The sequence below is a fragment of the Agromyces sp. Root81 genome, assembly GCF_001429165.1.
Classification (GTDB): domain Bacteria; phylum Actinomycetota; class Actinomycetes; order Actinomycetales; family Microbacteriaceae; genus Agromyces.
Genome location: NZ_LMIR01000004.1, coordinates 395,475 through 442,916 on the forward strand (window position 1 = coordinate 395,475; position 47,442 = coordinate 442,916).

Consider the following 47,442-nt stretch of genomic DNA (forward strand, 5'->3'; position numbering starts at 1 on the left):
GTCGCGAGTTGTCAGCCATGATCCGACAATAGCAGTTTCGGTGCTTGCTGTCCCGAAATAGAGTCGGTAGCATTACTGGACACCGTGACTCGAAATAAGGATTCCCATGAACACCTCTGCAACAGCCGCGCCGCGCTCAGGACGCAGCGTCACCGTCTCGCGCGACGTCGTGGTCACAGCCCGAGAGCAGGTGAGCGAACGGATGCTGCGACTCACGCTCGGCGGCGATGACCTCGCACCCGCAGTGCACGACTCCCCCGGGTCGTGGGTCAAACTCTTCGTGCCCAGCACGGACGGTCACGGCGAGCACGGAAGGGCCTACACGGTGCGCGGGTTCAACCCGATCCGCGACGAGATCGATGTGGACGTCTTTCTGCACGGCGGCGGCACCATGCCACGATGGGCCGGCGCATGCCGCATCGGCGACCTCGCGCGCATCGGCGGCCCGCGCCCCAGCGGAGCCCCCACCCGAACGGCCACTTCCTTGCTCCTGCTCGGAGACGAGACCTCGCTCCCGGCGATCTCGGCGATCTTGGAACGCGAACACAGCGCTCGCCCGATCCAGGCATTCATCGAGACGGGTGCACGGGGCGACCGACAAGAACTCGATGTGCCCGCGCACACCACGCTCACCTGGCTGCACCGATCACGCGCAGACGCACCGGGTTCACTCCTGGCAGCGGCCGCGTCTCGCACGCGATTCGGCCCCGGCACAGGGGTGTGGTTCGCGGCCGAAGCCGCCTCGGCGAAGCAGTTTCGCCGAACGACGCGGGAGCGAGAGGTCGCGGGGCTGCACGTACAGGGCTACTGGCGCAGCGGGATCGGCGACTACCGCGAGTGAATCGCGTCGCCGCCGCGCGCGGTCGCCCCAAGCGGAGCGATCCCCCAAGACGACCATTCCGGCGATTTTCTCAACCAAGCTCCTCACACCAACTGAAACGACATGTGGAGACGTGCATTCACATTTCGAGACAACATGACTCATTATTAAGGAACATCAGCCATGGCTTCTGCAGCCCTTGAACCTGCGCGCGCCCGGTCACGGCGCGCAATCACCGTGACCGCGTTCGCCTTCCTCGTCACGATGATGGGAACGACGATTCCCACCCCGCTCTACTCCATCTACTCGGCCGAGCTCTCGTTCTCGCCGCTCACTGTGACCGTGCTCTTCGCGGTCTACGCCATCGGGGTCGTCGGGGCGCTCTCGCTCTTCGGACGACTCTCCGACGACCTCGGGCGGCGCCCCGTGCTCATGCTCGCCGTCGGGCTCGCCCTGCTCAGCGCGATTCTCTTCTTGCTGCCGCCCTCGCTCATGCTGCTCATCGTGGCCCGTGTTGTATCGGGCCTCGGTGCGGGATTCATGAGTGGCGCAGGCACCGCCGCCGTCATCGACCTCTTTGCGCCCGAGAAGAGGGCAACCGCCGCCACGCTCGCTGTGGCAGCCAACACCGGCGGGCTCGCGCTCGGCACGCTCATCGCCGGCATCCTCGCCTCTGCGGCACCGCTGCCTTTGACGATTCCGTTCGCGGCCCACCTCGCTCTCTGCGTCATGGCCTTCCTCGGCCTCGCACTCTGGGCACCTGCGCCGACGGGTCGCGTTCGCCTACGCATCCGGCCCCACCGCCTGCGCGTTCCCGCATCGATCCGTGGCGCGTTCGCACGCGCTGTGCTCGCTGCCGGAACCGGCTTTGCCATCACTGGTGTGCTCACCGCTGTAACGGCGATGTTCTTGTCCAGAGACCTGCACCTCGACAGTCACGCGCTCGCAGGCTTCGTGGTGTTCCTCGCCTTCGCCGGTATGGCGACCGGTCAGCTCATCGCCCGAGGGATGCGCCCCCGCATTGCTCTGCCAGTCGGATGTGCGGGGCTCATCGTTGCATCTGTTGCGCTCGCGGTGGCGCTCGCCGGTTCGGCGCTGGCCCCTCTGATCGTCGCCGCGGCCGTGTTGGGCGTCTCTGGCGGCTTGTGCTTGAACGCGGGAATCGCAACCACAGTCGAACAGGTGCCGCCCGCTGTCCGCGGCGAAGTGTCGTCCTCGTTCTTCGCTGGCATCTACCTGATGCTCGCCGTACCGGCCATTGGCGTCGGCCTCCTTGCGAGCGTCATCGGTCTCCGCCAGGCGGGCCTTGTCTTCACCGCCGCCGTCGCGCTCCTCGCGGCTGTCGTCGGAATCGTCGAGCTTGCCAGCGCGCGCAAGAGCGCCTCGCGCTAGAACGGGCACTCCTGCGAGACAGCGCCCGTGATCGGGTAGCCAGCGCCAAGATGGGCGCGCGCGGCTCCGACCGTCCCTGTCGAGCGCGCCCCATGAGGTCGCCGGGGCCGGACACATGACTCCTGCGGGAAAGCAAGCGCGGTGCGTGGCACGTCAACGCAGAAATCCCGGCCTCTTTCGAGACCGGGATTCCTTCGGTATTGGTTGGTTGCGGGGGCAGGATTTGAACCTACGACCTCTGGGTTATGAGCCCAGCGAGCTACCGAACTGCTCCACCCCGCGGCACCGACTTCATTTCGGGAGTCAACCCTCGAACCATAGTCAGATCGTGTTTTCTTGATCGGGCTATTTGCGATGGTCCAATCAGTTTACGCCACGGTTCGAGTCAGCTCGACCAACCGTGCACCGAATCGAGACGGGTCGCGCCGGGTGCATCTCGTGGAATCGCCCGTCGGCGTCACACGGGTTCATCGAGAAGGGTCAGGACTCGAGTTTCGCGTTGAGTACGAGCAACGATCGGGACAGCTCGTGATCTTTGACGCTGCCTTGGGTGAGCCCTTCCGTGAACCGTCGTTGGAAGATGATGAACAGGGCGCAGATCGGCAGGATCGCGAGAACGGCGACAGCGCTGGTCATGGACCAGTCCTGCCCGAAGCTCTCAGAGAATCGATAGAGACTCGTCGTGATCGGTAGCTTGTCGGCATCTTGCAGCATGACGAACGCGATCTGGAACTCACCCCAGACTGCGACTGCGACGACGAGGCCGACGGTGAGGAATCCGGTCCCCGCGTTAACGCAGAAATCCCGACCTCTTTCGAGACCGGGATTTCTTCGAGTGTTCGAATGAACACAGCGTTGCGGGGGCAGGATTTGAACCTACGACCTCTGGGTTATGAGCCCAGCGAGCTACCGAACTGCTCCACCCCGCGGCACAAGAAGAAACACTATCACGAGAAGTGGGCCCCGGCGAATCGAGGCGGTCGTCGGCGTCAGATTGCCTCCGCCGACTCGGCGCGCGGCACCGCGACGAGCTCGTACGAGAGCGGCAGCCACTGCTCGGCGGGCCAGCCGTACATGCCGTCGCCGAGGTCGACCGTCGCCGGGAAGATGCGCCACGGCGCGCGGTAGTGCTCGGCGAAGGTCTCGATGTCGAGTCCGGCAGTGCGCAGCGCAGCGAAGACCTCGCCGAGCGGATGCATCCACTCCCACGTGCGCGCATTGGCGAGCGCCGCCTCGGGGTCGGCGTAGTCGCTCGGGTCGTCGATGATGTCAGGTTCGTCGTTCGAGTACGGGTAGGCGAAGGCGGGCAGTCCACCCGGCCCGCTGTCTCCGTCGAACACCATCGCCGCCGGGTGCCCGTCGGCGAAGTAGAACCGCCCACCGGGCTTCACGAACCACGACACGATGCGCGCCCACTCCGCGACATCCGGAAGCCAGCCGATCGTGCCCCACGTGGTGAAGACGAGGTCGAAGGATTCGGGCTCGGGCAGAATGTGGCGGGCGTCGTAGACGTTCGCCTCGATGAACCGGGCACGATTCGAGACGCCCAGCTCCTCGGCCATGCGACGCGCCTCGGCGACCGCCTGCGATGAGAAGTCGATGCCGATCACCGTCGCCCCGAGGTTCGCGAGCGACAGCGTGTCGGACCCGAAATGGCACTGCAGGTGGAGCACCCGAACGCCCTCGAGGCCGTCGGGATAGAGGCGCCTGATGGCCTCGAGCACGATCGGGTCGAGGCCCACGCCGCCGTCACGGAGCACCGTGCGGTCGTACATCTCCGATGCCACGTGTACCGCGACGCGTTCGTCCCAGTTCGCGAGGTTGTCGTCGAGCCACTCGCCACCGCGCAGGTCGACGCTCACCTCACTCGCCCTTGGTGGCTTCGATGAGCTTCGCGACGATCTCGGCGAGCTGCGCGTCGGCGGCGCCGTACGCAGCCCAGTCGCCGGCGGCGAGTGCCGCCTGCTTGTTCTTGATCGCCTGCGACGCCTGGTTCAGCAGCGCCTGCACCTCGTCGTTCGGAGCCGTCGGTTCCGCCGGCGTCTCGCCATCGGCCGGCGGGGTCGGTGTCGCCCCCGGATCCACCTCGTTGTCGCCCGCGTCGGCACCGGAGTCGCCGCCGAACAGCACGTCGAGCGCGAGGTCGAGCGTGTCCTGGAACGCGATCTGGTCGCCGAACGCCACGAGCACCTTCTGCAGCAGCGGATAGCTCGTGTTGCCGGTCGATTCGACGTAGACGGGTTGCACGTACAGGAGTCCGCCACCCACCGGCACCGTCAGCAGGTTGCCGTTGATCACGTTCGACTGGCCCTGCTTCAGCAGGTTCAGCGATTGCGAGACCGTGGGGTCGGAGTTGAACTTCGCCTGCACCTGGCCCGGACCGGGCACGTTGTCGTCTTCGGGCAGTGTGAGCAGCCTGAGCGCGCCGTAGCCGTCGGCGCGCTCGCCGTCGGCACTTCCGGCGTCGGCATCGACCGCGAGGTACCCGCGGAGCACGTTCCGGCTCTGCTCGCCGCGCGCCTCGGGGATGAAGGTCGAGTAGAGCGAGTAGCTCGGCTCGTCCTGGCCCGGCATCTTCATCGTCAGGTAATAGGGCGGCTGCAGCAGCGTGCTGGCAGCGTCGGCGGTCGGGTCCTTCGGCGTCGTCCACGCGTCTTCACGAGAGTAGAAGGGAACCGCTTCGGTCACGTGGTAGCGACCGAGCACCTCGCGCTGCACCTTGAACAGGTCGGACGGGTAGCGCACGTGGCTCATCAGGTCGCCCGACATCTTGCTCATCGGCTCGATCGTCGTCGGGAAGACCTTCTGCCAGGTCTGGAGGATCGGGTCCTCCTCGTCCCACGCGTAGAGCGTCACCGTTCCGTCGTAGGCGTCGACCGTGGCCTTCACCGAGTTGCGGATGTAGTTGACCTCGTCGAAGGCGAGCGTGGGCGCCTGGGTCTCGCTGTCGGCGATCGCATCGCTCATGCTGACCTTGTTGGAGTAGGGGTACTGGTCGGAGAGCGTGTAGCCGTCGACGATCCAGACGACCTTGCCGTCGACGACCGACGGGTAGGTGTCGGTGTCGAGCGTCAGGTATGGGGCGACCTTCTGCACGCGCTCCACCGGGTCGCGGTCGTAGAGGATCTGCGAGTCGGTCGTGACCTGGTCGGAGAGGAAGATCTGCTCGGACTGGAACTTCAGCGCGTACACGAGCTTCGTGAACGCGTTGTCGAGCTTCGGACCGCCGTTGCCCTCGAACGTCGTCTGCGTCTGGTCGGCGCCTTCCGAGCCCGACGGGTAGTCGAGCTCGATCGGCTTGGCGTCCTTCGGCGCGCCGACGATCGAGTACGCGGGCGAGGACTCGCCGAAGTACACGCGCGGCTCGAAGTCGCCGAGCACGCCCGACGACGGGATGCCCGACTGCAGGAACACCGGCTGGCCGTCGACCGAGCGCTGGTTGCCGGCGGCCGCGACGAGCCCGTAGCCGTGGGTGTAGACGAGGTGCGAGTTGAACCAGGTCTCGGCGTCGCCGAGGCCCGAGAGGTTCACATCGCGCACCGCGACGACCGTGTCCTGCGAGGCGCCGTCGATCTCGTAGCGGTCGACGTCGAGCGCCGACGGGAACTCGTAGTACTGGCGGAACTGCTCGAGCTGCTCGAACGCCGGGCCGATTACGAGCGGGTCCATGAGTCGGATGCTGGCGGTCGTCGCGGCGTCCTCGCGCAGCGCGCCCTGCGCGGCGTCGGTCTCCGCCTCGAACGGGATCTCCTCGACGTCGGCGATGCCGTAGGCGTCTCGGGTGAGGTCGATGTTGCGTTGGATGTACGGCTCCTCGAGCGAACGGGCGCTCGGGTCGACCTGGAACCGCTGGATGACCCACGGGTACAGCGAGCCGATGAGCAGGCTCGACACCACGAGCAGCGCCGTGCCGACGAGCGGCAGACGCCAGCGCCCCATGATCGCGGTGATGAAGAAGAGCACGGCGACGACGGCCGCGATCGCTGCGAGGATGCCCCGACCCGGAATGGTGGCGTTGACGTCGGTGTAGGAGGCGCCCGTGATGAGGGAGCCCGTCTCGGTCACGGTCGCGTACTGGTCGAGCCAGATGCTGACCGCCTGGAGCAGCAGGTAGAGACCGGCGGTGACCGCGATCTGGATGCGGGCCGACTTCGAGATGACGACCTCGCGACCGCTCACCCGGAGCGCGCCGTAGAGGTAGTTCGTGGCGATCACGAGCAGCACCGAGAGCAGCACGACGGCCGAGGCGAAGCCGACGATCGCGCGATAGAACGGCAGCTCGAACACATAGAAGCCGACGTCGAACCCGAACTGCGGGTCGGTCGTGCCGAACGGCGTGCGGTTCAGCCAGGCGAGGGTGAGCTCCCAGCGGCTCGACGCCGAGACGCCGGCGAAGATGCCGAGCACCACCGGGATGCCGTACATCGCGAGTCGGCGCAGCGGCTCGAAGACCTCTTGGTAGCGGTCGAGCTGCGAGTTCAGCTTCGCGTAGACGGGACGCGATCGATAGGCGATCTGGATCGATCCCCACACCGGCACCGCCATGGCGAGGAAGCCGATGATGAAGAGCACGATGCGCGCGATCCACTCCGTGGTGAGCACCGAGAGGAAGCCGAGCTGGTCGTACCAGAGCACGTCGGCGTAGATGCCGGCGAAGGCGAAGAACGCGATGACGAGCACGGCGACGACGCCGATCGTGATCGCGATCGGAGCGCGCCTGCGCTGGACCCTCGGTTCTTGCGGCTGTGCTGACACTCTCGGCCTCGTGCTCGGTCGGGATGGGATCGGGATTCCATCCTAGAGTCGTATTCCTTTGAATCGCCTGTTCAGGCGGAGCAGGTGAATCGCCTGTTCAGGCGGGGCACGACGGGTAGGAGCCCGTGACCTCGCCGTCGGCGACGTCTTCGACGATCTCGCGCGCCTGGTCGAGGGTCGACACCGAGAAGACGGTGAGGCCGCTCGGCACGTTGCCCGTGACCTCGTCGCAGTTCGCCTCGGGCGCCAGGAACCAGGCGGCGCCTGCGTCCTCGGCACCCCAGAGCTTCTGACGGATGCCGCCGATCGGTCCGACATCGCCGGACGAGTCGATCGTGCCCGTTCCGGCGACGATCTGGCCGCCGGTCATGGCCCCCGGGGTGAGCTTGTCGACGATGCCGAGTGCGAACATCATGCCGGCGCTCGGGCCGCCGACGTTGTCGAGCTGCAGCTCGACTTCGACCGGGAACTCGTAGTTCATGCGCACGCCGATGCCGAGCACGGAGACGCCGTCGCGGTCGACCGGGGTCGCCTCGACCGTGAGCGGAGCACCGTCGCGGATGATCTCGATCTGCGCCGGGGCATCCGAACCGTGCTCGCGCACCGCGGTCTGCAGTTCGCGAATGGAATGCACCTCGGTGCCGTCGAGCGAGACGATCACGTCACCCTCTTCGAGCACGCCGACGGCGGGCGAGTCCTCGAGGAGACCGGCGATCGTCACCTCGCGCGGGAAGTCGTAGCCGAGTTCGACGAGCGCCGCGGCGATCGCGTCCTGCTGCGAATCGACCATGGCGGCCTGGTTCTGGGCGTCGCGGTCTTCAGTGCTGACCCCGGGCGGGAAGATCGCCTCGACGGGCACGACCGAACGCGTGCGGTCGAACCATGCGGCGATCACCTCGAACCAGGACGGCGTCTTGCCGGGGCGCCCGACGACCGAGACCGTGAGCAGGTTGAGCTCGCCGTCGGTGGGGTAGGTGGTCTCATCGGGGATCTCGATGAGCGGCACTTCTTCTTCGTCGCTGTTCTCGGCGACGCCGAGGGTGTCGTAGACCGGGCCGGGCTGCTCGATCACGTACGGCGAGGGCATCAGGGCGAACACGATGCCGACCACGACGGCGACGGTGATGGCGCTCCAGCCGATGCGCTCGCGCAGCGGGCGTCGCACGTTCGTCGGATCGGATCGCCTGTGGGAATCCTCCGACAACGGGGTCTCGTCGAAGATGCTCAACCGTCATCCTTCCCGGCGGTGTTCGAACGCGAGTGCCGGCCCTGTTCGCGAAGGGCGGACACCCGGAACGCCCAGCCTAGGCCATTTCCCAGACACTCTCCCGTGCCCCGGCGTTACGGTTGACATGACGCGACTGGGAGGTGGCCACTGTGGCCGATCGGCATGACGAGCCCGACGACCGAAGCCCCGAAGACGAGTTCCGGGAGATGCTTCGGGAACTGCTCTCCGGCAACGGCGGCATCGACCCATCGAGCCTCGCCGGCGCCGCGGGTCTGCCCAACGACCCGGCGAGCATCGCCGCGCTGTTCTCGCAGCTGCAGCAGGCGATGAACAAGGCCGACGACGGCATCGACTGGAGCGTCGCCGTGCGGCAGGGCGAAGAACGCGCCGCCACCGGCCAGCTCCAGATCGCCGACGACGAGCGCGCCAGGTTCGACCAGGCCTTCCAGGTCGCCTCGCTGTGGCTCGACGAGGCCGTCGACTTCGGCGCGCTGCCGAGCACCCCCGAGCTCCTCACCCGCCGCGCCTGGGTCGCCGCGACGATGCCCATCTGGTCGCAACTGGCCGAGCCGGTCGCCCTCTCGATCTCCGACGCACTCACCCGGGTCATGAGCGAGCAGGCGCCCGAAGAGATGCGCTCCATGATCGAGGGCGCGAGCCGCATGATGCGCGGCATCGGCGGCGCTCTCTTCGCGATGCAGCTCGGGCAGGTCGTCGGCCAGCTCGCCACCGAGGTCGTCTCGGGCGGCGACGTCGGCATTCCGCTCCTCGACGACGGCCGCGCGGCGATCCTGCCGCAGAACGCCGCGGAGTTCGGCAACGACCTCGACATCCCGACCGACCAGATCGAGCTCTACCTGGCCGTGCGGGAGCTCGCCCACGCACGACTCTTCCGTCACGCGCGCTGGCTGCGACTGCACCTCATCACCGCGATCACGGCCTTCGCGCGCGGCATCGACATCGACACCGAGCGACTGGAAGAGCTCGCGGAGGGCTTCGACCCGACGAACACCGAGGAGCTCCGCAACGCGGTCGTCAACGGTGCGCTCATCCGCGGCAGGAGCGAGTCGCAGCAGGCGGCCCTCGCCCGCCTCGAGACGATGCTCGCGCTCGTCGAGGGCTGGGTCGACGCGGCGACCGCCGACGCCACCGCACGACTGCCGAAGTCCGACGCGATCGCGGAGTCGATCCGTCGTCGCCGCGCTTCGGGCGGGCCGGCCGAGTCCGCCTTCGCGACCCTCGTCGGCCTCGAACTCAGGCCGCGCCGTCTCCGCGAGGCCACGGCCATGTGGCGCGCCGTCACCGACGCCGTCGGCGTCGAGGCGCGCGACGCGCTCTGGGCGCACCCCGACCTGCTGCCGACCGCCGAAGACCTCGACGACCCGACCGCTCTCGTCGCCCGTCTCACGGGCACCGAATCGGCCGAGTCCGACGACGAGTTCGACCAGGCGCTCGAGCAGCTCCTCCGCGGCGAGACGCCCGCGGCACCCGGCGAAGACGGCGAAGAACCGACCGCCTGACCCGCCTCACGACTCGCGCGCGGCGACCTGTGGAGGAATTCCGCACCGCCGGGCGCGATTCGGGCATGCTCTCGGCATGTCACCGCGCATCGACCCGCTCCTCCCGCTCGTGTGGCGCTCCCCCACCGAGCTGCAGCTCGGCGCGACACCCCGGGTCGTGCTGCGCGACCCGGGCGAGTTCGAGACCGGATTGATCGCCGCACTCCGGCACGGCGCCTCGCCCGCCACCCTGCAGACGATCGGCACCGGGCTCGGCGGCACGCCCGAGGCGGTGCACGCCTTCCTCGAGCTGCTCGCCCCGGCGTTCGAGGCGTCGGCGGCACCCGAGCAGCAGACGGCGGCAGCGCCCACAGCATCGCCTCGCGTTCAAGAGCGAGCGGATGCCGCGGCATCCGCTCGATCGCCACGACGCATCGCCGTCGACGCATCGCGTGAGATCGGCGAGCGGCTCGCCGACCACCTCGCGAGTCTCGGGTACGCGCCGGTGCTCGCGTCGGAGGCGGAGCCCGCCGACACGGCGCTCGCCGTCATCGCGGCACCGTGGGTGATCTCGCCTGGGCGACACCTGCCGTGGCTGCGCGCCGACGTGCCGCACCTGGCCATCGTCTTCGACGACGAGGGCACGCGCATCGGCCCGCTCGTCGAGCCGGGCAGCGGCCCGTGCCTGCGCTGCCTCGAGCTGGCACGGCGCGATGACGACCCCGCCTGGCCGGTCATCGCCGCGCAGCTCGCCGGGCGCCCGGCCGCGAGCCGCACGCCGCGGGCCGTGCACGACGCCGTGGCACTCGCGGCAGCACTCGTCGACGACCGGATCCTCTACGCCCGCAACCCCCTGCGGGGCGCCTCGATCAGGCTCGGGCGCCCGGGCGAGTTCGTGCCGCCTGCGCAGCACCGGCAGCACCCCGAGTGCGGGTGCCGAGCTCCTGCAGGAACCGAGACGGCTCCCGTTCGCCTCGATATCCGCCGCCCTGACGCGGCCAGCTCAGCTCGAGACGCTGCCGTGCCCGCGTGATGCCGACGTAGAGCAGGCGCCGCTCCTCGTCGATCGCGTCGAACCCCTTGGCATATGCGATCGGAAGCATGCCCTCCGTGAGCCCGACGATGTAGACGTGCTCCCACTCGAGGCCCTTCGCCGAGTGCAGCGTCGCGAGCGTCACAGCCGAGACCGTCGGCTCGTGCTGGGCCTCGGCGCGGGCGCGCAGCTCATCGGCGAATGTGCGGAACGTCGTGCCGGCCGGCGCGTCGTCGACGAGCCGGGCGATCGCGTTCAGCGACTCCCAGCGGGCACGCACCGCACCGGGCCCGTCGGGTGCCTGCGCACTCCAGCCGAGGGCGCGCAGCACGTCGCTGACCGACTTGAAGAGCGGTTCGTCGGCGATCGTGAGGGCGGCGGCACGCAGTGCGTGCACCGCTTCGCGCACCTCGGGCTGGTCGAAGAAGCGCGAGGCGCCGCGGACGCGCGACCCCACCCCGACCTCGTCGAGCGCCCGCTCGAGGATCGCGGACTGCGAGTTCACGCGCATCAGCACCGCGATCGACTCGGGCGGCGTGCCCGCGTCGATGCTCGCGCGGATGCGGGTCGCGACCCCGCGCGCCTCGGAGAGGTCGTCGGCGTACTCGACGGTCCTCGGCTCGGCGTGCGACTTCGGCGGCGCGGCATCCGTGTCGGCACTCGCGGTGACCGCCTCGAGCCGCAGCGCGCCCGCCCGGCCGCGCATCAGCCGGTTGGCCGTGTCGACGATCTCGGTCGACGAGCGGTAGTTGCGCTCGAGGCGCACGACCGTGGCGCCCTCGTAGCGGCGCTCGAAGTCGAGCAGGTAGTCGGCGCTCGCACCCGCGAAGGAGTAGATCGTCTGGCTGGCGTCGCCGACGACGCAGAGGTCGCGCCGGCCGCCGAGCCAGAGGTCGAGCAGCTGCTGCTGCGCGGGCGAGACGTCTTGATACTCGTCGACGATGAAGTGCCGGTAGCTCTCGCGCACGTGCATGGCGACGGATGCCTCGGACTCGATCATGCCCGCCATCGCGAGCAGCACGTCCTCGAAGTCGAGCATGCGCCGCTCGTCCTTCAGCGACTCGTATGCGTCGACGACGGCGAGGAACTGCTCGGGCGTGAGGCTGCCCGGCGCGCCTCGGCTGGCGAGCCGGGTCGCGTACGTCTCGGGACCCGCCACGGTGACCTTGCGCCACTCGATCTCGGCGGCGACGTCGCGCAGCGTCGCCGTGTCAACCCGCACACGGGCGCGCTCGGCGGCCTGCCCGAGCAGGCGCCCCTTGAACTCGAGCACCCGCGGCGCGCTGCCGCCGACGACGATCGGCCAGAAGTGGTTGAGCTGCGCGAGCGCCGCCGCGTGGAAGGTGCGCGCCGGCACCGCACCCGCACCGAGTGCGCGGAGCCTCGCCCGCAGTTCGGCCGCGGCCCGCGAGGTGAAGGTGAGCGCCATCACCCGAGCGGGGTCGTAGGTGCCCGACGCCACCCCGTACGCGATGCGGTGGGTGATCGCCCGGGTCTTGCCGGTGCCGGCACCCGCGAGCACGCAGACCGGCCCGAGCAGCGCCTCGGCCGCGACGCGCTGCTCGTCGTCGAGCGCGTCGAGCAGGGGGTCGGATGCCCCGGTCACGACGTCGACCATGCCAGTCACGTCCTCTCGGCGTCGAGGGGTCCGCCGTACCAGCGTTCGAGCAGCCAGCGTGCGATCGAGATGCCGCCCGGTAGGCCGATCTCGCCGGGCGCCGCCACGATGTCGTCGCGGGAGAACCAGCGCAGTTCGAGGATCTCCTCGCCGTCGGGCACCGCCGTGGCCGGTGCGACCCCGGGCGCGATGCGCGCCGAGAACCCGACCATGAGGCTCGCCGGGAAGGGCCACGGCTGCGACGCGACGTACTCCACCCGGTCGACCGCGATGCCCGCCTCCTCGGCGATCTCGCGCACGACGGCGGCCTCGAGCGTCTCGCCCGGTTCCGCGAAGCCGGCGAGCAGCGAGTAGCGGTTCTGCGTCCAGAGCGCATTCGAGCCGAGCAGCACCCGGTCGTCGTCATCGGTGACGAGCACGATGACGGCGGGGTCGGTGCGCGGGAAGTGGAGGCTGTCGTCGGCCGTGCAGCGCCGCGCCCAGCCGGCCTGCACCGGCACGGTCGTCGCGCCGCAGCGCGGGCAGTGCCCATGGTTCTCGTGCCAGTTGGCGATCGCGACCGCCTCGACGAGGAGGCTCGCCTCACGATCGTCCAGCACGGCCGCCGCATCGCGCAGTCCCTGCCATCTGGCCTCTTCGGGCTCGATGGCCGCCGCGGCATCCGCGTCGAAGACCCGCACCTCGAACCGCGACCCGCCCTCGCGACCGAGGTAGCAGCGCAGCAGGGGCGCGGGGAGTCCGTCGGGGGCCATGAGCTGCAGCGCCGGCGCAGAGCCGTCGACGCGTTCGGCGAGGAGCGCGCGGCCGCGATGCACCGCGATGACGCGGGTCGCCGGGTCGGCGTCGAGCAACGCTTCGAGGCCTGGATCGGCGCGCGACGCGGCATCCCGGTCGATCGTCGAACGCGCGAACACCGGCGATGTCGATTCGGTCACGTGCCACCTTTCGATGCCCAGGTCGGGGTCGGAGTCGGCCGGAAGGCGTGGCGGTCGCCCGCAGCCGCGGGTTGCCTGCTTAAGCTGAATGCCATGGCCAGACCTCCTCTCACTCTAGCCGCGTTGGCCACGGCGGCGGTGCCCGGACTCGAGGTGCGTGCCGTGCGTGCGCACACTCGCAAGAGCCACGGCGCATTCGACGCGGTGCTGCTGCGCAGCACCGACGATCGCATGCTCGTGCTGCGCGTGCCGCGTTCGCAGGCCGCCGAATCCGAGCAGTCCTCCGACCTCGTCTCGCTTCGTGCACTGACCCCCGGCATCCGCTCGCGGCTGCCGTTCGACATCCCCGAACCCGTCGGCCAGGCGCCCATCGACGGCACCCGCGCGGTCGTCACGACCTTCGTGCCCGGTGCCGTTCGCACCGCCGACGAACTCGCCGAGCACGACGGCATCGCGACCTCGGTCGGCCAGGCACTCGCCGCGGTCCACTCGCTGCCGACGGGATTCATCGCCGACGCAGGCCTGCCGCGCCAGACCGCCGCCGAGGCGCACGACGCCGTCGTCGAACTCATCGACCGCGCCGCCGACACCGGCCACCTGCCCGCTGCGCTGCTCCGGCGCTGGGAGGAGGCGACCGACGACGCCGCACTCTGGCGCTTCCGCCCAACCGTCGTCAACGGTGCGCTGGCCGCCGACTCGCTCCTCGTCGACGGCGACGCCGTCACCGGACTCATCGGGTGGTCGGCGCTCGCCCAGGGCGACCCGGCCCGCGACCTGCACTGGCTCCTGACATCGCGAGGCGACGCCGCCGAGCGGGCCCTCGACGCCTACTTCGATGCGCGCGAGGGCGACGCCGACGCCCACCTGCCGCAGCGTGCGCTGCTCTACGGCGAACTCGAGCTCGCGAAGTGGCTGCTGCACGGGGTCGAGGTGCGCGATGACGAGATCGTCGCCGATGCCGTCGGCCTGCTCGACGGACTCGTCGCGAGCGTGCACGATCACTCGAGCGAGCCGCTCTCCCCCGAGACCGGGCCGATCCTCACCGTCGGCGACGTCGAGCGGATGCTCGACGAGACGCCGCGCGAGAACCTGCCGCGCGAGGCGGGTGCGAGCCTGCTCACCGACAGTTACGACTTCTCCGAGCTCGAACGACGCGAGGCGGGCGAACGCGATGCCGCGCCATTCGATGCGACGGCGCCGATTCCACTCGACCTCTCGGACTGGGGCGACGCGTCACCCGCTACCGACGAGCGGGCCGACCGTGCCGACGGTCAGCGCGACGCTGCCGCCGACTCCGGCGCGGGCGCTGCGACCGACGCCCAGGCGCGGCGCAACGCCGCCTCGTCGTAGATCGCGTCGGGCCTGATGACCCGATCGTCCTCGACGAAGTAGAAGACCGCGTCGATCGTGTCGGGTGCGATGCCCGCCCAGTTCGCATACGCGAGTCGGTAGAGCGCGAGCTGCGTCTGCTTCAGCTCGAGGTCGTGCGCGTCGCGCGGCGCCTTTCCGGTCTTCCAGTCGACGACCTGGTGACGGATGCCGCGCCGCCCGAGCTCGCTCGACGGATCGATGTCGAACACGGCGTCGAGCTTGCAGACGAACACGTTCTCGCCGATCGGCAGGTGCAGTTCGATCTCGACCGCCGAGGGCTTGCGGCCGCCCCACTCGGAGGCCTCGAACGTGGCCTGCAGCGCGCGCAACCGTTCAGGTGTGGGGTCGGCGATGCTCTCATCTCGCGGAGGCTCGAGTTCGGCGTAGGCCTCGAGACCGTCGAGCGCGTCGATGGCGGCCGCTTCGAGCTCACCGCTCGACCGCTGCTCGACCCACTGGTGGAACAGCGTGCCGATGCGGGTCGCCCGGTACGGCCGCTGCGGCATCGGCCGTCGCAGCTGTGCGGAGACCGCGGCGGGGTCGTCGACGTAGTCCTTGAACCGCGACGCAGGCACGCGAACAGGCACTTCGGCCGTGGCCGGCCCCTCGGCGCGGCGGCGACGCTCCTCGAGGAGCAGCCGGATGCGGTCGGCGAGCATCGGCCCGATGCCCTCGCCGCTCGGCCGTGCGGCCGCGGCGCGCACGGCCTCGGCCGCGGCGGTGACCGCGGGTCGGCGGATGCCGAGCGGGTCGAGCGGCCAGCTCACGCGCTCGGTCGACCCGGCTCGCGGGTTCTCGTCTGATTCCGGTGCGCCGGGCAGCAGGCCGGCCTCGATCACTCCGGCGGTCACGAGTTCGCGCAGGAACGGGCTCGGCTTGCGCGGCGCCTTCTGGCTCGCCCACCACGATCCCGCCAGCAGCAGGTCGCTGCGCGTGCGGGTGAGCGCCACGTAGGCGAGGCGCCGCTCCTCTTCGGCGTGGCGCTCCTTGTTCTCCTCGGCGAACTCGCCGACCGCGCGGTCGAAGTCGGCCTGGCTCTGCACGCCGCGCCACTGCAGTTCGGGCAGCTCGTCGGCGTCGCCCTTGAACTCGTTGGGCAGTTCGCCGAACGAGAGCCAGCCCTTCGACGAGCGAGGCTTCGACGGCACCTCGTCGTCGACCATGCGCGGGATCGCCACGACGTCCCACTCGAGGCCCTTCGAGCCGTGGATCGAGAGCACCTGCACGGCGCCGGGCTCGGGATCGTCTTGGCGCGGCGCGAGCCGGTCGCGCTGCTCGGCCTCGGTGAGCCAGCCGAGGAACGCCCCGAGCGTGGCGTGCTCGGAGACCTCGGCGAAGCCGGCGAGCAGTTCGTCGAACGCCTCGAGGCTCGGCGCACCGAGCGGCTGGGCGGAGTTCGCGGCGACCTCGATGTCGAGCAGCAGCTCCTGCTGCACGAGGCTGACGAAGTCGACGAGGCCGAGCCCGGCGCGACGTCGAAGCGACTGCAGCTGCGCGCCGGCCCGCCGCATGCGGGCGAGGCCGACGTCGCCGAACGCGGCGAGCGCCGAGTGCGAGTCGGGCGCCACGAGCAGGAAGTCGAGCGCGTCGACGATCGACGGCGACTCGTCGGGCGCGATCGAGGCGCGCAGCCCGGCTCGCACCTCGTCGCCGAGGCGCCGCGTCGACAGGTCGCGGTCGGCGAGCCACTTCGCGAGCGAGTGCAGCGCGGCGAGGTCGGCCGGGCCGATGCGCCAGCGCGCACCGCCCAGCACCCGCACGAGTTCGGAGCCGGCCGTGGGGTCGTTCAGCACCCGCAGCACGCACACGAGGTCGGCGATCACCGGCTGGTCGAGGAGCCCCGCCATGCCCAGCACGTGCACCGGCACGCCGCGGGCGCGCAGCGCCGCGGTGAAGATGCCGACGTTCGCGAAGGTGCGGCAGAGCAGGGCGCCGCTGCGGGGTGCCGGCTCGCCCGGCGCACCGCGACCGGCCCGCCCGAGGCGGTCTGCGAACCACGTCGCGACGAGGTCGGCCTCCTGCTCGATGGTCTCGGCCCACGCGGCTTCGAGCCGGCCCGGCTGCACGAACGGCGAGGCGCCGAGCGGAGCCTTGGGGATGCCGGCGTCGAGCGGCAGGATCAGCGTGTTCGCCGCCTCGAGCACGATCTTCGGGTTGCGCCAGCTCGTGGAGAGGTCGTAGACGGCGGCGTCGCCCCCGGGCGCGAAGTCTCGGCCGAAGCGAGCGAGGTTCGCGGCACTCGCCCCGCGCCATCCATAGATCGACTGGTCGGGGTCGCCGACCGCCATGACCGACTGCTCGCCGAACAGGGCGGAGAGGAGGCGCGTCTGCACGACGCTCGTGTCTTGATACTCGTCGAGCAGCACGGTGCGGTAGCGCTCACGGTGCCCGGCGACGACCTCGGGGTGCCGCTCGCAGATCGCGAGGGCGAGCGCGACCTGGTCGGAGAACTCGACGAACCCCTGCTGCTGCTTCGCCGCGGAGTACGCGTCGGCGAGTTCGAGCAGCGGCGGCAGCGCGTCGACGATGCCGAGGGCGTCGACGAACGAGGCGAAGTCGGTGCGCTTGCGCGGCGCCTCGATCGGCAGCCCCTCCATGGCGAGGAAATCGCGGGTCATGGCGCGCACGTCGCGGCTGTCGGCGACGTTCTCTGCGAGCGCGCGGCTGAGCGAGAGCACGGCGCCGGTGACCTTGTCGAGCGAGGCGTCGAGTTCGACGAGTCGTGGGTCGGCCGACGCCGCGACGACCGAGCGGGCCAGCTGCCAGGCGGATGCCTCTCCGAGCACGGCCGCGTCGGGTTCACGCCCGATGAGCATGGCGTGCTCTCGGTAGATGGCGCTCGCGAAGGCGTTGTAGGTGCCGACCGACGCGGATTCGAGGGGGTCGAGGGAGACCTCGGCGATGCCGAGCGAGACGAGCTGGGCGATGCGCTCGCGGATGCGCTCGGCGAGTTCGCCGGCGGCCTTGCGGGTGAAGGTGAGGCCGAGCACCTCGGGCACGGCGACGTGCCCGTTCGCGAGCAGCCAGACCACGCGGTTGGCCATCGTCTCGGTCTTGCCGCTGCCGGCCCCGGCGACGACGATGCTCTGGCCGTGCGGGTCGGCCTCGATCACGGCCCGCTGCTCGGCGGTGGGCGCGTGCAATCCGAGCCGCGCGGCGATGTCGGCGGCGGCGATTCCGGTGGTGGCGCTGCCGGTGGCGGCGCTGACGGCCGGGTTGGCTTCCGCCGGGGCGGTTCCGGCCGCGCCGATGCCGGCGCTCATGCCGACACCGCCGGCACGAGGTGCACGCGATACTGCCAGCCGCCGAACCTCGAGCGGTACCCGAGCTCGGCGGGTCCCTCGAACTCGCTGCCCGACATGGTGCGGGCGACGCTGTCGAGCCGCTCGCGGAACTCCGCATCGGCCTCGTCGTCGAACGGCTGCTGGGCGCGCTCGGTGAAGGCGTTGCCGCGCGTCGGCTTGGCGAGGTAGACGAGCTTCGCACCGCCGAGTGTGCCGCTGTTCGGCACTTCACCGGCCCGTGCGGCCAGCTGGTAGGCGGCGAGCTGCGGGTGCGCGGCCGTCTCGGCGGCCGACGGCGGCGTGCGGCCGGTCTTCAAGTCGACGATCACCGTGGTGCCGTCGGCCGAGGCCTCGACGCGGTCGATCGTGCCCGAGATGCGTACCCGCCCGATGACAAGGGTGAAGCGCCCCTCGGCCCCGAGCAGCACCTTGCCGTCGTCGACGAAGTTCGCGAGGTAGTCGGATGCCCCTTCGGCCATGCGCCGCGCGCCACGGCGCTCGCGCTCGGCCACCCAGCCGGCTTCGAAGCGCAGTTCGCGCCAGCGCTCCTCAACGGCGGCCCACAGGGTCTCGATGCTCGTGTCTCCGTCTTCTCGGGCGCCCGCCTCTTCGACGACGGCGTGCACGATCGTGCCGATCGAGGCGGCGAGGCCCGACGGCGGCGAGGCGACGTGGTCGATGAACCAGCCGAGCGGCGACTCCTCTGCGCGATCAATCTGCGACGGTGAGACCGAGACGAGGGCCTCGGGGTCGCCGTCGAGATCGACGAGCGGTGCCGTGGTCGACGGCTCGGCGAGGCCGTACCACTCGTCGGGGTGGGCGCCGGGCACGCCCTGCTCGGCGAGCAGGGCGAGAGCGGCTGGAGCCTCGCCGCCGCCGGAGCTCGTCGCCTCTTCGCGCAGGGCGCCGACGAGTCCTCGCAGGTGCAGCGGGCGGCGACGCGCGGCCTTGATGCGCTCGGTCGCGTACCCCATGAGCATCGACGGCTGCTCGTCGTCGTTGGCGGTGCAGCTGAGCACGAGCTGTCGGCTCGCGCGCGAGGCGGCCAGCACGAAGAGCCGCAGCTCGTCGCCGCGCACCGATGCACGCGCCTCGGCGACCGTCTCGGGCGCCGGCAGTGGTGCGCCGGAGCGGGCCGCCGCGACGACGCGCGGCAGGAGCGCGGAGTGCAGCAGGGTGCCGCGGGGGCGGAGGTTCGGCCAGACGCCGTCTTGCAGGCCGGCGATCACGACGACCTCGAACTCGCGGCCGATGACGGCGGGCGGCGTGGTCACGACGACGGTCTCGGCCGAGCGCTGCGGCGCGAGCGAGTCTTCGGGCAGTTCGCTCGCGAGCACCTCGTCGACGAAGCGCACGGGCGGCGCGTCGGGCTCGCGCTCGACGAAGCGCTGTGCGGCCGCGAAGAGGGCGACTGCAGCGTCGAGTGCGCGGTTCGCCTCTTCGGCCAGCACGCCCGTGCCTGCGGCCTGTGCGGCCCATTCGGTGGCGAGCCCGCTGCCCTCCCAGATCGACCAGAGCACCTCTTCGATGGTGCCGCCACGCTGGGCGACGCCGCGAGCGGTCGCGAGCAGCTTCGCGAGTCGCGCCGCGCGCCGTGCGGGCGCTGCGTCGATGGTCTCGAACCCGCCGGGGGCGCCGAGCGCCTCGACGAGCAGTTCGTCGGCCGTGCGCGTGCCCTCGTTCGCGAGCTCCTCGTGCCGGAGGGCGAGTCGCAGCCGGCGGAGGCCGACGCTGTCGAGCCGGCCGATCGGCCCGGTGAGCACCGTCACGGCGAGCTCGGGGGTGAGCGGTTCGCGGTCGAGCACGAGCGAGGCGGCCGCGAGCAGAGCCGCGGCGGCCGGTGCGTCGCGCAGCGCGGTGCGGGCGGCGTTGCCGGCAGTGGGCACATCGGCGAGCGCGAGCCCGCGCTCGAAGGCCGGCACATCGCCGCCCGAGCGCAGCACGACGGCCATCGACGACCAGGGCACGCCGTCGAGCAGGTGCCGCTCGCGCAGCACGGCCGCGACGGCCTGGCATTCGGCGGCGTGCGACGGCGCCTCGATGCCGAGCACGGCGGCGAGCCGGTCGGCCTCGGCACCGGTCGGCGTCTCGCGCACGGCCGAGCGGTGGGTGCCTCCGAGGGCGGTGCCGATGTGGCCGCTGACCGACTGCACGATCGCCCGCAGTTCGGGGCGGCCCCGGTGCACGACGGGCAGCTCGACGCGCTCGACGGCCCCGGTGCCGAGCACCGAGCCGAGTGAGCCGAGCAGCTCGGCACGCCCGCCGCGGAATCCGTTGGAGGCGACATCGGGGTCGCCGAGTGCGATCACCGCGACGCCCCGGGCCGCGAACGCGCCGAGCAGCGCGGCGGTCGACTCCGTGGCCTCCTGCGCGTCGTCGACGACGATGAGGCGCACGCGCGCGAGCAATCCGAGGGCGGCCTCGGCCGAGGCATCCGTCGTGCTGTCGCGCACGATCGCCGCAGCGAAGGCGCCCAGCTCCGACGAGTCGTACTGGTCGGGCCGCAACTGCGCCTTCACCTCGTCGTACTCCTCGAGGAATGCCGCGGCGGCCACCCACTCGGGCCGGCCGGTGCGATCGCCGAGCGCGGCGAGCGTCGGCGCGTCGACGCCGTGCTCGACGGCGCGCATGAGCAGATCGCGCAGCTCTGAACGGAACCCGCGGAGCACCCGCACCTCGGGCGTGAGCGGGTCGGGCCACTCGGGCCCGAACCCGTCGCGGATGCCGCCCTCGAGCAGCTCGCCGATGATCTGGTCGTGCTCGGCGCCCGTGAGCAGCGTCACGGGCGTGCCCGTGAAGGCGCGCACCACCTGGAAGGCGAGGGAGTTCGCCGTGCGGGCGAGCGGGCCCCGCGTGGTGACCCCGAGTCGCACCGCGAGCCGGTCGCGCAGCGCGGTCGCCGCGACACGTGTCGCCGAGAGCACGAGCACCTCGTCGGTGGCGTGACCGAGGCGCTCGATGCGGTCGGCGACGAGCTCGATCGCGAACGTCGTCTTGCCGCTGCCGGGGGCCCCGAACACCGCGACATGCCCGTCTGCCGCGAGCCTCGAGACGGGGGCTTCGGATGTCGCGGTGACCTGCATGTCGGCAACGCTAACGGGTTCCGCCGACAGTGAACCTGCACTGGCCCAGCGAGCCGGTGTCGTAGGGTTGGCGCAAGAGCAGAAAGGCGTACCGTGGACGTTCGCATCGGCATTCAGAACTCCCCCCGTGAACTCGGATTCGAGACTTCGCAGTCAGCTGCGGAGGTCGAGCAGGCGGTCGCCGCGGCACTCGCCGGGCAGTCGCCGCTGCTGACGCTCACCGACGACAAGGGCACCCGCTACGTCGTGCCCTCTGCCGCACTCGCCTACGTCGAGATCGGCTCCGAGGAGTCGCGCCGCGTCGGCTTCGTCGCCTGACATGGAACTCATCTTCGTCGTCGTGGGCGGCGCCATCCTGGGCCTCGCAGCGCAGTTCGTGGTGCCGCTCCGGCACCTCCGCGGCGTGGCAGTGGGCCCGGCGATCGGCGCAGCCGTCGCCGCCGTCGTGTGGGTCGCGCTGACCTGGCTGGGCTGGGCGTGGGACGGCGGCTGGATCTGGGTGGTCTCGCTCGTGCTGGCGGCGCTCGTGCCCGCCGCCGTGCTCTACGTGCTCTCCCCGCGCCGTGAGCGAGCGGATGCCGCGATCTTCGAGCGGCTCTCCCGCCCGGGTGTCGTCCGCGCCTGACGCGGACCGCGCTGCTCGATCGTGAGGTCGAGCGCGCCAAGGCCGTGAGGTGATCAGGCCGTGCGGCCGAGCGCGTGCAAGCGGCTCAGGCCGTGAGGCCGAGCGCGTCCATGCGACGCGTGTGCGCGGCGATGAGCTCCGTGAAGACCGGCTCGACGTCGGCACCGCGATCGTTCGAGTCGGACGCGCGCAGCGCAGATCGTGCGATCAGCAGCGTGTCACCCACGAGGCTGCGGCCCCAGAGGGCCAGCCGGTCGGCGAGGCCGGGGTCGGCTGCGATCGCAGCGAGCAGTTCGGCGTGCAGCACGCCTGCCGAGGCCTCGTCTTCGGCGAGGATCGCGCGCACTCGCGTCGCGAGTTCGCCGGGCAGCCCCGCGGAGAGCCGCGAGAAGTAGTCGTCGAGCATGCCAGCGGTGACGTGGATGCCGAGCAGCAGCTCGTACCAGTCGGCGCCCGCGCTCGCCTGACGGAACCGCTCCGCCGCCGGCGCGAACGGCGCCATCACCTCGACGGGCTCGACATCGAGCCGGCGCAGCTCGGCGATCAGCGCATGGTGCTGGCGGAGCGCACCGCCTGCTGCACGACTGAGGCCCTCTTTCGCCGACAGTGTCGGCGCCGTCGCAACGGAGCGCGCGAGCGACTCGAAGAACTCGAGCTGGATGTACGCGGCCTGGCCGAGGAACGGCACGGGCTCGGGCACGAGTTCGGTGAAATCGACCCGTGTGAGGTCGGTCGGCGCGACCCGCGGGCGCAGCCGAGGCAGCTCGGGGCGCGGAAGGCGTCGATTCGACCAGAGGACCACAGCAGACAGCTTACCGAGGCGTTCCATGAGTCTCGGATCCAGAGGACCACAGCAGACAGCTTACCGAGGCGTTCAGGGAGTCTCGGATAGGGTAGAGGGTGCATGCGGGCGATGGATCCGCAGCCGTGCGCCTGGGGTTGAGAACGGGGCGCGCATCCGACCGCCACCTCGAGCAACACGAACAGGCAGACTTTTGACCACTTTCACCGACCTCGGCATCGCGTCCGACATCGTCGACGCACTCGCCGGGAAGGGCATCATCGATGCCTTCCCCATCCAGGAACAGACCATCCCCCTCGCCCTCTCCGGGCAGGACATCATCGGCCAGGCCAAGACCGGCACGGGCAAGACCTTCGGGTTCGGCCTGCCGATCATCCAGCGCCTCGGCGACGACCCCGAGCCCGGCGTCAAGGCGCTGGTCGTCGTGCCGACCCGCGAACTCTGCGTGCAGGTCACCGAAGACCTCGAGCTCGCGACATCCAATCGCCCCACCAAGATCGTGTCGATCTACGGCGGCAAGGCGTACGAAGGCCAGATCGAGCAGCTCAAGGCCGGAGCGCAGATCGTCGTCGGCACCCCGGGGCGCCTCCTCGACCTCGCCTCGCAGCGTCTCCTCTCGCTGAAGAACGTTCAGGAGATGGTGCTCGACGAGGCCGACAAGATGCTCGATCTCGGCTTCCTCGCCGACATCGAGAAGCTCATGGCGCAGACGCCGGCGACCCGCCACACGATGCTGTTCTCGGCCACCATGCCGGGCCCGATCGTCGCGCTCGCGCGCCGCTTCATGGTGCGCCCCATCCACATCCGGGCGACCGACCCCGATGAGGGCCTCACGCAGGCGAACATCAAGCACCTCGTCTACCGGGCGCACTCGCTCGATAAAGACGAGGTCATCTCGCGCATCCTCCAGGCCGAGGGTCGCGGCAAGACCGTGATCTTCACGCGCACGAAGCGCGCGGCGGCCAAGCTCGTCGAGGAGCTCAACGACCGCGGCTTCAACGCCGCTGCCGTGCACGGTGACCTGAACCAGGACCAGCGCGAGCGCGCGATGGCCGCGTTCAAGGCCGGCAAGAAGGACGTGCTCATCGCCACGGATGTCGCGGCGCGCGGCATCGACGTCGACGACGTGACGCACGTCATCAACCACACCATCCCCGACGACGACAAGGCGTACCTGCACCGCGTGGGCCGCACCGGCCGCGCCGGCAAGACCGGCATCGCGGTGACGTTCGTCGACTGGGACGACCTGCACAAGTGGGCGCTCATCAACCGCGCCCTCGAGTTCGGCCAGCCCGAGCCGACCGAGACGTACTCGTCGAGCCCGCACCTCTTCTCCGACCTCGACATCCCCGCGGGCACCAAGGGCCGCCTGAAGCCGTCGTCCGCTGTCGCCGCGCCGACGCGCTCGGCCACGGCCGGTCGCAGCGAGGGCCGCTCGGGCGGTCGCTCCGAGGGACGCTCCGGCGGTCGCTCCGAGGGCGGTTCAGAGCGAGCGGATGCCGGCGCGGAGCGCGCCCCCCGCACCCGGAGCCGCAACCGCACGCGCGGCGGCAAGCCGGCCGGCGAGATCGCGGGCGTCGCCCCCGAGTCGGCGCCGACCGAGGCTGCCGTGGCTCAGGCTGCTCCCGCCGAGGTCGCCGTCAAGGAGCCCGGCACGGGCACCCACGATGGCAAGGGCAACGAGCACCACGACGGCAACGCCGCTCCCCCGCGTCGCCGCCGTCGCCGCGGCCCGCGCACCGGTGGCACCACGCCCCAGGCGTAACCCTGTAGCGACGTTTCAGCGCCCGCTCGGCTTCGGCCGGGCGGGCGCGGTGCGTTTGGCCATCACGCCGACGGCTGATCCTCGTCGAGTCCGTACTCCGCCTGAAGCCGCGCTCGCGCTTCACGGTGCTCGTCTCCATACCGAGGGGAAAAGAGAACGTTCACTTGGCGTTGAAGGCCGGCTTCAAGCTTCCCGCGAACGAACTCCTCAACCGTTGGATGTTCGTCGTCGTCATACAACTCGTTGAAGTCGGCGATCCACTCGAAGAGCACGAGCGCCTCGTCCTGGCTGAAATCGATCCATACGCGGTCTTCGGACATCTAGTTGATCTCTCCCATCAGCCGCCCTCGGCACGACCTGATGGGCAGACTCAGCATAAATCTCGTAGGACGCTACCGCGCCGCACCGGAGCCTTTCGGACCGGCATCGCTCAAAAGCGCCGCGGCCAAGCGCAAGTGCGCACGCCGTGATGCCTCTGCCGCACCCCACGTCCACCGGGTGCCGAGCGTCACGAGCACACTCGCGTCGGCCGATGCCACCTCGAGCGCGTAGTAGCTGAAGCCCCAGATTCGTTGCGAGGTGAGCGCGAGTGACTGGATGTGGTTCACGAAGCCGAGTTCAGACATCCCGTCCCCCTCATCGATCCACGCACCGATCGCACCCGGCCGTGGCGTCAGCGCCACGATCATGTTCTCAGGGGCCAAACGGCCGTAGTCGATCGCCACTGCCTTGCCGTTCGGCCGGAGTTGCGTCGCTGCGCGACGGGCAGCCCGACTCGTGATGAATCCCACCAGGATGCTCAGGCCGGCCGCGCCGCCCCAGACGAGAACGCCGGCCACGACGACGGAGATGAGTGTCGCAGGGCCTGATTCTGCCCCTGACGCTGCGAGCCACAGGAGTGGGAGTAGGGCGCCCGCGATGGCCATCCCACCGATCACAGAGACACCCAGCACGCGGTTGCCTGCCCGCGCTGCTTGCGCGCGAATCTCGAGGGTCATCCGCTCACCGCCTCCTCCACCGCGCCAGTGATGCGTTCCAGTCCGCAACCCAGGTCATCTCGGCTGAGACTAGCCCACCTGTCAGGGGCAGGCAGACCCCACGTTTTGCTGAGTAGGTTTCGCGTCAGCGCGCGAGTGTCGACGTCGGCAATTCGGCTCCTTCGTCACTACCAAACGTGACACCATCGCGCTCGGAGACCGCGCTCTCTGCCGAGGTCGGCACGTACCGCCACACCCACATGGTCAGCACGGCCGTGAGCAGGATCATGATCACGCCCAGCGGCACGTGCAGGGCGACCAGGGAACGGAACCCGGCGAACGCCAGCAACGACATGAACGCGAGCAAGCCGACGGTCGCCCAGATCGGCCAGCGGGGAGCCTGCCCAAGCCGCCGCGCGAGGATCGCGGCGACGATGCTGATCATCAACACGATGCCCGACGCCGTCGCCATCTCGCGATGCAGCGCGAACGCCGACGTCAGCCCGCCCATGAACAGGCCGGCCAGCACCGCCTGACCGAACATGAGGAGCGCGGTCACCGTCAGCGAGATCCGCAGGAACCGCACTGGCCACCGGCGCGATTCGCGAGCCGTGTCATTGAGTGAGGACATGATCGGAGCCTATCCACTAGATCCAAATGGATCAATTGCAATTGGATCGAATTTGAGAGAATCGAACCATGAGCGATGACAGCGGGCAGGTCTCGATCGAGGTGGGGCTGCTGCTCCACCAGGTCTACACAGAAGCGACGCAACGACTGAATGACGCGCTGCGGCCCATGAACCTGGCCAGCCGGCATGTCACGGTGATGTTCCTGATACGTGATGGCGTGCAGACCCAACGCGACCTCGTCGCGCGACTCAACACCGACAAGACCGGAATGGTCCGAGTGATCGACGACCTCGAACGACTCGGCTACGTCACCCGAACGCCCTCGACACTGGACCGAAGGGTCACCATCCTCGCGCTCACGGGCGACGGGAATCAGGCCCTGCGGAAGGCGCAGCAGCACACCAAGCGCGTGTCCGCGGAGTTGTTCCACGCCGTCAGCCCGCATGAGCTGGACACGTTGAGGTCGATCCTGATGCGCACGCTGGCCCCAAGTTCAGCGCGCCGTGAAGGCCCCGCCGCGAACTGATCGATGAAAGCAGGAGGCTTTGCTTGCCCGCAGCCCGATCGCCCCACCCACCTCCGCGTCAACAGAGTCCCTGAACCTGCCTGCCAACATCGCAGGAGCCCCGCGAAACACCAGCCAGGCAATAGCGGCTGACGCGCGAGCCGGGAATCCCCCCACCAACGTGCCAAGATCCATGTGGGCCGAACCCGAATCCAGACGTTCCCAAAGCCAGCAACCAAATTCCTTCGCGCACCTTCACCCGTGACCAGCGAAGCGGGCGGTGGCGGGGTTGCGCTGCGGCTCCGAATCCCAGCCTTCCTCGACCCGAGGGCTAATCGTGAGGAATTGGGTTCTGGCGCTCCTGCCGTCGCGCACGGAGGAAAACAGACCAGAACACGCCATCAAGCACTACGGCGATGCCAGCGTATACGAACATCATCGGGGACATGGTGAATCCCATGACCACGAGGATGATGACAAGCAGGGCACAGAATAGCGCGTTGATCAAAGCGCCAATTGTCGATGTCGGACTTAGCTTCGTGCTCACCATGATCTCCTAGTTCAGCTTGGCAACGACTGCAACAGTGCCCCATACGAGGCCGAAGACAATGCAAACGCCACCCGCGACAGCTGTCCATGCCATAAAGGCGCGTTTCTCAGCCGAACCGTAGGCACTCGATCGCTGCGCCATCGTCAACGCAGTCTTCACAGGCTGATCGCTCGTGTCATTGCCGAGGGTCTGATCCGCGAAGGTCGTCATGTTGCCTGCGCGTCATTTGCGAGCTGGGCCGCCGGGGCGGCCTTGGGTTCATCATTGACCAGATCCTTCGGGCACGAGCCCGCCAGGCATCGGCACCGCACTCGATGCTGAGCTACTTAGCTACATTTCAGCACTCACCCATCGGGGAAACACCTCGAGCAGGACTGCAACCATGAGGACGAAAACAATGAGCGCAATCACAAACGCGACCTGTGCCTGTCGGAGCCTCTTCCCATCATTGCGACGGCCATTTCTCACCGACGCCGCGCTCGTAATCAACGTCCATACCGCCAGTAACAGAACAACGCCAACGGTGATCAGGATCGCGGTTGCTGCGGTCAGCCCATCCAGCAGGCTCGGGAACAGTCTCAGTACAAGCACAATACCGAGGGTGAAAAGAACCTCGATCAGCGCCTGCACGAGCGATGAGGTCGCGAGCATGTTGTTGGGAGCCGTCGGGCTCAAGTCTCGGTAGCTCCGGAGCCGCGCCACGAGGAATGATTCCTCAGGCTTGCTTCGGAACTGATCGTCCGACCAGCCTGTGCCGTCCCACCAGCGCAGGAGGTCTGGGGCTTCAGGATCCGCGTACCAGCCTGGTTCAGGGGAGCCGTGCACGCTAGTCATCCTCTCGTACCTTCAAACGCTGCAGTACGATCCCCGGCATCCTTTGAGCAACTCATCCGCGCGGTTCCGGCCATCAGTTTCCTCGCCATTCCCCGCCCACGAAGCTAATTGTGGTGAACGTACCAAACATTCCGTTGAAGGCACCGAAGCCCTTGTTCGCTGCCAACTGCGACATTCGAGTCGCCAATTGGTTACGGAGGACACCCTTGACCACAGCGCCTGCACCCAATCCACCGACGCCCAGGAGCCCCACCACGCACGAACCGGCACGACCATCAACACAGTCGATTGCCGTAGAGGCCAGTCCCAACGCGGTCGATATACCCGCAAGCGGAACGGCGAACGGAGCCGTGAACTTGAAATGCCACGGCCAGGAGTGCAGCCGCTCCGGCAGCCATGCTGCCGAGACCGAGCATGAACGAGACAACTTCTCGGCGCTGTTTCGCGACCTCCTTCCAGTATCCACTGTCGTCCACCATCGTCCGGTACTTGGGCGCGGGTGAATGAGGACCTGTGACGTGATATCCACGTTGAGCCCAGCGTTCAGCCGAATCTGCGGAGAGTTCCCCGCTGAGGTCGGTCTTGTTGATGGGGTCTGCTGGATAGTCGTAGTTGTTGGTGACGCCGCCTTCGACGGGGTCGACTTCGAGGAACCGTCCCAGTGCGGGCACGTACTGGCGGGCACCCATCTCGATCGTCATGATCGAGCCGGCGTGCTCGGTGAGCTTGCGGTGCGCCCCGAGCCAGCCCCAGTCCGCGTCACCGGCGAGGGTGTTCGGGCCTGAGTCATCCGCGGTCGTGGTGCCGATCTGCCTGGTGACCGGGTCGATGGGTTGACCGAACGGGTCGTACCGGAACACCCCAGCACTCCGGACGCCGGCGGCGTCGGCGGTGACGGTGATGCTGCCCTGCAGGTTCGGGTACGACCACGACTGCCTGTCGCCGGTCTTCGATAATGAAGATGGTGACAAGAAGGCGTCCGCGGCCTGTTATCACTGCGTGTCCCGATCGTGTTAATTGAGTCCGGCCACATGGCCTACGAGATCTGCATTCACCGCCTGTGAGTAGCGGCGCCCGCCGTTACCCACTAGCGGAATTGATCTCCGAACCCGCATTGACGAGCACACGGATCGCTTCGGGATCGAGATACGCCGTCACCGCTCGGGCGACTCGTCTGCTCGAGAGCCCGGCGCGCTACTCCTGACACGGCTCCTTCAGGCTGCGCGCATCGGCCCGCATCCAATCGCCAGGCGCAGCATCCGCTGCGATCGGAATCGCCGCAACAATGTTCTCTTCCTTGCCATCGGCACTGACGATGGCTACCTCGAACCATTCCGGAGCATCAGGAAGCTCGAACGTAGTCGACTTTGTAAAGAGTTCGGACAAGTCGTTTGCATCGAGTGTTTGCCCTGCCCGAAGCGAGACGTTCCCCTCGGCCACCCAGACCTCATGCCATCCATCGGCAGCCTTCACGTCAATCGTCACGGCACTGGCCACAAGATCGCGGCAGGTCGCGAGCTCGAGACCGGACGCCGATATCCGCACGGCCGCCGGCCCCTGCAGATTCGCCTGAAGGTCGCACCCAGCCAATCCGCCGCAGACCGCCAGCGTTAGCAATACTGCGGTGACGATGCGGGTCGTGGCAGTATTTGCGCGCGTCATGCTGTTCCTCCGGGGTTCTGCCAATTCGGACCGGGCGCATAGCCGTCCCAGTGACAAACCGCATATCCAGGCACGGTGCCCGCGGCGCTCTCCCACGGATTGCCACAACCTGCGCCACCAAACTGCGCCCAGGAGGGACCGAACAACAGACCATTCGCCGCCCACTGCTGAGTGTGCACGTACTCGTGACGGAACAACGTCTTATCAAGAATCAGCTTGGTTGCAGATGAACCAGTCAGAATCACGCTTCCATATGTCATGGCACTTCCGTCCGGCTCGAACGCTCTCGATCGCCCGCATACAATCGTTGCTTTCGGGCCCATCCGGCACTCTGCGTTTGTAGTCGCTGCGAAGATGAACCCGATTGCGCTACTGCCGTTCATCCGATTCGGGTGAAGGGGATGGTATGCGTTCCCAATCGGGATCGGGTTCCGCTTGCCACTCACGCTACCCTGCCTCCCGATCTTCAAACCAGTGCACTCGGACCCGACGCAGGCTCGCCTTCCTGTGAGGTCGGTTTTGTTGACGGGGTCGGCGGGGTAGTCGTAGTTGTTGGTGACGCCGCCTTCGACAGGGTCGACTTCGAGGAACCTACCGAGCGCGGGCACGTACTGGCGTGCGCCCATCTCGATCGTCATGACCGTTCCCGCGTGCTCGGTGAGCTTGCGGTGCTGGCCGAGCCAGCCCCAGTCCGCGTCACCCTCGAGCGTGTCCGGCCCCGAGTCATCCGCGTTCGAGGTACCGATCTGCCCGGTGACCGGGTCGATGGGCTGACCGAACGGGTCATACCGGAACACCCCAGTACTCCGGATGCCCGCACTGTCGGCGGTGACCGTGATGCTGCCCTGCAGGTTCGGATACGACCACGACGATGTCGCGCCCGTCTTCGAGACGGTCACCCCGCCGGGCAGGCCGATGAAGGACTGCACCACCCCGTTCGCACCATCAAGGAGCAAGGTTGGGCTGTCGCCGCCGCCGGTGAACCCGTAGCGGACCACCAAGGTTTCCGGGTTCTGCCCGGCGGGGGTTTCGGTGCGCTGGATGATCCGGCCCGTCACGTCCCGCAGGTACACGATCACCGTGCCATCCGTCAGTGCCGTCTTCACGTGCTGATCGCTCGCGTCATAGCCCAGGGTCTGATCCGCGAGGGTCGTCGTATTGCCGTGCGCGTCATACGCGAGCTGCGCCGCCGGGATGCCGGCCGCGACCGGTGACAGGCCCGGACCCGCCGGGGTGCCGGTCACCGCTGTGGACGTGAGGCGGTCGGTCTGGTCGTAGCAGTACGTCGTGGTCACCGGGCTGCCGCCATCGGGCAGGTCGGTGGACGAGGTGCGGTTGCCGTTCAACCCGGCGCCCGTGTTGACGCCGCAGCCGCCGGTCGCGGCGAATCCGTACGACAGGGTGTGGCCAGGGATCACGCAGACACCAGACGGCCAGCACCGTCGAAGCCGTACCGGGAGTCGTAGCCGGCCTGCCCGTCGGTGAGGGTGTTCGTCACGATGCGTCCCGACTGGGAGCGGAACACGGCATCTTTCACCGACTGCTGGCCATTCGGGAACAGCCACGACATGCCCGTGAGCGCCCCGGCGGGGTTTCGCTGCAGCTTCGCAGATCACGATTCCCCAGCCCCTGAGCCGATCATATGGTGGGGGCCTTCCGGCTTCCGGAAAGGCCTTGCCAACTTCGCCGACGTTCTGTCGAAGCCGAGCACAATCCAGACCACCACGCGTACCGAACAATCGAATGTCCGATTAGCGCGCTTCCATCAAGGTCTAGACATTCCGACGTCTTCCCTTTGCTCTCCACAGAGCTAAAGATGCAGAGGTTCCAGAAGATCGAATCCTGCGATTGCGCGGCTATCTGGCTACTTCTGTCGGCGCCAGATCATTACAGCCACGAGGATGAACAGGGTCACACCTGCCGTTGCCACGAGGTACCAATTTGAGAATGAACCCGTAAGAGCGACCGAGAGGAAGTAACAGCCGACGAGGGCAACCAAAAGGAAGACGCCGGCCCACATTTCTGATTCCCAGAGCCCTCTCCAAGCATCGCTCAGGTATCGACGCTTCGACCGAGGCCGCCGGGCTCGTCTGCTGTGCTCCGCGCTCATGCCCTCTCCAATGGTGGGTTGCTCATCGTACTTGGTTCCTCGACCAGCGCGCAGAGTTACCAAGGAACTTGAGCGGGCCCATGTACGGGATTGCCCTATGTTGGGGGCCTGCTGCGTGTCGAGGGCGCGTAGCTGCCCAGCGTCTGATCCGCAAGCGTCGTCGTGTTGCCGTGCGCGTCATACGCGAGCTGCGCCGCCGGGATGCCCGCCGCGACCGGTGACAGGCCAGGACCGGCCGGGGCACCGGTCACCGCTGTGGACGTGAGGCGGTCGGTCTGGTCGTAGCAGTACGTCGTGGTCACCGGGCTGGCGCCATCGGGCAGGTCGGTGGACGAGGTGCGGTTGCCGTTCAACCCGGCACCCGCGTTGACGCCGCAGCCGCCGGTGCCGGCGAACCCGTACGACAGCGTGTGCCCAGGGATCACGGCCGACACGAGACGCCCGGCACCGTCGAAGCCGTACCGGGAGTTGTGATCGGCCTGCCCGTCGGTGAGAGTGTTCGCCACGACGCGGCCCGACTGGGATCGGAACACCGCATCCTTCACCGACGCCTGGCCATTCGGGAACAACCACGACATGCCCGTGACCGATCGCGACCGGGCCCAGTCGCTTCTTCCACCGCAGATGCACGAGCTTGCGGACCGTCTCAGGCGGTGTTCTGCTCGGGCTGTTGTGCGGCCGTGAAGACCGGTCCTGCATACCGTCGGCACCGAAGGCCCGGCACCGATCCGCCCACCGTTTCGCGGTAGGCCAAGCGACGTGGAAGAACGCAGCCGCATGCGCAACCGGCCACCCCTCATCAACGGTCAGGCGCGCGATCCGAAGACGGTGACGCGGGGTCAGGGCAGCGTTAGCGTGGGACACGAGGACCTCCCGAGGAAGCGGATCCACTCCACCGCGGGAGGTCCTCACTGCATTTCAACGACTACAGCAAGTCGTCACAGAACAACCAACGTCCCTGGGCAGAACACCTAGTCCGGTGGCAAGCACGGCGGCGCCGAAGGATGTCACCGCCGCCACCGCTTTCGGCGGCCCCGATAGTGGGGCCATAGATGCGAACCCCGCGCCAAGCGAAACCAGCGATGCAACAAGGGATGCAGTTCTGACAGCGTCGCTGTTTGCCCATGCCCTTGGCTCATCGATGTAGAGGACTCAGAGGTCGCCTCGTGCATCGCTCTCTTCGGATCGGCGAAGACGGATCCTGAACATCTCCCGCAAGTCAGCAGCCAATGATCGCCGGAGCTTGAAAGTCCCGTCGTCTGTTGCCACGCTCAACACGGGAAACACCCTTCCAGACGGGCCAATGGCGCTCCCTTTGAGGTATGCAACACCTATCTCGACGAATTGAGACAGCAGTTCCTTGAGATCGTCGTCCTCAATGCCCTCTTCAAAATGAAGGCGGGTGAAGCCACCATTCACTTGAACGAAGACCCAACGGTCGCCTGGAGTCCCAACCAATGCCCATCGCCCCGGTTCTGACGCAACTGACATCCGGAGACTCGCCGTTCCATCCTCTGTCTCAACCTCCGTGTCCACATCCCGACCGTCGACGCGGAAAGAGCGGAAGAGGGACTCAACTTCGCCTGCATTCATCTAACCCAGGGCCCCCATAGTCCCCGACTTCTGCCATTTGGATTCCAAGTGCTGCCGCCCACCTTACGTTCCATATGGACATGGATCGGCTGAAGAATCTTCCTCCACACGGAAGTTTCTTCCAGTATCTCTGCTGGGCACCCAGTGACACACGCATATTCCCCTCGTGCGTTGGGCCGATTCTCACAATCTGGTTCTTTGCCAGCTTCGCGGCCACTCTCTCCACGATGGGCGCGATCGCAGAGCGCAGCATTGGGGCCAATCTTGCCGTGGCCACTAGAACTGGGCCGCCGATGGGGATCAGTACGACGGCAGTCTCCACGGCCTTTCTCGCCATCGTTTCCTGCGAGAGGTCGTGGTCGCATTGGACGGGGTCAAAGGTGCCGAGGATCAAGTCTGAACAGGAGGGCTGGTCCGAGCTCAACCCGCTGAGATCAAGTTTGTTGGTGGGGTCACTCGGGTAGTCGTAGTTGTTGGTGACGCCGCCTTCGACGGGGTCGACTTCGAGGAACCTGCCCAGGGCGGGCACGTACTGGCGGGCGCCCATCTCGATCGTCATGATCGTGCCGGCGCGCTCGGTGAGCTTGCGGTGCTGGCCGAGCCAGCCCCAGTCAGCGTCGCCGGTCAGCGTGTTCGGGCCCGAGTCATCCGCGGTTTACCAACGCGTCCATCGGCGGACGATCTTGATCCGGTGATCCATTCCTAACCCTGCCGGTCCGTCAGCCGACCCGAGTATGAACGTCTCCCGTCCCCATGGTCGCCAACTCGGACGCACGCGTATCGCCCCGAAGGCCGCCAGGTTTCGCGCGACTCTAGTCGCCCAGGCTAGCTCGTCACCGGCTCGATCGCTTGAATCGGCCTCCCATCTCGCTCCTGGGATCTCGATGTACCACGAGACATGAGTGTCCGAGACGATGAGCTGCGCCGCCTCTCTACGCCTGGGGCGATATCGCACCACAATGTCGTCCGAATCGCGACGTGCCGGTATCGGTTCTCGGATGTATCGACCCTGAAACTCGGCTTCCAGAACCGCGTCGATCACGGCGATTCTGTCAGATCCGGCCGCCACGAAGACTCCTTCCAAGATACAAGGGAGACCATACTGCGGAGTCGACGCAGGCAGTCCGCAGACCGGATCCGTGGTGATGCTTCGGTCTCAGCGCTTCATCGCGATTGCGGCAGCCGGATCGGAATGCCGCACGTTCACCACGCGGGCGGTGACGGCACTGAGCGCCTCAGCACCAGGAATGCTCGCCACACTCTCGAGGTCGAGCGTCCGCAGTCGTGTCATCCGCGCAATGGTGGCCGCCCCGTGCAGCACCTTCGTGCGAAAGACCTGCAACCATTCCAGATCCGCCTCCGGCGGCAGCGTCCCGAGATCGAGCTCTCTCGCGTTGTAGATTCGCAACGTCTTCAGCGCGGCCGGATGCCGAAATTGAGGCGGCTGCGCGACTTTGTCTGCGTGTGCGATCTCCAGGTACTCGATCGGCCCATCGAAACCCAGATCCTCCGGCCATGACTCAGACGCCAGATCCACCTGGAGCTCTGTGAGCTTGGGGGCAGCGCACGCCATTTCGAGGAGTCCCCGTGGCCCGATCACCCGCTGGAGCTCAGGCAACGCCGCCGTGGGCGCGGCTCCACGAACATCCGGGCCGACGATGAGCTGCACGAGTGCTCGGGCGTCGTTGAGCACATCCCAACCGGTCAGTGACCCGAGCGAGCCGATCGACAGGTATTCGACGTTCTGGAGCGCGGGTGCGAGCTGCGTCAAGTCGAATCCGTCTGGGAGGTTCAGGCCGAGCCCCACCCCGCGAGAGGTGGCCTCGACCAGCTCGGCCAGGGTTCGCGGTGGCGCGTCACCGCCCACTCGGAGATCAACTGGCGAGTCCGGAAGCGGGCGACTCGGAGGGAAGTCCCAGCGGAGTGCACTGGCCCACGGCATCCAGTCATCCGGAATCCCGCGAGCGATGAACAACTCACGTTCCAGACGCCTCATCTCCGGGCCGTAGTCGTCCCACGGGTCCAACGGTTCCGACACAGTGCCTATCAACTGATCAGCAGACCAACTCATCGATCATCGAACCTTCCCGACCCGTGCTCGCGCACGGTTGATCTCCCGGCTGAGCTCGTCGACCTTCCATATTGACGGCGGATCGCTGAAGTCACCGACCCCACCTGTGGCCAGCCGAGCTCCCGCAACACTCTCGTCTTTCCGATGAACGTGATTCCATTCTCATCAACGACCACGACCGTGACTTCTCGCGGCCCGGTGGCATCCCAAACCATCGCGACAGCAGCAAGTGCGTTCGGATCGCGACGGCGTTGGGCGCGAAGGATCAGTCGGGCAACAACCAGATGTTCACTTCGCGCACCTCCATCAAGGGGCCAGACACCCGACGAGCTTGCCCACTCTTGCCACACCGCAATCGTTCCCAACCCCGACCACTTATCGTGGGCGTTCTCGCCGACAAGGAACCTACTCGGCCGTGAGGCGACCAGCTACAGCGCTCAACCGTCGATCCAGCTGCGCCTTGGTCAGCGAAGACCGTGGCGAATCTCCGGCGAATGCGACAGTGACGGGTTCGCTGCCGGGTCGAACGATGGTGAGACCGCCGCGCGAGGAGTCCAATCGAACGTCGGACCACGGAATTTCGATCAGTCGCTGCGGCAGGCGCGGCGGGCCTGCCCACACTTGCAGCGCCTCGTCCGCCATGAGCAGGGCTGAGTTGTCCAATGATTTCCCGTAGCTGTTCGAGACGAGCACCCGGTCGATGGGAGCCTTGTCTCCGAGACGCATGGCCGGCTCGAGGAGCCGACCCCACTCGGCCATGGTCAGCGAAACCGCGGACGCGACCGCACCAGGGTATTGCGACTCCAACACGGAGATCAGCGCGCGCGTTTTCCGCCGCGTAATGGCGGCGCTGGCCGGGATGGCGACGCTGGCGCAACCCGCGAGCCAGAGGGCGAACGCCCAGATCGGGAGCGTCTCGCCCACGAGGGCGAGAACCCCCATGCCGACCATGCCGGTCGACAGAAGCAACGCGCCGAACGTACTCAGCCATCGATTCACACCGAGCACTCCTCCTCCTCACTTTTTGAGACGATGCTCCTGATTGCGAAGACCACGCCACCAGCGTCATTGAACTGCCTGCCGCGGCGAGCGCACCGGCCACGGACCCCGTCTGTCGAATTCACTGCGAACTACGCCAAGCCGAGGAGAGTGACTCGGTGTTCCGTGGTCTTCATCTTGGAGAGCGGAACCCAGGACAGTTCCAAGTCGCGAACGAAGGGTCGGAGAACGAATCGCTGGAGAAGCACGATGAGGTTGAGATCGAACCAGCCCACGCAGGCCCCAAGCGAGGCTGCGGTGAGAGGGCCGAGCACGATCCATGAAAGGGCTGCGAGCGGAATCACGGCCCAGAGCAGCAGACCCCTCAGGACGAGCATCAGAAATTGTCCGATGTCGTTCATCGCGGTCCGCCGGCCGAGTCTGTCCAAGGTCACCTTCCGGAGCTAGCCAGCGAATGCTGCTTGGCGGCGAGAGTATCAGCCCCTCGACATGCATCCGACCAAGTCGCGCGCCGCCTCACGGAGTTGGTCGGCGTCTTGGACGAGATAGCCGGGTGCGGTGTCGCGGAACAGGACGATGGGAATCTCCACCGCTTCAGCAGCCCCTTCCACTGAGATCACGAGGCAGTCGCTCCCACCGCCGAAGTAGAGGGTCCGCGCAACCTGAACGTCAACGATCGACGTGAACTCGAACTCGACTCGTCGCTCACCGCTCGGGAGATCGACGATCTGCAGACTCTCCGATTCGAACGAGACGGCGAACAGCCGCGAAACGTCGCCACCGAAATCCGCAGTCACCTCGGCGAGTGACTTCACCGTCGCCGGAACGCGAGATGCAAGCCACACCGGACGCGTCGACTCTGCGACGAGCGCAGAGTACTTCCGAAGGTACTTGCTATTCGTGAGCATGAGCGCCGCAAGACCAATGGCGACGAGCACCAGGACCACAGCCGCACCCTGTGCAAGAGCGGAGACGGGATCGCTCAGCTCAGCGAGCCGCGCTCCTGTCGCCACTCCCTGCGCGATGAAAGCGCAGACTGTGATCCACAACAGCCACCTGCGGGGTCGCTTCTCGGGCTTCACAACGACTCATCCGCTCGCTTCATCGGCCAGCTACGGCAGCACCGGCGCCGAACCACGCCCCTCGGCGATGATCGCCTCGACGACGTCGGGCGCGGTGCGGCACTCGCCGAGCCGGTTCGGCTTGCCGGTGCCGTGATAGTCGCTCGAGCCGGTGATGTGCAGGCCGAAGCGCGAGGCGAGCGCGCGCAGCCGGGGCTTCGCGTCGTCGCGGTTCTCGGGGTGGTCGATCTCCAGCCCGAAGAGGCCGGCCTCGACGAGCTGCTCGAGGCGCTCGGGCGGGATGACCCGTTCGGCGCCGCGGGTGCCGGGGTGCGCGAGCACGGGCACGCCGCCGGCGGCACGGATGAGTCGCACTCCCGTGAGCGGATCGGGTGCGTAGTGCGGCTGCGCGTAGCCCGCGCGCGGGTGCAGGATGCCGTCGAACGCCGCCGAGCGGGTGGCGACGTGGCCACGGGCGACGAGCGCGTCGGCGATGTGCGGCCGGCCGATGGTCGTGCCCTCGACGGTCTGGGCGAGCACGTCGTCCCAGGTGAGGGCGTAGTCGCGGCCGATGCGGCGCACGATCGCCTCGGCGCGGGTGAGCCGCGACTCGCGGATGTGCGCGGTCTCGGCGATGAGCGCCTCGTCGAGCGGGTCGATGAGGTAGGCGAGCATGTGCACGCTCGTGTAGCCCTCGCGAGTCGAGAGCTCCATGCCGGGGATGAGCGCGACACCTGTCTCGGGCACGGCGGCGGCGGCCTCGGCCCATCCGCTCGTCGTGTCGTGGTCGGTGAGCGCGACGCCCCAGAGGCCGGCGCGTGCGGCCTGCCGCATGAGTTCTGCGGGGGCCTCGGTGCCGTCGGAGACCGTCGAGTGCGTATGCAGGTCGGCTTCGCCCGCGACGACGGTGGCTGGTGGCATCCTGCAATGCTAGCCGGGGCCGCTCCAGGGGTCGGCGCACTCGCCTAGGGTGGGTTGAATGCTCCCCCGCATCATCGGCTGGGTCCTCGTGCTCGGCACCGCCGCCATCGCGCTCGTGCTCGTGTGGCCCCAGGCGTTCGGCCTGCAGAACCAGTGGGTGGCCGCGCACGTCGTCGCCCTGCGCGGCACGGCGGCGGCCGGCGGCATCCTCGCACTGATCGTCTTCCTCCTGCTCGCCCTCGCCCGGCCGCTGCGCGTCTTCGCGTTCGCGATGGCCGCGGTGTTCGCGCTCTTCGCCGTCGGCAACGTCGCGGTGCTGACCGCTCGCGGCTTCGGCGGGTCGGCAGCCGAGACCGGCCCCGACTCCGTGACGGTGCTCTCCTGGAACACGCTCGGCGAGGTGCCCGAGGCGTCGACGATCGCCGATCTCGCGATCGAGCGCGGTGCCGATGTCGTGGTGCTGCCCGAGACGACCGAGCCACTCGGCGAGGAGGTCGCGATCGCGATGCGCGAGGGCGGCAGCCCGATGTGGGTGCACACCGCCGCGTACGACGACATCGCGAAGGCCCGGTCGACGACGATCCTGATCAGTCCCGGCCTCGGCGACTACGACGTCATCTCCCCCGAGGTGCCCGGCCCGCCCGGCAACACGAACACCCTGCCGAGCGTCGTCGCCGAGCCGTCCGACGGCACCGGCCCCCGCATCATCGCCGTGCACGCGGTCGCGCCCATCCGCTGGGAGCTGCGCAATTGGCGCAGCGACCTCGACTGGCTGGCCGAGCAGTGCGCCGGCGACGACGTCATCATGGCCGGCGACTTCAACGCCACGGTCGATCATTTCGCCGGTCACGGCATCGACGGCGGCGACATGGGCCGGTGCACGGATGCCGCGGCGCAGGCCGGTGCCGCAGGCCTCGGCACGTGGCCGACCGACGTGGCGCCGTTCTTCGGCAGCCCGATCGACCACGTGATGGCGACTCCGAACTGGAGCGTCGAGGCGTTCGAGGTGCTCGTGGGCTACGACGACGCAGGCAGCGATCATCGGCCGATCGTGTCGACGCTCGTCGCCGCGGACTGACAGGAGACGGTGCGAGAATGGTCGGTATGGCGAACACCAGCGACACCTCCACGACCGAGACGGCGGCTCCGGCCACGACCGCGAGCGAGGAGGCGGTGCGCGATGCGAACCGCTCGACCACGCCCGGCTCGGAGGGCTTCAAGGACTTCATCGGCAGCGGCTGGGCCGAGCGCGACGAGACGCTGCCGCAGGCACGCGAGCAGGCCTCCTTCGCCGCCGCGCGTCGCGCGAAGGTCTCGTCGGCCTTCACCGGCCAGCGCCTCATCGTGCCCGCGGGCGACATGAAGCAGCGCGCCAACGACACCGACTACCCGTTCCGCGCGCACTCGGCGTTCGCGCACCTGACCGGCTGGGGCTCCGACTCCGAGCCCGGCGCGGTGCTCGTCTTCGAGCCGACGACCGACGGCCACGAGGCCACCGTGTACTTCCGTGAGCGCGCGGGCCGCGACTCCGAGGAGTTCTACGCGAACCCGGCGATCGGCGAGTTCTGGATCGGCGCACGCCCGTCGCTCGCGCACGTCGCCGCCGACCTCGACGTCGCGACCCGCGGCCTCGAAGAGTTCGACCGGGTCATCGACGCCGTCGACACGGCGACCCTCGTGCTGCGCGAGGCCGACGCATCCGTCACCGAGCGCGTCGACCACGCCCGCATCCGCTTCGCCGCCGAGCAGGCGCTGTCGACGAACGCCTCCGATGCCCCGTTCTCGCTCGAGGTCGGCGGCTCGCACGAGCCCGACGCCGAACTCGCCCGCGTGCTCTCCGAACTGCGTCTCGTGAAGGACTCGTTCGAGGTCGCCGAGATGCGCGCTGCGATCGACGCGACGCAGCGCGGCTTCACCGAGGTCATCGGCGAGCTGCCCCGCATCACCGCGGAGGTGCGCGGCGAACGCGTCATCGAAGGTGTCTTCGCGACCCGGGCCCGCCTCGACGGCAACGACGTCGGCTACGACTCGATCGCCGCCGCCGGCCCGCACGCCACGATCCTGCACTGGACCCGCAACGACGGCCCCGTCGTGCCCGGCGACCTCGTGCTGCTCGACGCCGGCGTCGAGATGGACAGCTACTACACCGCCGACATCACTCGCACCTTCCCGGTGAACGGCACGTTCTCCGAGGTGCAGCGCAAGATCTACGAGGCCGTGCGCGAGGCCGCCGACGCGGCGTTCGCGATCGTCAAGCCCGGCATCGTCTTCCGCGAGGTGCACGCCGCCGCGATGCAGGTCATCGCCCGCAAGACGGCCGAGTGGGGCTTCCTGCCGGTCTCGGCCGAGGAATCGCTCGAGCCCGACAACCAGTTCCACCGCCGCTACATGGTGCACGGCACGAGCCACCACCTCGGCCTCGACGTGCACGACTGCGCGCAGGCGCGACGCGAGATGTACATGGACGGCGTCGTCGAGGCCGGCATGATCTTCACGATCGAGCCGGGCCTCTACTTCCAGCCCGACGACCTCACGGTGCCCGCGGAGTTCCGCGGCATCGGCGTGCGCATCGAAGACGACATCCTCGTCACCGCAGACGGCGCCGAGAACCTCTCGGCCGGTATCCCCCGCACGGCCGATGAGGTCGAGGCGTGGGTGCGCGGCGGCGCCCGGTAGTTCGCGACGCGGCGGTCAGGCCGCCGGGCGAGCGGCCCGGCGCGCCTGCCACCATGCCCAGAAGCGGGCGAGCTGACGCTTGACGAACGCGGCGACCCGCTTCGCCCAGGCGAACTCGGTGCCGAGGATCGCGAGGCCGAGGAAGACGATGAGCCACCCGGGCCCCGGCAGCGGCACGAGCAGCAGCCCAGCGGTCGCGATCAGGCCGCCGAGCACGGCGACCGCCACGCGATAGGCGCGGCGCAGACCGGGGCGGCGCTCGATGCGTCGACGGATGGCGCGGAGCAGGCGCATGATCGGCCGATCGGGTCGTTCACCTTCGGCGATCTCTCGCGCGAGCTCGTCCTGCGTCACCATGCGCGTCACGATATATCGCGAGTCTGGGACTCTGCCCCGAAGGCGAACGCCAGGCGTGAGGCGCTCAGCGCTCCGAAGTGGGAGACTCGGGCGTCGTCGACGCCTCGGCGCCATCGCCGTCAGCCTGCGGCGCAGCGGATGCCGCATCGCCGGCGCCGGCCGTCGGTGCGAGTTCCCCGTACCGCGGGCGAGCGGGGGGCTGCTGAGCCCGAGCCGCCTCGGCGGCGGCGCGCTTCGCGGCATCCGTCGCCTCGCCGTAGCTCAGCGGACGCCCGCCGTTCTCGGCCGGCAGTGTCGCCGCCGGACGCTCGGGTGCCGGCGCGTCGACGCCGAGCACACTGCGTGCGCGGTCGGCGTGCGCGCTCTCGGTGATGATCGCGTACCGGGCGGCGAGCACCTGCATGACGGAGGTGAAGTCGCGACGGCGCCGGTTCAGCGAATACGAGACGACGCTGAAGATCATGCCGAACCCGGCGCCGATGAGCACGGCCGAGATGAGGATGCCGACCGATGCGCCGGTCGGCGCGAAGATGAAGAACAGCAGGCCGAGGAAGGTGCCGAACCACGCGCCCGACAGCGCGCCGGCGCCCGCGGCGCGGCTCCAGGTGAGCTTGCCCGTGATGCGCTCGACGCTCGTCAGGTCGGTGCCGACGATCGTGAGCTCCTTCACGGGGAACTCGGCCTTGGCCAATGCGTCGACGGCGGCCTGCGCCTCGGCGTAGGTCTCGAAGCTCGCCACCGTCTCCCCCTTGGGCAGGGTCGGGAATGCTCGGCCCACGCGGCCGCCGAACGGCGATTGAGTGCTCACCCGGCCATTCTCCCACGACGCGCCCGCCGTGAGCCGGGAACGGGCCGCGCACGAGGCATCCGGGACTAAGTTGGAACCGTGAGCGCCACGAGAGTCTTCGTCGCCCGACTGGCCGGGTGCGCCGTCTTCGACCCCGCCGGTGATCGGGTCGGCAAGGTGCGCGACGTCCTCGTCGTGTACCGCAAGAACGACCCTCCGCGCGTGATCGGCCTCATCGTCGAGATTCCGGGTAAGCGCCGCGTGTTCCTCTCGATCGGCCGGGTGACCTCGATCGGCGGCGGCCAGATCATCACCACCGGGCTCATCAACCTGCGCCGCTTCGAGCAGCGCGGCGGCGAGGTGCGCGTCATCGCCGAGATGCTCGGTCGCAAGGTCGCCTTCAACGACGGATCGGGCGATGCCGCGATCGAAGACGTCGCGATCGAAGAGCTCGAGCCCGGCGAATGGCAGGTCGATCAGCTCTTCGTGCGCCGCCCCAAGGGCGCGTCGCCGTTCTCGAAGGGACAGTCGGCGTACGTCACGTGGCGCGAGGTGCGCGAGGTGAACCCGCCGGGTGAGGCGCAGTCCGCCGAGCACCTCATCGCGTCGTACTCCGAGCTGAAGCCGGCCGACCTCGCGAACACCCTCCTCGACCTGCCGGCGCAGCGCCGCCAGGAGGTCGCCGAAGAGCTCTCCGACGACCGCCTCGCCGACGTGCTCGAAGAGATGCCCGAGTCCGACCAGGTGGTGATCCTCGCCGGCCTCGGCGACGACCGCGCCGCCGACGTGCTCGACCACATGCAGCCCGACGACGCGGCCGACCTCATCGCGCAGCTCCCCGAGGAGCGCGGCGAGCACCTGCTCGAGCTCATGGAGCCCGAAGAGGCCGACGACGTGCGCTTCCTGCTCTCGTACGGGCCCGACACCGCGGGCGGACTCATGACGCCCGAGCCGATCATCGTCTCGGCCGACGCGACCGTCGCCGAGGGCCTCGCGCTCATCCGCCGTCACGACCTGCCGCCCGCCCTCGGCGCCGCGGTCTTCGTGACCTTGCCGCCCTACGAGCCGCCCACCGGTCGGTTCCTCGGCATCGTGCACTTCCAGCGGATGCTCCGCTATCCCCCGCACGAGCGTCTCGGAACGCTCATCGACCAGGGACTCGAGCCCGTGCGCGCCGACACCTCGGCCGCCGAGGTCAGCCGCATTCTCGCGAGCTACGACCTCGTCTCGGTGCCGGTCGTCGATGAGAAGCATCGACTCGTCGGGGTGGTGACGATTGACGACGTGCTCGACTACCTCCTGCCCGATGACTGGCGAAGTCATCCCGAGGATACCGAGGTGGGGCGCCGCGCAGCCGCGCGAGCCCAGCTGACGACGGGGAGTATCCCCATCCCGAACGGAAGGAGGGCAGGAGATGGCACGCGCTGACGCCGACGACCGACGGTTCGACACCCCGAAGGGCACCCGCCGCGCCCCGTCCTTCCGCGGTTCGGGTGACAACGACCGCTTCGGCCGCTTCACCGAGTGGGTCGCCCGGGGCATGGGCACGCCGGGGTTCCTGCTCGCCCTCTCGGTGTTCGCGATCGGCTGGATGCTGTGGAACACCTTCGCACCCGAGGAGCTGCGGTTCGACTCGATCGCGATCGGGTTCACCGCGCTCACCCTCGTGCTCTCCCTGCAGGCCTCGTACGCGGCACCGCTCATCCTGCTCGCGCAGAACCGTCAGGACGACCGCGACCGCGTGCAGATCGAGCAGGACCGCCAGCGCGCCGAGCGCAACCTCGCCGACACCGAGTACCTCGCCCGCGAGGTCGTTGCGCTGCGCCTGGCCATGAAGGACCTCGCATCGCGCGAGTTCATCCGCTCCGAGCTCCGGGCGATCATCGAAGAGCTCGACCGACGCGACGAGGAGGACGCGGAGCATGCCGGCCGCTGACCCAGCAACACTCGAGACCGCCGTGCGTGCGGCGCTCACCGGCGTCATCGACCCCGAGATCCGGAAGCCGATCACCGAGCTCGACATGGTCGACCGCGTCGTCGCCCTCGACGACGGCCGCGTCGAGGTCGGCATCCGCCTCACGATCGTCGGATGCCCCGCCTCCGACCGCATCGAACGCGACGTGCGGCAGGCGGCGGAATCAGTCGTCGGCGACGGCAATGCCGATGTCGAGCTCTCGGTCATGACGCCCGAGCAGCGCGCCGCCCTCACCGAGCGCCTCCGCGGCGGCCGGGCCGCCCGCGGCAACCCGTTCGGCCCCGGCAGCCTCACCCGCGTGATCGCGGTCACGAGCGGCAAGGGCGGCGTCGGCAAGTCGACGATCACCGCGAATCTCGCCGTCGCGCTCGCGGCCCGCGGCCTCTCGGTCGGACTCGTCGACGCCGACGTGCACGGTTTCTCGATCCCCGGCCTGCTCGGCCTCGTCGACGAGTCGGGGCTCGCCGCCCGGCCGACGCGGGTCGACGAGATGATCCTGCCGCCCGTCGCGCACGGCGTGAAGGTCATCTCGATCGGCATGTTCGTCGAGCCGTCCGAGGAGGGCGGGCGCGCGTCATCCGTCGCCGTCGCCTGGCGCGGGCCGATGCTGCACCGCACGCTCTCGCAGTTCCTCACCGACGTGTACTTCGGCGACCTCGACGTGCTGCTCGTCGACCTGCCGCCCGGCACTGGCGACGTCGCGATCTCGCTCGGGCAGCTGCTGCCGAACGCCGAGGTCGTCGTCGTGACGACCCCGCAGCCCGCAGCCGCCGACGTCGCCGAGCGCTCCGGCGTCGTCGCGCGACAGACCGGGCAGAAGATCGTCGGCGTCGTCGAGAACATGGCCGGCTTCGCGCAGCCCGGTGGCGAGATCTTCGACCTCTTCGGTGCCGGCGGCGGCGCGCTCGTCGCCGAGCGGCTCTCGGCGGGCCAGCCCGTACCCGTACCGCTGCTCGCGAGCGTGCCGCTCAGCGTCGCCCTGCGCCGCGGCGGCGACGAAGGCATGCCGGTCGTGCTCGCCGAGCCCGACGACCCCGCCGCCCGCGCGATCGAGCAGGTCGCCGCGCAGCTCGCCGCGCTCCCCCGCTCGCTCGGCGGCCGACGACTCGACGTCACGGTCCGGTGATCGGATGTCGCGCGCCCGCCTGACCCGCCGGCTCGCGATGCCCCCCGCCGCCGTCTTCGCGGTCGCCGCGACCGCGCTCGGGCTCGCCGCGTGCGCTCCGCTGGCCCGGATTTCCGCCGCCGAGCTGCCCGAGGGCCTCTCCGCCCGCGTGCAGCAGGGCCGCCTCGACATCGAGGCGCACCGACTCGTGGTGCGCATCGAGAACGACGGAGACGCACCTGTCACCGTCGAACGGCTCGAAGTCGTCTCTCCGACGCTCGCGCCCGGCATGGTGCGGGGCGAGCCGTTCGAGGTCGGGGCCGGCGACGCCCTGCAGATCCGCCTGCCGCTGTCGGCGAGCGAATGCGGCACCGAGGATGGCCCCGGCTCCGAGCCTCCGACGCCAGAGGCGACGATCCTGCTCGACGTCGAGACCGCAGCCGGGGCGTCCTCCGGCGAGCTCACAGCCGACGACCCGCACGGCACGATCGCCCGCGTCGCGAACTCGGAATGCCTCGCGGAGTCGGTCGAGCAGGTCGCCGCCATCGAGATGCCCGAGCACCTGCGTTCGACCGGCAGCGGCACCGAACGGCGCGCGTTCATCGATGTCCAGGTCGTGCCCGCGTCATCCGGCGACGGCTCGTTCGTGATCGACCGCGTGTACGGCACGACCCTGCTGAATGCGGAGGGCGGCGTCGACTGGCCGCTCGGCACCGAGGTGACGGTCGGCGGGGAGCCCATCACGATCACCCTGCCGGTGCGGCCGGCCCGCTGCGATGCGCACGCGATCGCCGACGACAAGCGGGGCACGATCCTGCCGTTCGAGATCCGCACGGGCGACGGGCGCGAGGGCCGGCTCGACCGCTCGTCGGGCGACACCCTGAAGGCCGAGCTCTACGCCTACTACGGCGAGCGGTGCGCCCTGCAGTAGCCCTGCAGTAGCCCCGCTGCAGCCCTGCAGTAGCCCTGCTGCAGCCCTGCTGCAGCCCAGCAGTAGGGCGGGCTCGGATCGAGCGCTCGGTAGAATCCGGGCATGAGCAATCCGAACCCGGCCCCCGCGCCGCTGTCACACGAATCGCGTGCCCAACTGCTCAACGCCGAGGTCGCGCGGTACGCGCAGCGCGGCTGGACCGTGCAGTCCGTCGCCGCAGGCCAGGCCGTGCTCTCGAAGAACAAGCGCATCGGCTGGTTCTGGAACCTGATCCTCGTACTGCTGACCGGCGGCCTGTGGCTGATCTACGTCGTCTACCGTGCGCTCAACCGCAAGGTGCAGACCGTCGTCATCACGGTCGACGCCTCGGGGCGGATCAGCACGAGCTGAGCTGGTTCGATCGCAGCGCCCGGCGCGGCTCGGCTGGCAGGCGTTCGGCTTCGATGTGGACAACCTCCCCGGGAGCGCTCCTGTGGAGGACGAGTCGGCCAGAAATAGCGCTTGATCACCTCTTTTGCGGCCACTCGAATGTCGGTGGGTGGTGGCAGTGTTGTCGACATGGCAGGCATCCCTGAAGCGCTCGAGCAGGTTCGCTCGGTGCTCGATGCCGCGCTCGACATCGACTCACCGCGTGGCCTTGGCGATGACGAACTGCTTCTCGCGGTAGGTGCGCTCGAGAGCGTCGGGCGACTGCTCGACGCGCACCGTGCGGCCTTCGCCGGTGAGGTCGCGGAGCGCAGCCGCGTCGAGCTCGGCGCTGCACGGTTGTCGGCCCGAAAGGGGTGCCGCTCCCCGGTCGAACTGCTCGAACGGGTCACACAAGTCTCCGGAGCCGAAGCACGTCGACGGGTGACGGTCGGCAGCGCGTCCCGGTGGCGTACCGGGTTGACGGGCGAAGCGCTCGAGGCGCAGTATCCGCACCTCGCAGCCGCGCTGGGCGCGGGCGAGCTCGGTCTCGACGCGGCGGCCACGATCGTGCGCGAGCTCGGCCGCACCCGCACGGTCGCGGACGTGGCACGGCTCGACGTCGCCGAGCGCGAACTCGTCGATCAGGCCACCGGTACCGGTGACGCTGCACCGGTCAGGTGCACGGCCGATGAGCTGGCGGTGCAAGCGCGCGCCTGGGCGGCCTTCCTCGATCAAGACGGCCCCGAACCCGACGACGAGCGGGCGATGCGCCGGCGGGGCTTCCGTGTCGGGCGGGCACGAGATGGACTCATCGCCGTGTCGGGCGAACTGTTGCCCGAGGTCGCCGCGAAACTGACCCGCCTCCTCGACGCCCACCTCTCACCTCGCAGCGGCGGCGGGTTCCTCACCGAATCAGAGCGCGCCGACCTCGCCGTGCAAGCCGAGACCCGCACGAACGACCAGCAACGACACGACGTGCTCGCCGCGATCATCGACACCGCCGCACGCTCCGGCGAACACCCCAGCATCGGCGGCGCGTCACCCACGGTCCTCGTCAGCGTCCGGGCCGCCGACCTCG

The 47,442-nt window shown here is 68.9% G+C and carries 44 protein-coding genes, 2 tRNA genes and 1 pseudogene (1 of these 47 cut by a window edge); 16 read left to right on the top strand and 31 right to left on the bottom strand.

Annotation, left to right across the window (positions count from 1 at the left end; all coding sequences use genetic code 11):
- Positions 1–19 carry the 5' end (the start) of a TetR/AcrR family transcriptional regulator gene (locus tag ASE14_RS18670; protein ID WP_056658634.1) on the bottom strand. It extends 554 nt beyond the left edge of the window, so only the first 19 of its 573 coding nucleotides appear in the window; the start codon lies at positions 17–19; the stop codon falls past the left edge of the window.
- A gap of 87 nt (positions 20–106) precedes the next feature.
- Between ASE14_RS18670 and ASE14_RS18675 the strand changes: the two genes are divergently transcribed.
- Both ASE14_RS18675 and ASE14_RS18680 read left to right on the top strand, forming a co-directional pair.
- A complete protein-coding gene (locus ASE14_RS18675; RefSeq protein ID WP_056658636.1) occupies positions 107–841 on the top strand; it encodes a siderophore-interacting protein in 735 nt (244 codons plus the stop codon).
- 162 nt (positions 842–1,003) lie between these two features.
- Positions 1,004–2,212: an MFS transporter gene (locus ASE14_RS18680; protein WP_056658638.1), complete on the top strand. Its 1,209-nt coding sequence runs from the start codon at positions 1,004–1,006 to the stop codon at positions 2,210–2,212.
- A 205-nt stretch (positions 2,213–2,417) separates the two neighbouring features.
- Here the strand turns inward: ASE14_RS18680 and ASE14_RS18685 are convergent.
- The 6 genes from ASE14_RS18685 to ASE14_RS18710 all read right to left on the bottom strand — a co-directional run bounded on the left by ASE14_RS18685 (position 2,418) and on the right by ASE14_RS18710 (position 8,195).
- Positions 2,418–2,494: transfer RNA gene (locus tag ASE14_RS18685), tRNA-Met, on the bottom strand.
- A 198-nt stretch (positions 2,495–2,692) separates the two neighbouring features.
- A complete protein-coding gene (locus ASE14_RS18690) occupies positions 2,693–2,926 on the bottom strand; it encodes a hypothetical protein (RefSeq protein ID WP_056658641.1) in 234 nt (77 codons plus the stop codon).
- A 141-nt stretch (positions 2,927–3,067) separates the two neighbouring features.
- A tRNA-Met gene (locus ASE14_RS18695) sits at positions 3,068–3,141 on the bottom strand.
- 60 nt (positions 3,142–3,201) lie between these two features.
- Positions 3,202–4,074 (bottom strand): bifunctional 2-polyprenyl-6-hydroxyphenol methylase/3-demethylubiquinol 3-O-methyltransferase UbiG, encoded by an 873-nt coding sequence (locus tag ASE14_RS18700; protein ID WP_056658643.1) that lies wholly within the window; start codon positions 4,072–4,074, stop codon positions 3,202–3,204.
- 1 nt (position 4,075) lies between these two features.
- Positions 4,076–6,967 carry a UPF0182 family protein gene (locus ASE14_RS18705; protein WP_082601057.1) on the bottom strand — a complete coding sequence of 964 codons (2,892 nt, stop codon included), beginning with the start codon at positions 6,965–6,967 and terminating at the stop codon, positions 4,076–4,078.
- Between the two features lie 97 nt (positions 6,968–7,064).
- On the bottom strand, positions 7,065–8,195 hold the full coding sequence (locus tag ASE14_RS18710) for a PDZ domain-containing protein (protein WP_056658645.1): 1,131 nt from the start codon (positions 8,193–8,195) through the stop codon (positions 7,065–7,067).
- Between the two features lie 206 nt (positions 8,196–8,401).
- Between ASE14_RS18710 and ASE14_RS18715 the strand changes: the two genes are divergently transcribed.
- On the top strand, positions 8,402–9,715 hold the full coding sequence (locus tag ASE14_RS18715) for a zinc-dependent metalloprotease (RefSeq protein WP_056659327.1): 1,314 nt from the start codon (positions 8,402–8,404) through the stop codon (positions 9,713–9,715).
- A gap of 848 nt (positions 9,716–10,563) precedes the next feature.
- Here the strand turns inward: ASE14_RS18715 and ASE14_RS18720 are convergent.
- Together ASE14_RS18720 and nudC are read right to left on the bottom strand one after the other, a co-directional pair.
- A complete protein-coding gene (locus ASE14_RS18720) occupies positions 10,564–12,345 on the bottom strand; it encodes an ATP-dependent helicase (RefSeq protein WP_056658658.1) in 1,782 nt (593 codons plus the stop codon).
- A gap of 5 nt (positions 12,346–12,350) precedes the next feature.
- Positions 12,351–13,280, bottom strand: coding sequence for an NAD(+) diphosphatase (gene nudC, locus ASE14_RS18725; RefSeq protein WP_056658659.1), 930 nt, complete (start codon positions 13,278–13,280; stop codon positions 12,351–12,353).
- Between the two features lie 162 nt (positions 13,281–13,442).
- On the opposite strand from nudC, the gene ASE14_RS18730 reads away from it, so the two are divergent.
- Positions 13,443–14,630, top strand: coding sequence for a phosphotransferase (locus ASE14_RS18730; protein ID WP_200953387.1), 1,188 nt, complete (start codon positions 13,443–13,445; stop codon positions 14,628–14,630).
- On the opposite strand, the gene ASE14_RS18735 is transcribed toward ASE14_RS18730, so the two are convergent.
- Together ASE14_RS18735 and ASE14_RS18740 are read right to left on the bottom strand one after the other, a co-directional pair.
- On the bottom strand, positions 14,552–17,914 hold the full coding sequence (locus tag ASE14_RS18735) for an ATP-dependent DNA helicase (protein ID WP_082601059.1): 3,363 nt from the start codon (positions 17,912–17,914) through the stop codon (positions 14,552–14,554). The genes ASE14_RS18730 and ASE14_RS18735 overlap by 79 nt on opposite strands.
- Entirely contained in the window at positions 17,911–21,018 is a 3,108-nt protein-coding gene (locus ASE14_RS18740; RefSeq protein WP_082601060.1) for a UrvD/REP family ATP-dependent DNA helicase, read from the bottom strand. The genes ASE14_RS18735 and ASE14_RS18740 overlap by 4 nt, the downstream gene beginning before the upstream one ends.
- A gap of 93 nt (positions 21,019–21,111) precedes the next feature.
- Here ASE14_RS18740 and ASE14_RS18745 point away from each other — a divergent pair, with 93 nt between their 5' ends.
- On the top strand, positions 21,112–21,336 hold the full coding sequence (locus tag ASE14_RS18745) for a DUF3107 domain-containing protein (RefSeq protein ID WP_056014418.1): 225 nt from the start codon (positions 21,112–21,114) through the stop codon (positions 21,334–21,336).
- A gap of 1 nt (position 21,337) precedes the next feature.
- Positions 21,338–21,643 carry a hypothetical protein gene (locus ASE14_RS18750; protein ID WP_056658661.1) on the top strand — a complete coding sequence of 102 codons (306 nt, stop codon included), beginning with the start codon at positions 21,338–21,340 and terminating at the stop codon, positions 21,641–21,643.
- Between the two features lie 85 nt (positions 21,644–21,728).
- On the opposite strand, the gene ASE14_RS18755 is transcribed toward ASE14_RS18750, so the two are convergent.
- The gene (locus tag ASE14_RS18755) at positions 21,729–22,445 is read right to left on the bottom strand and encodes a ferritin-like fold-containing protein (RefSeq protein WP_235511484.1); all 717 of its coding nucleotides are present in this window, start codon (positions 22,443–22,445) and stop codon (positions 21,729–21,731) included.
- Between the two features lie 193 nt (positions 22,446–22,638).
- Here ASE14_RS18755 and ASE14_RS18760 point away from each other — a divergent pair, with 193 nt between their 5' ends.
- Positions 22,639–24,210, top strand: coding sequence for a DEAD/DEAH box helicase (locus ASE14_RS18760; RefSeq protein ID WP_056658663.1), 1,572 nt, complete (start codon positions 22,639–22,641; stop codon positions 24,208–24,210).
- A gap of 62 nt (positions 24,211–24,272) precedes the next feature.
- On the opposite strand, the gene ASE14_RS18765 is transcribed toward ASE14_RS18760, so the two are convergent.
- The 3 genes from ASE14_RS18765 to ASE14_RS18775 form a co-directional block, all read right to left on the bottom strand.
- Positions 24,273–24,530, bottom strand: a complete 258-nt coding sequence (locus ASE14_RS18765; protein WP_056658667.1) for a hypothetical protein — start codon at positions 24,528–24,530, stop codon at positions 24,273–24,275.
- A 72-nt stretch (positions 24,531–24,602) separates the two neighbouring features.
- Positions 24,603–25,208, bottom strand: a complete 606-nt coding sequence (locus tag ASE14_RS18770; protein ID WP_157373087.1) for a hypothetical protein — start codon at positions 25,206–25,208, stop codon at positions 24,603–24,605.
- Between the two features lie 124 nt (positions 25,209–25,332).
- Positions 25,333–25,746, bottom strand: a complete 414-nt coding sequence (locus tag ASE14_RS18775; RefSeq protein WP_157373088.1) for a hypothetical protein — start codon at positions 25,744–25,746, stop codon at positions 25,333–25,335.
- 140 nt (positions 25,747–25,886) lie between these two features.
- Between ASE14_RS18775 and ASE14_RS18780 the strand changes: the two genes are divergently transcribed.
- Positions 25,887–26,345, top strand: a complete 459-nt coding sequence (locus ASE14_RS18780) for a MarR family winged helix-turn-helix transcriptional regulator (RefSeq protein WP_056658672.1) — start codon at positions 25,887–25,889, stop codon at positions 26,343–26,345.
- 859 nt (positions 26,346–27,204) lie between these two features.
- Here the strand turns inward: ASE14_RS18780 and ASE14_RS18785 are convergent.
- From ASE14_RS18785 to ASE14_RS18835, 14 genes and pseudogenes are all read right to left on the bottom strand, one after another.
- Complete coding sequence (locus ASE14_RS18785; RefSeq protein WP_235511485.1) at positions 27,205–27,699, bottom strand: DUF2510 domain-containing protein; 495 nt, start codon at positions 27,697–27,699, stop codon at positions 27,205–27,207.
- 284 nt (positions 27,700–27,983) lie between these two features.
- On the bottom strand, positions 27,984–28,679 hold the full coding sequence (locus ASE14_RS21030; protein WP_200953388.1) for an RHS repeat-associated core domain-containing protein: 696 nt from the start codon (positions 28,677–28,679) through the stop codon (positions 27,984–27,986).
- A 223-nt stretch (positions 28,680–28,902) separates the two neighbouring features.
- Complete coding sequence (locus tag ASE14_RS18795) at positions 28,903–29,370, bottom strand: hypothetical protein (RefSeq protein ID WP_056658680.1); 468 nt, start codon at positions 29,368–29,370, stop codon at positions 28,903–28,905.
- Positions 29,367–30,788 carry an RHS repeat-associated core domain-containing protein gene (locus ASE14_RS21035; protein WP_056658681.1) on the bottom strand — a complete coding sequence of 474 codons (1,422 nt, stop codon included), beginning with the start codon at positions 30,786–30,788 and terminating at the stop codon, positions 29,367–29,369. The genes ASE14_RS18795 and ASE14_RS21035 overlap by 4 nt, the downstream gene beginning before the upstream one ends.
- Entirely contained in the window at positions 30,785–30,940 is a 156-nt protein-coding gene (locus tag ASE14_RS20855) for a hypothetical protein (RefSeq protein ID WP_162257768.1), read from the bottom strand. The genes ASE14_RS21035 and ASE14_RS20855 overlap by 4 nt, the downstream gene beginning before the upstream one ends.
- A 635-nt stretch (positions 30,941–31,575) precedes the next feature.
- Complete coding sequence (locus tag ASE14_RS21305; protein ID WP_056658683.1) at positions 31,576–32,058, bottom strand: hypothetical protein; 483 nt, start codon at positions 32,056–32,058, stop codon at positions 31,576–31,578.
- A 10-nt stretch (positions 32,059–32,068) separates the two neighbouring features.
- A pseudogene (locus tag ASE14_RS21310) lies at positions 32,069–32,344 on the bottom strand (leucine zipper domain-containing protein); the annotation flags it as partial.
- Between the two features lie 288 nt (positions 32,345–32,632).
- A complete protein-coding gene (locus ASE14_RS20730) occupies positions 32,633–33,016 on the bottom strand; it encodes a hypothetical protein (RefSeq protein WP_157373089.1) in 384 nt (127 codons plus the stop codon).
- Positions 33,017–33,053: 37 nt separating this feature from the next.
- Positions 33,054–33,632, bottom strand: coding sequence for an RHS repeat-associated core domain-containing protein (locus ASE14_RS18810; RefSeq protein ID WP_056658686.1), 579 nt, complete (start codon positions 33,630–33,632; stop codon positions 33,054–33,056).
- A 597-nt stretch (positions 33,633–34,229) separates the two neighbouring features.
- Positions 34,230–34,844 carry a hypothetical protein gene (locus ASE14_RS18815; RefSeq protein ID WP_157373090.1) on the bottom strand — a complete coding sequence of 205 codons (615 nt, stop codon included), beginning with the start codon at positions 34,842–34,844 and terminating at the stop codon, positions 34,230–34,232.
- A 705-nt stretch (positions 34,845–35,549) separates the two neighbouring features.
- Positions 35,550–36,143: a hypothetical protein gene (locus ASE14_RS18820; RefSeq protein ID WP_157373091.1), complete on the bottom strand. Its 594-nt coding sequence runs from the start codon at positions 36,141–36,143 to the stop codon at positions 35,550–35,552.
- A 131-nt stretch (positions 36,144–36,274) separates the two neighbouring features.
- Positions 36,275–36,544, bottom strand: a complete 270-nt coding sequence (locus ASE14_RS18825) for a hypothetical protein (protein WP_157373092.1) — start codon at positions 36,542–36,544, stop codon at positions 36,275–36,277.
- A 75-nt stretch (positions 36,545–36,619) separates the two neighbouring features.
- Positions 36,620–37,225, bottom strand: a complete 606-nt coding sequence (locus ASE14_RS18830) for a hypothetical protein (RefSeq protein ID WP_056658698.1) — start codon at positions 37,223–37,225, stop codon at positions 36,620–36,622.
- A 30-nt stretch (positions 37,226–37,255) separates the two neighbouring features.
- Entirely contained in the window at positions 37,256–38,125 is an 870-nt protein-coding gene (locus ASE14_RS18835; protein WP_056658701.1) for a PHP domain-containing protein, read from the bottom strand.
- Between the two features lie 58 nt (positions 38,126–38,183).
- Between ASE14_RS18835 and ASE14_RS18840 the strand changes: the two genes are divergently transcribed.
- Both ASE14_RS18840 and ASE14_RS18845 read left to right on the top strand, forming a co-directional pair.
- Entirely contained in the window at positions 38,184–39,203 is a 1,020-nt protein-coding gene (locus tag ASE14_RS18840; RefSeq protein ID WP_056658704.1) for an endonuclease/exonuclease/phosphatase family protein, read from the top strand.
- A 26-nt stretch (positions 39,204–39,229) separates the two neighbouring features.
- Positions 39,230–40,801, top strand: a complete 1,572-nt coding sequence (locus tag ASE14_RS18845; protein WP_200953389.1) for an aminopeptidase P family protein — start codon at positions 39,230–39,232, stop codon at positions 40,799–40,801.
- Positions 40,802–40,816: 15 nt separating this feature from the next.
- Here the strand turns inward: ASE14_RS18845 and ASE14_RS18850 are convergent, their stop codons facing one another.
- Both ASE14_RS18850 and ASE14_RS21040 read right to left on the bottom strand, forming a co-directional pair.
- Positions 40,817–41,158, bottom strand: coding sequence for a TIGR02611 family protein (locus ASE14_RS18850; RefSeq protein ID WP_082601066.1), 342 nt, complete (start codon positions 41,156–41,158; stop codon positions 40,817–40,819).
- A 64-nt stretch (positions 41,159–41,222) separates the two neighbouring features.
- The gene (locus ASE14_RS21040) at positions 41,223–41,966 is read right to left on the bottom strand and encodes a general stress protein (protein ID WP_200953390.1); all 744 of its coding nucleotides are present in this window, start codon (positions 41,964–41,966) and stop codon (positions 41,223–41,225) included.
- Between the two features lie 78 nt (positions 41,967–42,044).
- Between ASE14_RS21040 and ASE14_RS18860 the strand changes: the two genes are divergently transcribed.
- The 6 genes from ASE14_RS18860 to ASE14_RS18885 all read left to right on the top strand — a co-directional run.
- On the top strand, positions 42,045–43,373 hold the full coding sequence (locus tag ASE14_RS18860) for a magnesium transporter MgtE N-terminal domain-containing protein (RefSeq protein WP_056658708.1): 1,329 nt from the start codon (positions 42,045–42,047) through the stop codon (positions 43,371–43,373).
- Positions 43,360–43,881, top strand: coding sequence for a DUF1003 domain-containing protein (locus tag ASE14_RS18865; RefSeq protein WP_056658711.1), 522 nt, complete (start codon positions 43,360–43,362; stop codon positions 43,879–43,881). Before ASE14_RS18860 ends, ASE14_RS18865 begins: the two co-directional genes overlap by 14 nt.
- Positions 43,868–45,046, top strand: coding sequence for an Mrp/NBP35 family ATP-binding protein (locus ASE14_RS18870; protein WP_056658713.1), 1,179 nt, complete (start codon positions 43,868–43,870; stop codon positions 45,044–45,046). The genes ASE14_RS18865 and ASE14_RS18870 overlap by 14 nt, the downstream gene beginning before the upstream one ends.
- Positions 45,047–45,050: 4 nt before the next feature.
- Positions 45,051–45,956 carry a hypothetical protein gene (locus tag ASE14_RS18875; RefSeq protein WP_056658718.1) on the top strand — a complete coding sequence of 302 codons (906 nt, stop codon included), beginning with the start codon at positions 45,051–45,053 and terminating at the stop codon, positions 45,954–45,956.
- Between the two features lie 102 nt (positions 45,957–46,058).
- Positions 46,059–46,346 carry a hypothetical protein gene (locus tag ASE14_RS18880; protein WP_056658724.1) on the top strand — a complete coding sequence of 96 codons (288 nt, stop codon included), beginning with the start codon at positions 46,059–46,061 and terminating at the stop codon, positions 46,344–46,346.
- Between the two features lie 168 nt (positions 46,347–46,514).
- Positions 46,515–47,442 (top strand): DUF222 domain-containing protein (locus ASE14_RS18885; protein ID WP_235511486.1); only part of this gene is annotated, 928 nt, incomplete at its 3' end.

Bases quoted from the DNA above. Each gene is read 5' to 3' on its own strand.
- ASE14_RS18675 (WP_056658636.1), top strand. From the start codon at position 107: ATGAACACCTCTGCAACAGCCGCGCCGCGCTCAGGACGCAGCGTCACC.
- ASE14_RS18680 (WP_056658638.1), top strand. From the start codon at position 1,004: ATGGCTTCTGCAGCCCTTGAACCTGCGCGCGCCCGGTCACGGCGCGCA.
- ASE14_RS18690 (WP_056658641.1), bottom strand. From the start codon at position 2,926: ATGCTGCAAGATGCCGACAAGCTACCGATCACGACGAGTCTCTATCGA.
- ASE14_RS18715 (WP_056659327.1), top strand. From the start codon at position 8,402: ATGCTTCGGGAACTGCTCTCCGGCAACGGCGGCATCGACCCATCGAGC.
- ASE14_RS18720 (WP_056658658.1), bottom strand. From the start codon at position 12,345: ATGGTCGACGTCGTGACCGGGGCATCCGACCCCCTGCTCGACGCGCTC.
- ASE14_RS18735 (WP_082601059.1), bottom strand. From the start codon at position 17,914: ATGAGCGCCGGCATCGGCGCGGCCGGAACCGCCCCGGCGGAAGCCAAC.
- ASE14_RS18740 (WP_082601060.1), bottom strand. From the start codon at position 21,018: ATGCAGGTCACCGCGACATCCGAAGCCCCCGTCTCGAGGCTCGCGGCA.
- ASE14_RS18750 (WP_056658661.1), top strand. From the start codon at position 21,338: ATGGAACTCATCTTCGTCGTCGTGGGCGGCGCCATCCTGGGCCTCGCA.
- ASE14_RS18765 (WP_056658667.1), bottom strand. From the start codon at position 24,530: ATGTCCGAAGACCGCGTATGGATCGATTTCAGCCAGGACGAGGCGCTC.
- ASE14_RS18770 (WP_157373087.1), bottom strand. From the start codon at position 25,208: ATGACCCTCGAGATTCGCGCGCAAGCAGCGCGGGCAGGCAACCGCGTG.
- ASE14_RS18780 (WP_056658672.1), top strand. From the start codon at position 25,887: ATGAGCGATGACAGCGGGCAGGTCTCGATCGAGGTGGGGCTGCTGCTC.
- ASE14_RS18795 (WP_056658680.1), bottom strand. From the start codon at position 29,370: ATGACGCGCGCAAATACTGCCACGACCCGCATCGTCACCGCAGTATTG.
- ASE14_RS20855 (WP_162257768.1), bottom strand. From the start codon at position 30,940: ATGTCGTGGCTGTTCCCGAATGGCCAGCAGTCGGTGAAAGATGCCGTG.
- ASE14_RS21305 (WP_056658683.1), bottom strand. From the start codon at position 32,058: ATGTCGTGGTTGTTCCCGAATGGCCAGGCGTCGGTGAAGGATGCGGTG.
- ASE14_RS18810 (WP_056658686.1), bottom strand. From the start codon at position 33,632: ATGACGATCGAGATGGGCGCCCGCCAGTACGTGCCCGCCCTGGGCAGG.
- ASE14_RS18825 (WP_157373092.1), bottom strand. From the start codon at position 36,544: ATGAACGACATCGGACAATTTCTGATGCTCGTCCTGAGGGGTCTGCTG.
- ASE14_RS18835 (WP_056658701.1), bottom strand. From the start codon at position 38,125: ATGCCACCAGCCACCGTCGTCGCGGGCGAAGCCGACCTGCATACGCAC.
- ASE14_RS18840 (WP_056658704.1), top strand. From the start codon at position 38,184: ATGCTCCCCCGCATCATCGGCTGGGTCCTCGTGCTCGGCACCGCCGCC.
- ASE14_RS18845 (WP_200953389.1), top strand. From the start codon at position 39,230: ATGGCGAACACCAGCGACACCTCCACGACCGAGACGGCGGCTCCGGCC.
- ASE14_RS18850 (WP_082601066.1), bottom strand. From the start codon at position 41,158: ATGGTGACGCAGGACGAGCTCGCGCGAGAGATCGCCGAAGGTGAACGA.
- ASE14_RS18865 (WP_056658711.1), top strand. From the start codon at position 43,360: ATGGCACGCGCTGACGCCGACGACCGACGGTTCGACACCCCGAAGGGC.
- ASE14_RS18870 (WP_056658713.1), top strand. From the start codon at position 43,868: ATGCCGGCCGCTGACCCAGCAACACTCGAGACCGCCGTGCGTGCGGCG.
- ASE14_RS18875 (WP_056658718.1), top strand. From the start codon at position 45,051: ATGTCGCGCGCCCGCCTGACCCGCCGGCTCGCGATGCCCCCCGCCGCC.
- ASE14_RS18880 (WP_056658724.1), top strand. From the start codon at position 46,059: ATGAGCAATCCGAACCCGGCCCCCGCGCCGCTGTCACACGAATCGCGT.